Below are 57,671 nucleotides of genomic sequence, written 5' to 3' on the forward strand. Positions count from 1 at the left end.
TACCAGCGCGAAGCCATGAGCCATATATTTTTCAGATCAATCTTCTGATTTTTCATCGCCTTACCCTTCCAAAACTCACTCCCTATGAAAATCACCCTCCTCTTCCCGCTCCTGACCCTGCTCACCGCCGCCGATACGCTACCCCCTCGTGAGGTGAGGTTTACGCGGCATTTTGTGGCGGCGGAAAGCTATGAATCGGTGGGGATTATCGACGTGAATAAAGACGGCAAACCGGATCTGGTGTCGGGTGATTTCTGGTACGAGAACAGCGCTGATCGGACCAACTCATTCCGTCGGCGGAAGCTCATGGGTAATCAGAAACGGTATAATCAGTATTACGACGATTTCTCCACAATCCCGCTGGATGTGGACGGCGATGGCGACCTCGACGTAGTGACGGGGGGCTATTGGGGTGGCACGTTGCGGTGGCTGGAAAACATCGGCGCGGCAGTCAACGAGACCTGGCCGGTGCATGATATCGCGTCGGTGGGCAATACCGAAACTACCCGCGCCTATGACATTGACGGCGACGGCAAGCCAGAAATCGTACCCAACAATCCGGGTAAGCCCCTGATTTACTTCAAATTAGAAAAGTCCAACACCTTCCGGCAGGTGACGGTAGCGCCCACCCAAGGGCATGGCCTCGGCTTCGGCGACGTCAACGGCGACGGGCGGGGCGATTTCGTCATGGCCAAAGGCTGGGTGGAAAACAAAGGCAACGATCCGCAGCGGCGGACCGAATGGGAACTCCACGATGAATTCGACTTCGGCAGTGCCAGCATCCCCATCATCGTCACCGACCTCACCGGCGACAAACTGCCTGACCTGATTGTGGGGAAGGCGCACGGCTATGGGCTGCACTGGTATGAACAAAAGCTGGACAAAGCCACCCAAAAGCGCACCTGGACAAAGCACGTTATCGACGAGAAAAACGCGCAGTACCACACCATGGAATGGGCCGACATTGACGGCGACAAACGCCCAGACCTCATTACCGGCAAACGATTCCGCGCCCACAACGACACCGACCCCGGCAGCTACGACGCAGTGGGGCTGTATTATTTCACCTGGAACGGCCACGAGTTTACCCGCCACACCATTGCCTACGGTCCCCCCGGCGAGGGTAAAGGCACCGGCATCTTTTTCGCCCTCCACGACCTGCGCAACACCGGCCGCCTGGATATCATCGTGGCGGGGAAAGATGGACTGGTCGTGTTTTTTAATGAGGGGTAAAGTAGCTACCTCACCGCCAGTTCAATCGTCACCAAACTCAGCGGCTGTTTGCTGCCGTGTTCCAGCAGGATCTCGTTCCAGCCATCGCGGATGAGCGAAATTGGCAATTGGCAGACGTAGCCGATGTGCTCTTTGGTGAGGTGGGTGAAGGGGCCGCAGGGAAACAGCAACTCGTCCGAGCGGGTGAAGCGCGTTTCGGGCCAGGAGCCGTTGAGCGAGACCGATGCCCCCTCAAAGCGGCTACCCGCTTTCAGCACCAGCTGTACCAGCAGTACCAGTCCCCGGTCGGTGGGTTCGGCGCATAAGGCCGTTCTGAAGGCGTATTGGCCCTTTCGTTCCAGCACCACCGGCAGTTGGGCGGGCACCTCGAACGGGGTAAGCCCCAGCGATGTGCCGTTCATACCAAACGCGTAGTGCTTGGGTTGCCCCCGCAATTGGTCTAGCTGGCCCACCGCACCCAGGGCGGCATAATCGGCCCGCAGGCCGGGCAGGCGGGGTTGGTCGGCCCCGAAAAAGTTGAACCACTCGATGCCCCCGGCCCCCTGCACCAGGCTGCTCACGGCACTGCCCCGCATCAGTTCGCGGCTGGCGGCGGTATCGCGCAGGCCCTTGGTCTGCTTTGCCTTTCTGTCGAACACCGGCAGGGGGTTTGGTGCCCCTTCAATGCACCCATATATAGCTACCCGGTTGCCCAGTTCGCGGCGGAGGGCATCGTGGGGCATGTCCCAACTGGTGCAGAAAAAACCGGTGGGGCAAACCAGGTCGATGATGCCCTCGCGGCAGAGCGTGACCACATCGAGGCCGATTTGTTTGAGCATCGCCAGCCGACCGGGAATGCGCAGACTCAGCGGGTAGGGCCGCCCCGTTTTTTTGGCCTGACGCTCCGTTAGTGCCCGGATCTCCCGAATCCAGTCGGAGATCATCGCGATGGTTTCGGCGGAGGCCCCCGGTTCGCAGCAGAGGGGTTGCCGCCACCAGTCGAGTTCAAGGCCTTCGAAATCATAGTCTTCCACCACCTCCCGAATCTGCTCGAACATCTGCCGACGGACCTCCGGCTTTTCGTAGTTCAGCCCCTGCCGGTAGAGCCAGTTCTGATCGCCGTAGGTGTAGCACTCCAGCCGCATTTCTTTTTGCTTCAGCAGGGGCAGGTTGAAAAAGCTGCCCTCGAAATTGTTGCAGCCGTGCAAATCATTCATCCGGATGCTCACCCACGGCGACACCCCCCGCCGCCGACAGGCTTTGGCGGTCTCGGCCAGCCAGTCAACACCCGCGTCGAGCAGGTCCTGGTAGCGGTTCATAAACGGCACCATGTTGTCCAGGAACTCCTCGACGGCGGCGGGTTTGGTAATGCCCTGACAGATGGCGTGTCCCCGAAAAAAGTCACGGTCGCCCCGTTTATAGCCGTCCAGAATGCTCGGAATCGTTTTGCTGGGGTACCACGCCCGCGAGGCGTTGGCGTTGATGATGAACGTGTCCACGCCACTATCCGCCAGCACGTCGACACAGCGGTGAATGGCTTTGGCTGAAAATGGCCCTCCTTCCAGCGTAGGTTTGGTGTTGAGCTTACCCGTTCGCGGATTCTTTACGATTTTCAGCGTATAATCTTCCGGCTGCCACAGTTCCGGGTTGTAGAAAAAGACCGACGTATCGCCGTTATACAGGTTACGGTGCCGGGCCGAAACGGGGTTCGAAGCCAGGGACAACGGTGGCGCTGGCAACCCAGCAGGCGTCGTCGTTTGGTGTGGCAGTCCAGGTAGCAGCAGGGCACCGGCTACTGAGTTTTTCAAAAAAGTACGTCTACTACTAGGCATGGCGTTACTGGGTATAGAACTAGGTTGAGCCACTGGCAAACTACCAATTTGTCAGCTGGAAACGTATCATCTTCATACCGCATCTTGTTTCAGGGCTATTTTGGTGCGACTTTTGTAGTCCCTCTTCGTAACCCATGACGTCGCCAACGCTTTCTTACCGCTCTTTACTCCTGTTTCTGACGGGGCTGCTGCTGTTTGTCAACGGCGGCGGGGCGTCGGTTTGGCGGTCGAACGTGGCTGTGGCACAGGCGGTTGCGGCCAAAAAAGCAGGCAAATCAGCCGAAAGCAAGTCTGACGTGATTATAAAGGCTGCTTCATTTGAAGCGGTTGTCGCGCCCGGTCATTCATTCGATTTTTCGCACGTAGCCTACTTGCTACCCGCGCCCATCTGGCGCTTTCTACACCTCCACCGGCCCATTCTGCGCCGCCATTTCGAGGTTCCTTATTTCTATTTTTCTTACCTCAGGCATGTCTTCGGGCACTTCATAGCCCCGAATGCACCGTAGAAGGACGTTGGTAACTAGATTTTGGATACTGGACTTGTCGTCAGTGAAGCTGCTTATCTACTAGCGCAGTCGTACGGAGGATAATCCAACAGCCAATATCCAGTATCCATCGTCCTTTTTCTTTTTCCTCCAACTTCCATTTTACATACACCATGCAAAACAGAACCGTAGTTCTGATTTTGACGGGTATTATATCGGTCCTGTGCCTGTATTACCTGTCCTTTACATTCGTTTCGCGCAATATTAAAAAGACAGCCGAGCGCGTGGCTACCGGTGCCGACGGCAAAGTCGACGTGAAGCGCAAGCAGGTTTATCTTGACTCGCTCTGGAAACGGCCCGTTTACCTGGGCAACACCCTCCAGGAAGTGACCGAGCGCGAGCTTGGCCTGGGCCTTGACCTTCAGGGCGGTATGCACGTGGTACTCGAGGTGTCGCCGGCCGCCGTGCTGAAAAGCCTGGCCGGCAACACCCGCGACCCGCAGTTTAACGAAGCCCTGAAGCGCGCTGCCAAAGACCAGCAAACAAGTCAGGCCAGCTTCGTAGACCTGTTTATCAACAACTACAAAGAGCTAGTGCCCGGTGCTAAACTGGCCAGCGTATTCGCCACCAACTCAAACCGGAGCCGGATCAACTACCAGTCGTCGGACACTGAAGTGAAGCGGCTGCTAACCGACGAAGTAGCCGGTGCCATCGACCGGTCATTCCGCGTGATTCAGGCGCGGGTAGATAAATTTGGCGTGACCAACCCCAACGTGCAGCGCCTGCCTGGCACGGGTCGGATTTTGATTGAACTCCCCGGCGTGGATAATCCCGACCGGATTCGTCGCCTGCTTACGGGTGCGGCCAAGCTGGAGTTCTGCGACGTGTACCGCATCAGCGAACTAGCCCCCGCGCTGGAAGGCCTGGGTGCCTATCTGGCCAAGGCCGAAATAGACCGCAAGGCGGCCATGGCCAAAGCCAAACCAACCACCACCATTTCGGGTACGGCCCCGGCGGCGGGCGACCTGGCTTCACAGCTGGGCAAGCAAACGGCCTCTACGGCTACGGCAACGGCTTCAGCCTCAGCGCCTAAAGTAGACTCGGCGCAGGGTACGGCTGCCTTGACCAACCTGTTTATCCCGATCTCGAACTTTGAAATGGCGGTCGATATCAAAGACACCGCCCGCGCCAACGCCATCCTGAACGACCCCGAAGTGCGCGCCCTGTTCCCCAACGACGTGGAGTTCTCCTGGAACCGCAAGTCGCAGGAAATGGCCATGTCGAACAACGCCCCCAAGCGGGAGTTGCTGCCCCTGTATTTCTTGAAGAAGCCCGGCGGCAAAGCGCCTCTGGAAGGCGACGTGATTTCGGATGCCGCCAACGACCTGAGCGAACGCGGTCAGCCAGAAGTAACGATGCGCATGAACGCCGAGGGTGCCAAAAAGTGGCGTGCTCTCACCGCCGCCAATATCAACCGCCCCGTAGCCATTCTGCTCGACGGCCTGGTCTATACCGCGCCCAACGTGCAGTCGGAGATTCCCAACGGTAGCTCAAGCATCACGGGTAACTTTACGACGGACGAGACCAAAGACATGGCTAACGTGCTGAAAGCCGGTAAGTTAGATGCCCCTGCCACCATCGTCGAAGAAAACATTGTGGGGGCTACGCTGGGGTCGCAGGCCATTCAGGCGGGCATTATTTCGTCGCTGGTAGGTTTGCTGATCGTGCTCATTTTCGTGGCCCTCTACTACGGTCGCGCCGGTCTCATTGCCGACGTTACGCTGTTTGTCAACCTGTTCTTCCTGATGGGCGTGATGGCCGCCGTGCCGGGTACGGTGCTCACCATGCCTGGTATTGCCGGTATCGTGCTCACCATCGGTATGTCGGTCGATGCCAACGTACTTATCTACGAACGGATCAAGGAAGAATTGGAACTGGGCAAAACCCTGCGTCTGGCTATTACTGATGGCTTCAAAAATGCGCTCTCGTCCATCATCGACTCGAACGTGACGACCTTCCTGACGGGTATTATCCTGTTTTTGTTCGGTACGGGCCTGATCAAAGGGTTTGCCACCACGCTCATCATTGGTATCGCCACGTCGCTGTTTGCGGCCCTGCTGATCACCCGCCTGATGATTGAATGGTACGCCGCCAAAGGAGGCAACCTCAGCTTCTCGTCGTCGTGGGCCAAGAACCTCTTCAAAGGCTCTGACTTCGACTTCGTGTCGCACCGCCGCACGTACTACATCATCTCGTCGACGATTATTGCGCTGGGTATCATCTCGATCATCTTTAAAGGCTTTGGCCTGGGTGTCGATTTCAAAGGTGGCCGGTCGTACGTAATTAAGTTCGAGAAGTCGATCACCACCGATCAGGTACGGGCTGCGCTGGCACCGTCGCTGGGTGGTAGCGAGCCGGAAGTGAAAACCTACGGTGGCACGGGTATTGGCGCCGACCAGGTGAAAATGACCACGAGCTACGACATCGACAACACCGCCCCCGACGCCGACAAGCAGGTGGAGGCGAAGGTGCTGAGTGGGCTGAGCAAGATCAACGGCAACCGGGCCAGCATCGAAAGCTCGCAGAAAGTAGGACCAACTATTGCCTATGACCTTATCATTTCGGCCTTGTGGTCCATTCTACTGGCTGTGGCCGTGGTATTTGGCTATATCCTGATCCGCTTCAAGCGCCTCGCCTTTGGCTACGGTGCCGTGGTGGCCCTGTTTCACGACGTGCTGATTATCCTGGCTATTTTCTCTATCGGCAACGGACTGCTGCCTTTCTCGCTGGATATCGACCAGGCGTTTGTGGGTGCCCTGCTGACCATCATGGGTTACTCGATGAACGACACCGTGGTAGTATTTGACCGGGTGCGCGAGTACCTCAACGAAAACCGGGGCAAGAGCGAATCCATCCCGACGATCATCAATAACGCCCTCAACAGCACTCTGAGCCGCACAGCCGTAACGGGTTTGTCAACCATGCTGGTGCTGCTGGTGCTGTTTATCTTCGGGGGGGCCACCATCCGGGGCTTCTCGTTTGCCATGCTCATCGGCGTCATCGTGGGTACGTACTCGTCGCTGTTTGTGGCTACGCCTATCGTGGTAGATACCCTCACCCGCGACAAAGTAGATGGTGACTCTGACAAGCCCGGCGGGCTGGTAATGCCAAAGACAGGCTACAGCGCCATCCCCGCCGATTTCACCGACAAGGAGGCCGCTACGCCCGAAGAATTCACGCAGGCTGCCGTTGCTAAAGAGAAGAAGGTAAAAACGCCGATCATCAAGCCATCGCAGAAGTAACAGACGGCTGCTGGTTGTTTGTCTGTTTGTTAGTTCGTCTTTTAAGCCGTACATTATTCGGTTGAAGGCGCGTTCTGGCAAACAGACAAACAGACAAACTAACAAACATCCTTTTCCTGTATGGAGACAGAAACTAAAAACTATTCCGACACTACCTCGGTCTGGCGGCGTAAACCCATGTACCTGTACGAGCAGGACATGAAAAAGAGTGAACTGAAGCGGGTGCTCGGCAAATGGAGTCTCACGGCCATTGGCATTGGGGCCATCATTGGCGGGGGTATTTTTGTGCTGACGGGTACGGCAGCTCACTACCACGCCGGTCCCGCATTGGCGCTTTCGTTCGTAATTGCGGGTATCGGCTGTATTTTCGCAGCCCTTTGCTACGCCGAATTTGCCGCCATGCTGCCCGTTGAAGGTTCAGCCTACGCCTACGCCTATGGTACCATTGGGGAGTTGTTTGCCTGGGCTATTGGCTGGGGCCTCATCCTCGAATACGCCATGGGTGCCATGACAGTGGCCGTGAGCTGGTCGGGGTATTTCAATAAACTCGTGCATTTGTTTGGGTTCGATATTCCGTTCTGGCTCCGAAACGATCCGGTGTCTGCCGCCAAATATGCCGCCGACAATGGCCTGGCTGCCCCCGGATTCTCCATCAACCTGCCTGCCTTTATTATTGTATGGCTCGTAACGTCGGTGTTGGTGCGGGGCATTAAAGAAGCCGCCGGGGCCAACAACGTGATTGTGCTGCTGAAGGTGGCCGCTGTCTTGTTTGTGATCGTGGTGGGGGTGTTTGCCGTAGTGCCTGCCAACTGGCAGCCATTTATTCCCGCTCCTGAAATGATTCAGGGCGAAACGGGTGCGCCGCATTCGGCCTATGGTTGGGGCGGCATTGTGTCGGGGGCATCAGCCATCTTCTTCGCCTACATCGGTTTCGACGCCGTGTCGACGCAGGCTGGCGAGGCCATCAACCCACGTAAGGATATTCCCTTTGCCATTGTCACGTCATTACTGGTTTGTACCGTGCTTTATATTGCCGTATCGCTGGTACTGACGGGCATGATTAACTACAAAGACATCGTGGGCGATGCCCTGAAAGCGCCTGTAGCGGCGGCTTTCGAGAAGGCCGGTAAACCCTGGGCTGTCTTTATTATCACGGCAGCTGCTACGGCGGGCCTCGTCTCGGTGATGCTGGTAATGATGTTGGGGCAAACCCGTATTTTCCTGGGCATGGCAAAAGACGGTTTGTTGCCTAAATTCTTCAGCAACATTCACCCCACACTGAAAACACCCTATAAAAGCACTATACTGGTAGGTCTGGTGGTGTCTATTGTAGCCGCCTTTACGCCCATCAGTATCCTGGGTGATATGACCTCCTTCGGCACCCTGTTTGCTTTTGCCATGGTCTGCCTGGCCGTATTGCTGTTGCGCCGGAGCGACCCAGGTCGGGAACGGCCATTTCGCGCTCCTGCCCTGTTTGTGATTGCACCACTAGGTATTATTATCAACTTCTACCTGATCGTCAATCTAAGCGAAATAGCCCAATTGGCGGCGCTAGGTTGGTTGTTGGTGGGTCTGGTCGTGTATTTTATCTACGGTCGTCGGCACAGCAACCTAAACGATTTATGAGGTAGATAGTGCTGTCAAAAAAAGCCCGGCTGCTCACAGAGTAACCGGGCTTTTTGTTATTCGTAAGTTCGCCCGTTAAAGTATAATCAACAGCGCTATGACCTTCAAAACCACAAACCCCTACACGGGCAAACACCTCGCTGATTACCCAGCCTATACCGATGCTCAGATCGACAATCTGCTGACCAGGGCGGCAGCGCAGTTCGCCGACTGGTCCATGCGGTCATTCACCTACAGGGCCGATTGTTTTCGGAGGTTGGCCGTCGTGTTGCGCCAACGGCACGACGAACTAGCCCTGCTGATGACCCACGAAATGGGCAAGATCCTGGCCGAGTCGCGGGCCGAAATTGAGAAGTGTGCCGCCCAGTGCGACTACTATGCCACCCACGCCGAGGCCATGCTCCACCCCGAAGCTATTGATACGGAGGCGCAACTGAGCGGCATTAGTTATGAACCCATGGGCGTGGTGCTGGCCATTATGCCCTGGAATTTTCCCTTCTGGCAGGTGTTTCGCTATGCCGTACCAGCCCTGATGGCGGGTAACGTGACGCTGCTGAAACCGGCCCCCAATACGCTGGGCTGCGGTTTGGCTATTGAAAATGCCTTCCGCGAAGCCGGATTTCCTGAGGGTGTGTTTGCCTGCCTGCTTGTCGACGTGCCCGCCCTGACTCCCATCATTGCCGACGACCGGATCAACATGATTACCCTCACAGGTAGCGAGCGGGCGGGGGCGTCAGTGGCGGCGCTGGCGGGGGCGAACATCAAAAAATGTGTGCTGGAACTGGGCGGCACCGATCCCCTGCTGGTACTGGCCGATGCCAACCTGGACGCCGCTGCCAAGGCTGCCGTTACCTCGCGCATGAGCAACGCCGGGCAGGTGTGCATTGCCGCCAAACGCTGGCTGGTGGAAGCCGCCGTGGCCGACGAGTTTACCCACCGCGTGGCCGACCTGATCCGCGCTATCCGCCAGGGAAACCCTCTCGACCCGGCCATTCAGATGGGACCCATTGCCCGCCCCGACCTGGCCGATACCCTGCGCCGGCAACTAACCACCGCCCAGGCGCAGGGAGCCCAGTTGCTGGTGAGTGGGTCAGGCGAAGGCACCCTGTTTGCACCCACGCTGCTAGGCAACGTGCGGCCCGATAACATCGCTTTTCGGGAAGAAACCTTTGGCCCCCTGGCCGCCATCACCACCGTACGCGATGCCGAGGAAGCCATTCAGGTTGCCAATAAATCGCGTTATGGCCTGAGCGCCGCCGTCTGGACTACCAACCTGGACCGCGCCGCGCAACTGGCCCGGCAGCTTCAGGTGGGCAGCGTCTTTGTCAATACCGTGGTGCGTTCCGACAGTCGGTTGCCAATTGGCGGGGTGAAAAAATCGGGTTATGGTCGCGAACTGGGGCCAACGGGTATTCGGGAATTCTGTGCCACAAAAACGCTTTTTGTGGCGTAAGTGGGTTAACGCCGTACCTTCGCACTTATGCAACTCTGGAAATTAATGGGCCTCGCAGGCTGTATGCAGGCTATGTCACTGGCCGCTTTGGGTCAGAGCATAGACGCTAACGTTCGGATCGGGCTTGATGCTGTGGCCGGGCTTCAGGTGTCTGACTACGGCCCTGTCAACGAAATACTGGTTCGCAATGGGTACAATGGCGTTCGGAGCAACAGTGCCCGGTTTGGTATTGGGGTGGCGCTTTGCGGTCCGCTGACGGGTAAGCTGCCCGTGCGGCTGGGGTTTCAGGCCATGATGAATACCAACGAAAACCTGTCGGGCAACAGCCGCACGTCGCTAACAGGCCTCAATACGCAGCTCAATCTGGAACTGGACGTGGTTAATAAGGGGGCGTTTATTGCTGGTCCACTCATTGGTATTGGTGTGCTAACCTCGACCATCGAAGCATCGAAAGACAACCAGGTGGGTGGTTTCAATAGCTACGTAGCAGGCAATGCAAAAGGCATCACGCTTCATCACCTTACGTTTCCGCTTAATATGGGCGGGCGGGTGTGGCTACGGATGCGCAACAACGCTGCCCAACAGCTAAAACGACAGGGATTCTTTCTGGCAGGTGGTTATATGCTGGGCCTCGATGGCCAAAACTGGCACTGGGCCAACAACGTCAGCCTGCCCAACGGCCCTAGCCTCAACGCGGGTGGCTGGTACGTTCAACTTGGTTTCGGTGCCCGGTAAACCGAAGTACTATCAACACGGAGCCATGGAGAAGAGCACGGAGAACATGGAGTAATTCTTTCTTCTGTCTGAAAACAATTCGGTGTCCTCCATGTCCTTCTCCGTGTTGACATTATCCCTGCTATGAGCGTACAGGAATTGGTTGGGTACACGTCGGCCATTATGGTTGGGCTGGTGATTGGGCTGGCCGGGGGCGGCGGGTCTATCCTGACGGTGCCCATCTTCGTTTATATGTTTGGTATCCCAACCTTGCTGGCTACCACCTATTCGTTGTTTGTGGTAGGCACAACCTCGCTGGTAGGGTCGGTGAATCATATCCTGAAAAAACGCGTCGACCTGCGCGTAACGGGTGCTTTTGCTGTGCCGTCGTTTGCGTCGGTCTACCTCAGCCGTCGGTACCTGGTGCCCGCCCTGCCCGATCCGTTGTTGCAGTTTGGTACCTTCAGCCTGGCCAAAAGCGACGCCATGCTGCTCTTCTTCGCCTTTGTCATGCTCTTTGCCGCCCGCGCCATGATCCGGGCCAAACGGCCGGAGGTGGGCATGGCCAGTGATGGCCGCGTGCGATTTGGTACGCTGGCGCTGGATGGTCTGGCCGTGGGCCTGCTCACGGGCCTTATTGGTGCTGGCGGCGGGTTTCTGATCGTGCCCATGCTGGTGCTGTTGGCGGGACTACCTATTCACCGGGCCGTGGCCACGTCGGTGGTGATCATTGCCGTTAACTCCTTCGTGGGCTTCCTCGGCGACGTACAGCACGTGCCCATGCGCTGGGGTTTCCTGCTGCCATTTACGGGCCTGTCTATTCTGGGCATCTTCCTGGGCATGTACCTCTCGCGGTTTATTGCTCCCGAAAAACTCCGCAAAGGCTTCGGCTGGTTTGTGTTGCTGGTGGCCATGTACATGATTGCGCGGGAGGTGCTGTAACGGACAAGCAAGAGGTAAGAAGCAAGAGGCAAGATGTTCTTTGAAGACGCTTCTTGCCTCTTGTTTCTCGCCTCTTGCTTCTCCACAAGGACCTAAACCTCCTCCGAAACTGTTTCTGACCTATTACGGAATACGACTGACCTATGATTATTGAGCAACTGTATACGGGCTGTCTGGCGCAGGGGGCCTATTATATTGAAAGCAACGGCGAGGCGGCCATCATTGACCCGCTCCGCGAAACTGCACCCTACGTGCGCAAAGCAGAGAAGGCCGGGGCCAGCATCAAGTATATTTTCGAGACCCACTTCCACGCCGATTTTGTGTCAGGGCATATCGACCTGGCCAAAAAAACGGGGGCTACCATTGTCTACGGAGCCAATGCCAACACAGCTTATGAAGTGCATCATGCCACCGATGGTGAGGTGTTTAGGTTGGGTGAGGTGTTTATTAAAGCCCTGCACACCCCCGGCCACACCCTCGAATCGACGACGTATTTGCTCATGGACGAAACCGGGCGTGAACACGCTATCTTCACCGGCGACACCCTCTTCATCGGCGACGTGGGCCGCCCCGATCTGGCGATTAAAGGCGACCTGACCGAGCGCGACCTGGCGGGAATGCTCTACGACAGTCTGCACACCAAGATCATGCCCCTGCCCGACGACGTGATCGTGTATCCGGCCCACGGCGCGGGGTCGGCCTGTGGGAAAAACATGAGCAAAGAAACCACCGACACGCTGGGTAATCAGAAGTTATTCAACTACGCCCTCCGTGCCCATTCCAAAGACCAGTTTATTGAACAGGTACTTGACGGGCTGAGCAAGGCTCCGGCCTATTTTGCCCAAAACGCCCGGCTGAATAAAGAAGGGTACGAGTCAATTGACCGGGTGATGCAGCGGGGTAGTCAGGCACTGTCGGCAGCGGCATTCGAGGCGGCGGTTAATGAAACCGGTGCGCTCATGCTCGACGTGCGCGAGGCGGCCGATTTTGCCAAGGGCTTCATTCCCAACAGCATTAACATCGGCCTCAACGGGCAGTTTGCGCCCTGGGTAGGTGCGCTCATTCCCGATCTGAAGCAGCCCATTGCGCTCATTACTCCCGTGGGCCTGGAGAAAGAAACCGTGTTGCGGTTGGCCCGCGTGGGCTACGATCAGTGCATCGGCTACCTCGAAGGCGGTTTCGAGGCCTGGCAAGCCACTGGTAATGAGATAGATGCTATTGAGTCAATAACTGCCGACGAGTTCATTCAGCGACTGGCCGCTAACCCTCAGGCTCCCATTCTCGACGTGCGGAAGCCCGCCGAGTTTGACGCAGAGCACCTGACCACTGCCGAAAACAGCCCGCTTGATACCCTCAACGACCATCTCGCCGGCATCAGTCATACCGAGCCGGTGTACGTGCATTGCGCGGGCGGCTACCGCTCTATGGTGGCCAATTCAATCCTGAAAGCCCGTGGTTTCGACAATGTGGTCAACGTGGAAGGTGGCTTGGCTGCTGTTAAAAAAGCTGCTCCGGAATTGTTGCGTGTTAATGAGTCTAACCTGCATTGACGGTCCCTGCTTGGGTGCTTGTAGCAGTAGTAAATACCAATTTTATCCAACACTCATGATCGATTTTCTTAGGCAGCCCTGGCCCTGGTATGTGGCCGGGCCGCTCATTGGCCTTACCGTGCCCACGCTGCTCATGTTGGGCAACCGGGCCTTTGGTATTTCGTCGTCACTACGGCACATCTGCGCGGCCTGTATGCCCGCTAATCTCGATTTTTTCACCTACGACTGGCGCAAAGAAGCCTGGAACCTCTGGTTTGTGGGTGGCATCCTGGTAGGTGGTTTCGTGGGTGGTGTTCTGCTCACCAATCCCCAGGCCATGACCATTGCCCCCGCCACCGTGCAGGCCTTGCAGGCGCTCGGCATCCGCGATTTTGGGTCAGGTTTGCTGCCTACCGACCTGTTTAACTGGAGTAACCTGCTCACGTTCAAAGGCCTGATTTTCTTTGTCTTCGGTGGTTTTCTGGTGGGCTTCGGCACGCGCTGGGCCGGTGGCTGCACGTCGGGCCATGCCATCATGGGTCTGTCGAATTTGCAATGGCCGTCGCTGGTGGCCACGGTCAGTTTCATGGTGGGTGGCTTCGCCATGACGCACCTCGGCCTACCCTGGCTCATGAAACTAGCTGGATTTTGACACAATCAATACAACCTCACGATGAATACTCAAGTCGACGTAATTGAAACGCCTGTTAGCCGCAAACGCCCGGTTGGTAACTGGGTCTATGGCGTGGTGGGCCTGCTGTTAGGTATCGTTTTCGTGAAGGCTGAAATCATCTCTTGGTTTCGCATTCAGGAAATGTTCCGTCTTGACTCGTTCCACATGTACGGCGTCATTGGCTCGGCCGTGCTGACCGGTATGCTGTCTGTACAGCTTATTAAACGATTCAATGTCAAGACGTTAGATGGCAATAGAATTGCCATTGCCCCGAAGAAATTCAAACCCGGACAGATCTACGGCGGGCTGCTGTTTGGTTTTGGCTGGGCCATCACGGGGGCCTGTCCGGGGCCGCTTTTCGCCCAGATAGGCGCGGGCTTCGGCGTCATCTCCGTCACCCTCCTCAGCGCCATCGTCGGCACGTGGGTGTATGGCGCAGTACGTAGTGGTAAGTGATGAGTTTGCTGCCGCCAGCATATTGCTCTGGCGGCAGCAAACTCATCACTTACCACTCATCACTTACCACTATTTTTTCATCTTCCCGGATTTTCATCCATTCCTAGCCTGGGTAGGGGCGGGTTGAGGAGTTTTGGGAGCACTTTTACTCTGAACACGCGGGCACCGCCCACGTCGAAATCGCAGGTGTAGAAGCCGCGTTCTTTCACGCCCCGGTATACAGCGGTGTAGTTTACTTTGGCGGGCCAGCCGTTAAACGCCAGTTCACCCGTGATGGCGTCGACGGCTTTGCGGAGGTTAGAGAAATACACTACGGTAGGCTCGCGGTGACGCAGGCTGTTCAACGAACCGATGGGCGAAACGGTTACTTCATAGATCGTGAGCGATTGACTGCGCATGAATTTTGTGGTTAAAATATGAGGATTTTTAGATAGGCATTTGACAAATTATCAAACTATTTTCCAAATCCACTCAAATTCCAGCTGGCGTAATTTTTGCGGATGCTATCCTTCGGGCAACGGAGCGAAAATAAATTTTGCCACTAAAAAAGCGCCGTCCCACTGGGGGCGGCGCTTCTTGAAAACGAATCATAATCGGCCTGATTAGCGCTTATACATCACCGAATCAACGGCTTCGAGCGTGCGCTTCAGGCTGGGTAAAATGGCCTCAATCAGCGTGGGCGCGTAGGGGAGGGGCAAATCGAGGCTGTTAACCCGAATCACGGGCGCGTCGAGGTAGTCGAACGCGTAGCGCTGAATGTTATACGTCAGTTCCGACGAGATCGCCGCCAGGGGCCAGGCTTCTTCCACGATCACGCAGCGGTTGGTTTTCTTCACCGAATTGAGAATTGTTTCATAGTCGATGGGGCGCACCGTACGCAGGTCGATCACCTCGGCCGAGATATTGTTTTTGGCCAGTTCGTCGGCGGCGGCGAGGGCCACTTTCATGATCTTGCCGAACGAGACAATGGTGACGTCAGTGCCTTCGCGCACCACATGCGCCTGTCCCAGTGGAATAAGGTATTCCTCTTCGGGCACCTCGCCCTTATCTCCGTACATCAACTCCGACTCCATGAAGATCACGGGGTCGTTGTCGCGGATCGAGCTTTTTAGCAGGCCCTTGGCGTCGTAGGGGTTAGAGGGAACGACCACTTTCAGGCCGGGCGTATTGGCAAACCAGTTCTCGAAATTTTGTGAGTGCTGGCTCGAGAGCATACCCGCGTTGCCGGTTGGTCCGCGAAACACGATGGGGCACGAATACTGCCCACCCGACATCGACATGATCTTGGCCGCAGAGTTAATCACCTGATCAATAGCCACTAACGAGAAATTGAACGTCATAAACTCGATTACCGGTCGCAGCCCGTTAATGGCCGACCCCACACCGATACCGGCAAAACCAAGCTCGGCAATGGGCGTGTCGATCACGCGTTCGGCGCCAAACTCGTCGAGCATACCCTGGCTCACTTTGTAGGCACCGTTGTATTCGGCCACTTCTTCGCCCATCAGGTAAACAAGCGGGTCGCGGCGCATTTCTTCCGTCAGGGCCTCGCGCAGGGCTTCGCGGAATTGTATTTCTCTCATGGATCAGTGCGTTGTAAGCTGCTTACGAACCGAACGGACGGGCAGTCCGGCCCGTTCAGAAATTCGCCCAAAATTAGCACAGGAAGCCCAGAGTGGCAATTCAGCTAGGACATAGCCACAACTGATTACCTCTTTCGCTTTGAGCACCATCGCCCTGATGTTGACTTGTATCTGTTGTAGCAGCTACTATTTCTCGACAGCAAAGCAGCGGTGTATGCACGAGTAGTAACGGCGGCATTGTGAAAGCTGTCAGGATTCCATAACCTGAAATGCCACTGGATCTATAACAGGCAGAATTGCTTGTTGCCACTGTGTCCCCAATAATCGTTCAAAAAGGATACCGCGCGTAGTGGACACTGAAATAGAATTGAGCGTTGCTGCCAAACCGGTGGGCAATGTACCCGGTTTGCTTACCAGATCAGGCTGTTGCTGTAACCATAGCTTATAGCCAGCCAGCCTATATTGACAATCAACTGTCAATTCGGCTACTGGTGTTTGCGCACCGCTAACCGCCATGGTAACCTGCACTTCAACGATCCAGTCTTCGGTATCTGCCAATCGTAAATGTTGTAGTTGTATACTGAACTCAACAGCCTCAGGTGAGCCATCAGACTGCTCATTGATGGTAAATGCCTTTACCCGGACAGCCCGGATTTGAAAGCCCATACCGGCAGATTGCTCAGGCATTACTATGTCTTTTCGACGGTTTGCCACAGTAGGTTGTTTTGTTCTTTAATGGGCCTGCGTTTCATGATGTTCCGACGGTTGCACAATGCCTGTCTGAAAACTCTCGTAGTTTATCAAATCAGACTCCTGTCTATAACTTGCTATCGCTATCCGTTCATAACGGGCCACTTGTCTGGCCACTGGTTTGGGCTCCTCTTTAACGCATAGCAGCTTTACTCCCAATACATGGCTTAAGTCACTCAACGTATCGATAGTGAAATTGTGTGTGCCGCTTAGCCATTTGCTGATTTCGGAAGGTTGCTTGTTGAGTTTGATTGCCAGATCTTTCTGCGCCCAACCCTTAGCATCTAAAGCGTCTGCGATACGGGCGGCTAGCATCATGCGGTCATGAATGCGTTGTTCCTGCTGCGGATTGACCGTAGCGAGCAGGTCATTAATGATGTCCATAAGAGGGTATATCAACTAGGAAAAAAAGTGTGATTCAACGGTAATCTTCTGTGTCAAGCGTTAGATTGCCCAGCAATTCCAACCCATCATTTGACCAATAAATGTCAGAGTCCTTTAGTGCTTTGATCATCGTTTTTGACACAAGCTGGAGCAGTTTATTCTCGTATGTCAGTTTAGGATCTTCCTGCCAAGTACGAGTTGTTTTAGGTCCACCACCACCTACAATAACGGCTACACGTCCATTTCGGATACAGTAGAGCCGTAAGTGCTTCCCATCAGCATCGTATAGTGCTTCAATGCCATCGCCAGCCCCAAATCGACCTTCGGCTGGTTTGAAAAATGTTTCTCTGGCACCAGTATGGTGGCCAATTTGCCGAAGCCTTACTAGTAGTTCTTTCACCTCATCAATAAAGTCGGTTCTATTTTCCACCACAAAGCGTTCCAGTAATGTTTCGCTCTGCGCATCTAACCGCACCGAATAAATGCTTGCTTGACCTCCAGACAGATCATCTTGCTTGGTCAGGGTGAATTTCACTTACGAGTAATTTTTAGACAAAAATAAGGCCAGAATGTTTAGAAATTTAATTTAAAACTAAATTAGAGTTTTGATTTATTCAAAGGTAGCTATGCATAATAATGGTCGGCGATCTGGTTTTAACTGGAGCAGTGCCCAAAACTCAAATCTTCCGCGTCGTTACTGGCCCATTCTCTAAATTGAGTACGCCGCGGGGGCAGACGGACGAGCAGATGCCGCAGCCTACGCATGATGAGCGCACGATGTCCTGCCCCTTTTGGGCGTAGGCCCGCACGTCGATGCCCATTTCGCAGTAGGTCGAGCAGTTGCCGCAGGATATGCACTGCCCGCCGTTGGTGGTGATGCGGAAGCGCGATTTAAACCGCTGCACCAGACCCAGATACGCCGCCAGCGGACACCCAAACCGGCACCACACCCGGCTGCCCATGAGCGGATAAAAGCCCGTGCCCACCACCCCCGCAAAGATCGACCCGATCAGAAATCCGTAGGTACTGCGGATGCTGTACGAGTCCAGGAACCCAAACAGCGTTGACTGACCTGACAGATAGCTGTAGAGCACCAGCGCGGTCATGACCACGGCAAACACGAGTACGCTATGCACGATCACCCGCTCGAATTTCCAGGCCTTCACCGTCTTGTTCGACAGGTGCCGGAACGGGTCGCCGAGGGTTTCGGCCAGGCCCCCGCAGCCACACACCCAGGAGCAATACCAGCGCTTGCCCACGAAATAGGTGATGACCGGCACGCCCACCGTTGAGAGCGCCGTGCCCCAGACAAACATGAAAATGCCCAGCGTACCGGCCTTTAGTTTAGCGTTGATCTCATAGTCGAAAAAGAAATCGTAATCCAGTGGCCAGATGCTCTTCAGATCTTGATAGGGCGCGTTGAGCAGGCTCATCAGTTCAGGAATGAGGAATGCAAAAAACAGCTGGAATCCCATCACCGACAGCGTGCGGTACTGCTGGTAGCGACTGTGGCGGTAATTGATTAGCATCCTGACACCCATCACGAGCACAATAAGGGTGTACAGTGCCCCATACAGAAACCATTTGCTGGCCGGTCCACCGTTGAGGGCGCGGCTGAGGGGGTCAATTAGCAGGGTCCAGTTGGTGATGTATTCAGGGTAGAAATAGAGCAGAATATAAAACCCGATCAGAAACGTGCCCAGGATGATGCCGATCCAGCCCACGTGGGTGGCAGGGTGGCGCATGATGCCATCGTTGCGAATGCCTGGTTTGTCGTTGAGGCGGGGCAGCGCAAAAAGAATGCCGCCCAGCGCCGCCAACCCGAAACTAAGCCAGAACAACAGGCCGGCGTTAGCTACGGGGCTGCCCAGGGTGCTGCGCTTGGTGAGGTCGAAGAGGTACTCGTCGTAGATAACGGCTTTCCAGTTTTGTTTGGCTTTTTGCTCGTCGTTGTAGCCGTTGATAGCCCCGCGCAAATCGCTCACAAAGGCAAACTGATTGGTGTATGGCTTGCCGAATAGTGGCCTCAGGCGGGGTTCCAGGGCCGTTTGGTGCTCCGGTTTCAGCGTCTGTTTCACCACCGCAGGGGTCAGTTCAAACTGGCCGAGCGTGAGTACGGCAATGAAAACGGCAAAGCCAAGCAAAAACAGGCCAAGGCCAAGGGGACGCAGGAAAGTGGGCATAACGAAGCGGGGTTTGTCAAATATACGTCCTGTGTAAGACGCTGGTTTGTCTGTTCGTGCGTTTGTCTGTTTGTTTGTGTCAGGTTCAGTTCCACCGAAGCGGCGTGACTGCCAAACAGACAAACACACGAACAGACAAACAGTCCCTCATGACCATCACCTTTATCGGCGCGGGCAACGTGGCCTGGCATTTGGCACCGGCGCTTGAAAATGCGGGACATCATGTGCTGGCCATCTATAGTCGGCAGTTAACCCACGCCCGGCAACTGGCTACGATGCTCTACGACGCCCGGCCCATCTCCGACCTGAACCTGGCCGACAACCCCTCGCAACTGTTTATCCTGGCCGTGCCCGACCATGCGCTCAATGACGTATGCGCCCGGCTGGTGCTGCCCGAAGGGGCCACGCTGGTGCACACGTCGGGAGGCCTGTCGCTTGAAAAGTTACGGCAACTGGTGAGCGTTTATAGCGACGTGCCGGTGAAAACGGGGGTGTTCTACCCGCTACAAACCTTCACGAGAGGTCGCGCCCTGCTCGATTTTGAGCAGATACCGCTGTGCATCGAAGCTGACGACCCCGACACTGAAGCGCAACTGGTGACAATGGGGCAGGAAATCAGCACGATTGTGTACCTCGTTAGCTCAGCCGAACGACGGGCACTGCACGTGGCGGCGGTGCTGGCCTGTAACTTCAGCAACCACTTTATGGCTCTCGCCAAAGACATCACCGACGCCGAAGACCTGGAATTCGATCTGCTGAAGCCCCTCATCCGCGAAACCGTGCGAAAAGCCCTCGACGCCGAACACCCCGCCGACGTACAGACCGGCCCCGCCCGCCGCCACGACGCGCAGGTGATGCAGAACCACTTGAACTACCTGAGCAACAAGCCCATCGTGGCCAGGTTATACGAGGTGGTGAGTGCCAGTATTGGTGAAAGAGCGAAAGCGTGAAAGGTGAAAGAGTGAAGGTTTGCTCTTTACCTTTACGCCCGAATTTTGATTTCTATACTCATTCCATTTTTTCATGAAAATCACCGTTGTAGGAGCCGGGGCCGTGGGAGCCACTTGTGCTGACAATATTATGCGTCGCGAACTGGCCGAAGAAGTCGTTCTGCTCGACATTAAAGAAGGCCTGGCCGAAGGTAAAGCCCTGGATATGTTCCAGACTGCTACCCTTTGCGGGTTCGATACTAAAATCACCGGCTCAACCAGCGACTATTCGAAAACCGCCGGGTCGGGGGTAGTCGTCATCACGTCGGGGATTCCACGGAAGCCGGGCATGACGCGGGAAGAACTGATCGGCACTAACGCCAACATCGTGAAGGGCGTAACGGAGAGCATCCTGCAACACTCGCCCGACGCCATCATCATCATCGTGTCCAATCCCATGGACACGATGACCCAACTCACGCTACAAACGTCGGGTCTGCCCAAAAACCGGATCATCGGCATGGGCGGCATTCTGGATTCGGCGCGTTTCAAAACGTACCTGTCGATGGCGCTGGATTGCCCACCCAACGACATCCACGCCACGGTTATTGGCGGGCATGGCGACACCACCATGATTCCGCTGACTCGCCTGGCCACCCGCAACGGCGTGCCCGTGAGTCAGTTTCTCGACGACGCCACATTGCAAAAAGTAGCCGCCGATACCATGGTGGGCGGCGCTACGCTGACCAAACTCATTGGCACCTCGGCCTGGTATGCCCCCGGCGCGGCGGTAGCTGAGTTGGTAGAGAGCATTGTGCGCGACCAGAAACATATTTTCCCCTGCTGCGTGGCCCTCAACGGCGAATACGGGCAGTCGGATATCTGTTTGGGTGTACCCGTGGTAATTGGCAAGGACGGCTGGGAGGCCATTATCGATTACACACTCACCGACGACGAGCAGGCCAAATTCAACCAGTCGGCCGAGGCCGTGCGGAGTATGAACAGCGTACTATAAGCAGCTTGTAAACACCAACAAAAATCCCCTGACTGGCCAGTCAGGGGATTTTTGTTGGTAGACCAATTAGTAGACGTTATTCGCCGTCAGGCAATGCAGGTCCGGCTGGAGTTGTATGGCTACGGGAACCCTTTTCCGGGTTGTTTACCTTTCTTATACAAATATTGTATCATTAGTTTCTATGAAGCGTATTGCTAACCCACCGTCAACTGCTGGTGAAATAGACCCGCTCAGCCTGCCTCAGCGCCTCATAGACGCGGCAATGACCTTGTTTTTCAGGTACGGCTATAGCCGCGTCGTGGTCGATGACATTGCCCGTGAATTGGCTATCAGCAAAAAAACGATCTATAATCACTTTGGTGGCAAGGCCGATATTCTGATGGCTGGCATTGAGCGGTTTGCAACTCGTTATCTCAGTGGTGCTGAGGCTATCCTGAACGATGTTGACCTCACCTTCCGGCAGAAACTAAACGCCTACCTGCTCCACATTGGCATCAGTTTTAGTAGTATAAATCGCGCCTTTCTTGACGACCTAAAGCGTTCAGAACCAATAGCCTGGCAGCGTATGACCGACTTTCGAAGAGAGGTGCCGCTGAAGAATTTTGCCCAACTGCTCGACGAGGGTGCCCGCGTTGGCTACATCCGCGACGACTCGACCCGGCAGCTGGCAATCCTGGTCTACGTCAGTGCCGTACAAAGCCTGACCGACCCTGATTTTTTGGCTCAGTTTCCCGGCTTTTTGCCCGTTGATATGGCCAACAATCCCCGTGAAACTATAGAGCAGGTGATAAATTTATTGCTACGCGGCATGTTGACCGAGAAGTTTTACCGCGAATAGAGTTAGGTAAGTAACGAACGCTAAGGTAAGCACCGATAGTGGCGCGTCGGTGCTTATTTTTTGTATTGGATGGAAACTATAAAAACTAAAATAGTGTAATTAATGCAACATGAAACGCTCAACAACATTCCTACTTTCGCTGGCCACACTGCTTACGTCGGCAGTTGCTTTTGGTCAATCGACCACGCCTCCTGCTGTGGGTGTGGGGCTTACCCGGGCTGCGCTCATTGAGCAGGCCCTAAGCAGAAGTTATGCCCTGGCTACCAATCAGGCCGAACAAACAAAGGTGAAAATCGAGCAGCAGTCGCTGCGGAATCAGTACCTGCCTGAGGTAACGTTCAACCCCACGTTTACGCACCTCGACCGCGACATTGCCATCACGATTCCGAGGTTGCCCTACCAGCCTTTGCCCAAAGAGATTTACAGCGGCCCCTACGACCTCTCGCAGGTGATTCAGCGGCGCGATATTCTCCGCGCTACGGTGTCGGCCAATGTACTCCTGTTTTCGGGGACGAAAATTCCCACGCTCGGCAAAGCCCTGGTGCTCAAGGGTAAAGCCGTTTCGGCCATGGCCGACAAAGAGCGTATGGCCGTAATCCGCGATGTGGCGCAGGCCTATGATCAGCTGGCGCTGGTGGCCAAATCGGAGACGGTACTGGCCGAAGCCGACACCCGCCTGCTGGCGCAGACAACCTTTATCAATCGGGCCGTAAAAGAGGGGCTGGCTACGCCCTACGACCGCAGCAAGGTAGAACTGGCCGCCCAGGATCTGAAAGCCAAACACGTCGACCTCGATGGTAAACGACAACTGGCCATTGCCCGCCTGACGCAGCTGACGGGCCTCCCCGCCGCCCAACTCGCCGATATCCGCCCAGAACTGACTCCACTTATGGCCGACACCCTCGCCACAGGCGTAGATAACCGACCGGAGATCAAGGCGTTGACGTTCTCGGAACAAGCCGCGAACTACAAACAGAAGGCCACCATTGCGGGCTACCTGCCACAAGCCTACGCCTTTGGTAAAAACGAATTGCGCCGTCAGGACCTGTCGGCCATTGAACCCTACTGGTACGTCGGCGTGGGTATCCGCTGGACGTTGTTCGACAAGATGGCCGCCCGGTCTGAGCGGCGCACTGCCCAGCAGGACGTGCTCATTGCCCAGAACAACCTCAACCAAACCCGCGAACTGCTGACGTTGAATCTGGCAAAATCACGGACCGAGGTGGCCACGGCCAACCAACTGCTGGTGGTGGCTCAGCAGAAAACAACCCTTGCCCGCCGGGCACTCGACATTGCCACCAAGCAATATGAGCAGGGCCTGATTCGGATTACGGAACGGCTTGAGGCCGAAAGCGATTTCCAGAAAGCGGAACTTGACTACCTGCAAGCCATTGTCAATCAGCGTAGTACAGCCATTGCCCAACGTGAAGCCACCGGCGACCTGACCGTAGGCGACGTTCAATAAACCCCGGCGGCTATGTAGCCTCCGACAACTAACCAAGTATATGAAACTCAACGTATTCGTATCAATGGCCATCAGCACGTTGTTGCTGAGCGCCTGCCAAAAAGACAAGCCACTCGCTACCGATGCCATCGAGGGCAAAGTAAAAAAAGAAACCGTGAGCGTGACGGCTAAGGTAACGGGCCGCATTACGAAACTGCTTGTCAGCGAAGGTGACGTGGTGCACAAAGGACAGCCCATTGCCAGCATCGATATTCCCGAAGCCGAAGCCAAACTGTTGCAGGCGCAGGGTGCCTACACGTCGGCTAAGGCGCAATACCAGATGGCCCGCAACGGAGCCACCACCAATGAACGTAGACAGGCCGACGCAGCTGCATCGGCCGCCAACGACCAGTATGCCCTGGCCGAAAAAAGCTTCGCCCGAATTAAAAACATGTACCGCGATTCGCTGATTTCGGCGCAGCAGTACGACGAGATGCTGACCAAATACCAGTCGGCAAAGGCGCAGCGGACAGGTACCCTGGCCAAACGCGATGAGGTAGACGGCAACGTACGCGCCGAACGGGTTCAGATGGCCTACGGCGACATGCTGCGGGCCGAAGGTGCCCTGAAAGAAGTACAGTCGGCGCTGCGCGAAAAGGTGATTGTGGCCGCCCAGGACATGACCATCGAGAGCATCAGCCTGCACGAAGGTGAATTGGCACCGGCGGGCTATGCCGTGGCTACCGGGTATGCTGCTGGCCGGACGTACCTGCGTTTTACGGTGAGTGAGAAAGCCGTAGGCGCGTTTGTGAAAGGCCAGACGTATTCGGTAAAGATGCCCTATAACAACAAAACGATAGAGGCTAAGCTACTAACAATCAAAGAGTTGAATAGCTATGCGTCGCGTACCAGCAGCTACCCCACCTATGAACTCGGCGAAGCGTCTTACGAACTGAAACTGATGCCCGTAAACCCCGCCGATCAGGCTGCTTTGTTGACAAACCAGACGGTCATGCTCACCGCCAACTAACCAGGCTACTCAACCATGAAAACGTTTTTTCAACTTATAGGGCGTGAGTTCCGGCAGTTTAGCCGCAACAGCGTGGCGGTGGCGGTGTTTATTGGCGGGCCGCTTTTTTTCGGGCTGCTGCTGGGCTTCACCTACAACCGCCCCACGGTGACGAACCTGCCCATCGCCGTGCTCGACTTAAACCAGTCGTCGCTCAGCAGTAAAGTAATCGATGCCCTCGACGATAACCCGACGGTGCATATACAGCAGGTATTCAACGATGAGGTATCCGCCCGCAACGCGTTCCAGACCGGGCAGTATGAGGCCATTGTAACCCTGCCCGAACATTTTGAAGGCGACGTACAGCAGCGACGTACTCCCGAGGTAGAGGTAGACCTGAACATGGCCAACATCCTGACGGCCAACTTTGTCTCGCGGGCGGTGCAGACAACCCTCTCGACCATCAACGCCGGGGTTGAGATTGAAGGCCTGATGAAACGGGGCGTACCGGCAGCCGATGCCCGCAGTCAGTTTCAAGCGTTCAGCATCAACAATACACGCTATTTCAACCCGTCGGGCAACTATGGCTACTATATGATGCCGGGGCTAATGGGGGCGGTGCTGCAACAGGTCTTTCTGCTGGCCCTGGCGCTGGCCTTCAGCAAAGAGTTTGACGAACACACGTTTGGGCAGGTGCTGGCCAAAACTCACAAATCGGGCCTGGTGCTGATCACCAAAATTCTGCCTTACTGGATCATGGGCGTAGGGATCTGGGCCTTCGTGCTGGGCATCCTGTTTCCCCTGCTCAAGATTCCGCCCATTGGTGATCTGTCTGCCACGCTGGTGCTCATTGCCGCGTTCACACTGGCTATTACGGGGTTGGGTATTCTGGTTAGTATATTGATTCCGAATCAGTTGCGGGCTACTGAACTGCTGATGGTGCTCGCTACGCCCAGTTTTGTTATCAGCGGTTATACCTGGCCTGCCAGTCAGATGCCGGGCTTTTTGCAGGGCCTGGCGCAGGTGATTCCGCTCACCCATTTTTTAAGCGCTTTCCGAAAAGTATTCTTTTTGAACGCGCCTTTTTCAGCCATTTGGCCAGAGGTACGGCTGCTTACGCTCTACGGGCTAGGTACATTGCTGGTAGCCTGGCTGGCCCTTTGGTTTATTATGCGGAAGCAGTCCCGGGCCACCGTTGCCGTAGTGACCTAGCCCTGAGGCTCCCTAAGGACGTAAACTGATACTATTCAGGCAATTTTAGGCCGCTTACTAACTCTTATGGGGAGCTTTTAATCGTTCTGCGCTTTGCTTTTACAGTGAAACTTGCTTCATCATAGGTTAGTAATCGAGAATTACGTCGGCCCCTGGTCGACGTATTTTTTTTGTAGTAACTCCACGATTATCATTTCTTTCCCTGCTGATTACTCAATTTGACTACCCCCATGCAACAACTCATCTACCCAGCCTTGCTGCTGGGCTTACTTGGCGCGGCTGGTTGCCAATCGTCGACCAAGAAAACAGATGCCAATATGGCCAATACCCCCGCCGCCGACGCGCCCAGTGCCGATTCGGTGGCCAGCGCCACCAACATCGACACCACCGCGCTGACCTACAAGCTCCCTAATCCAGAGGCCTTCGAGACCATCATCGACGGTAAGAAAACGACGTTATACGTGCTGAAGGGGAAAGGCATCGACGTGGCCATCACCAATTACGGTGCCCGTCTGGTGGGACTGATCGTGCCCGACAAAGCCGGCAAGCCCACTGACGTAGTCATGGGCTTTGGTACGATAGAGGCCTACAAAAAAGCTCACGAGGCGTTCTACGGGCCTGTTGTGGGGCGGGTGGGTAACCGCATCGCCAAGGGCACCTTTGTGCTGAACGGCAAAACCTATAAAACCGAACTGAATAACAACGGCAACACCCTCCACGGTGGGCCGAGTGGTTTTCATACCCGCGTCTGGGACGCCAAACAGTTGAACCCCCACACCTTGCAGCTGACCTATGTGGCCAAAGACGGCGAGGGCGGTTTCCCCGGAACGCTTACCGCCACCGTAACCTATTCAATTGATGAATCGGTGGCTGGACAACCCGGCCTGAAGATCGACTACAAAGCCACCACCGACAAGCCAACGCCGGTGAACCCCACCAGCCATGCGTTTTTTAACCTCAACGGCGAAGGCAGCGGCACAGTCAACAACCACATCCTGCGCATCGACGCCGACCGGTATTCGGCGGTTGATAAGGGGTTGATTCCGCAGGGGGAGCCTGTTTCGGTGGCCAATACACCCTTCGATTTTCGGAAGCCTACAGCCATTGGTGCACGTATCGACACCAAAAACGAGCAGTTGACTTTTGGCAAGGGCTATGACCACAACTGGGTACTGAACCACAAAATGGGCACCCTCGGCACCGTGGCCGACGTGGTTGGCGATAAATCGGGCATTAAGATGACGGTGTTGACTACTGAGCCGGGCCTGCAATTCTACGGCGGCAATTTTTTCACGGCCAACGATAGGGGCAAATATGGTAGAGCTGCCAATTTCCGCGAGGGGCTGGCCCTGGAGACGCAACACTACCCCGACTCGCCCAACCACCCCAGCTACCCAACCACCATCCTGAAACCCGGCCAGACCTACACCCAGACTACGGTGTATCGGTTTGGGAAGTAAGGTTTAAACTTTAAACCTTACTTCTGCTTCTTCTCCGCCGAATGGATGTCACGGAAGTGACTCATGATGCGGCTCCAGAAGCGTTTGCCGGGGGCATCTTTTTTGGGTGTCTTTGCCAGGCCGACTTCTGGCGAGGATTTAGCTGGTGTACGAACCTCAGTAGGTTTGGGGCGGGTGGTGGCATGGGTGGCCTCCTGTACTGGCCGGTTTACTGACTGCGACGGTGAAGCCAACGTCGGCAACGTTGACGTGAAGTAAAGGCCGCTTGCCAGGATACAAACAGCCACGTGACCCAATAAAGCGCGTTTCATAGGAAAAGTATTTTTTATGCTGCGGTTAGGCATTTTCTCAGTTACAATCAGCAAGATATATTTAAAAGACGAAATAAATGTATGGACATTGTGTCATTCGTGAAATTTAATGCCAATTTATTCACGACATAAGTCAATACTGTCGGTACATCAAATTGGGCAAAACGGGCCATGCAGGCTGCTACGCCCGAAGTAGTATCTTTGTCGTATTATGTTCGAGAACCTACAGAATAAGCTTGATAAGGCGTTTAAGACCCTGAAAGGGCAGGGGCGCATTACCGAAATTAACGTTGCCGCGACAATCAAAGAGGTGCGCCGCGCCCTTACCGACGCCGACGTAAACTACAAGGTCGCCAAAGACGTGACCGACCGTGTGAAGCAGAAAGCACTCGACCGCAAAGTGCTTATTGCCGTTGAGCCGGGGCAACTGTTTGTCAAGATCGTACAGGAGGAACTGACCGATCTGATGGGCAGCGAGGCCAAACCGATCAACCTCAAAGGCGACCCCGCCATTATCCTCATTGCCGGGTTGCAGGGGTCGGGTAAGACCACGTTTTCGGGTAAGCTGGCCGCCTACATCAAAAAGCAGGGCAAGAACGTACTGCTGGTGGCTGCTGATATTTACCGCCCCGCCGCCATTGACCAACTCAAGGTGTTGGGTGAGCAGGTAGGCGTAGAGGTGTTTGCGGAGCCGGACAACAAGAACGCCGTTTCTATCGTGACCAACGCCCTGGCCCACGCCAAACGCACCAACAAGAAGGTCGTGATCGTGGATACAGCTGGTCGTCTGGCCGTAGATGAGGTGATGATGCAGGAGATCGAGGACGTGAAAAAAGCCCTCAACCCATCGGAAACGCTATTTGTGGTCGATTCCATGACCGGGCAGGACGCCGTAAACACCGCCAAGACCTTTAATGATCGCCTCGACTTCGACGGCGTGGTGCTCACCAAACTCGACGGTGACTCGCGGGGTGGCGCGGCCCTGTCGATCCGGGCGGTGGTGAACAAGCCGATCAAGTTTATGAGCACTGGCGAGAAGATGGATGCCCTCGACATCTTCTATCCCGACCGGATGGCCAGCCGGATTCTGGGCATGGGCGACGTGATCTCGCTGGTGGAGCGGGCGCAGCAGGCCTTTGACGACGACGAAGCTCGCCGTATCAACGCCAAGATGCGGAAGAACCAGTTCGACTTCAACGACTTCCTGAGTCAGTTGCAGCAGATCAAGAAGATGGGCAATATCAAAGACCTGCTCGGCATGATTCCCGGTATGGGCAAGATGGTGAAAGACCTCGACCTCGATAACCAGTCATTTGCCCCCATCGAAGCCATCATCAGCTCGATGACGCCCAAAGAGCGCGAACGCCCCGACATCATTGACACAAGCCGCAAAAAGCGTATTGCCGCTGGTTCAGGCACTGACGTTCAGCAGGTTACAAACCTGTTGAAGCAGTTTGACGAGATGCGGAAGATGATGAAAAAAATGAACAACATGCAGGCATCCGGCAAAATGCCGAAGATGATGCGGTGAAGAGAATGTACAATGAATAATCGGTCCGCCGATGCGGTACAATGAACAATGGCTTCGCGTATTACCCAGAGCCGCACTGGCGGACCGGCGAAGCCATTGTTCATTGTACCGCATCGGCGGACCGATTATTCATTGTACATTCTTTAACTACTCCCACTCACATGAAACTACTTCTCCTTCTATTCCTTTTCCCCGCCGTGGCGTTTGGTCAGGCGTCGGTGGCATATTACCCGTTCAACAACCTGTTTACGGTCAGTACCAACCCGAATAATCCCGTTTGGCTGGATGCCCGGTTGCAGACCAACTCGCTTTTCGATGGGTTGAGCACTACTTTTTGCCCGATGGTCAACGTGAGCCGTACCGAGCAGACTACCTATTACGTAGGTGGGGGAGTCAGGCTCACGGCACTCAATGCGTTGGTGGGCGATAAGGTGCTGGATGGCTATTCGCTGCACGTGGGCGTGCGGGTGGCCCCTGTAATGACCATGCCCAACCTCCGGGTGGCGTTTGAACTGTCGCCCTCCGCCGCTGCCAATTTCAAGTCGGGTGTCTTCTATTCGTACCTGGGCATCGTTTATCAATTCACGAAGCGAGGAAAATAAGTGGTAAGTGCTGGGTGGTAAGTGGTGAGTTTGCTTCCGCCAGAACAGTTACGCTGGCGGAAGCAAACTCACCACTTACCACTTATTTTAATGCAATTTTACCCCGTTTGGCTCCACGTTAAACGGGTTTTTTGCGTTATAGGTATAGTGCTTTAAACAACAAACCTCAATGATCAGAAAACCTATTTTACTTCAGCTTTCATTGCTGCTGGCTCTAGCCGGTTCGGGCCTGCTGACCTCGTGCAAGAAAAATACCGACGTAGTCAATCCAGTTACTACCCCCACTAGTAGTAGCACAACGGCCACCGACAGTTATGTGAATAATTGGATCCTGACCAATATGAAGGATTATTATTATTGGACAGATAAAATTCCGGCGAACCCTGACAAGACTCTGAAACCCGCTGATTTCTTCTATTCGCTGCTTTACGACTACGGTAATACAGCCAATACTCAGCGTGACCGCTTCTCCTGGATTCAGGAAAGTGCAACCGAGTTACAGGCACTATTGAGCGGTGAGTCGAAGACGACGGGCCTTGATTTTACCCTTGTCCGCACCGCCGAAGGGTCAACCGATGTGGTTGGGGTTGTGACGTATGTATTGCCCGGGTCACCAGCCGACAAAGCAGGTATCAAGCGTAATGACATGTTCTTTTCGGTCAATGGTATCACACTGACTACAGATCAGGCTACATTAAATAAAGCTTTTGCTGATGAGTCGGTCACGCAGACGTATGGCTTTGCCAGCGTTCAGAACGGGGCTATAGTAAAGACTGCTGTTACCAAATCGGTAACGCCGGTTGTGTTTCAGGAAGACCCAATTTTTAAAGATTCGGTCTACACCGACGGGTCCCGTAAGATTGCTTACCTGATGTACAATCAGTTTGTTCCCGGCCCTAACGGTTCAGGAACGACAGCCTATGACAACCGTCTCGATGCCATTTTTGGTAAGTTTAAAGCACAGGGAGTCAATGAGTTAATTCTTGATCTACGCTACAACGGTGGGGGAGCCGTGACCTCGGCAACCAAACTGGCAAGCCTGATTGTGAAGGGTGTGAATGGCCAGACTAAAGTGCCATTTGGGCGGTCGGAATACAACAGTCTGCTTACGGCTGCCTATAGGCAACAGTATGGTGATGATGCTTTCTATTACTATTTCGATAACCCAGCGAATAACATCGGCAGTCAACTCTCGCGCGTGTATGTGATGACCACCCGTCGTACGGCATCTGCCAGCGAACTGGTCATAAACGGCTTACGACCCTTCATGACGGTCAATACGATCGGTTCGACATCGTATGGCAAGAACGTAGGTTCGCAGACGATCACCGACAAGAAAAACAAGGATAACAAATGGGGTATGCAGCCTATTGTTCTTAAAATATTCAACAAAAACAATGAGTCTGATTACTCAACCGGTTTTGTTCCAACGGTGGCAGTAAGCGAACCTTACGGAGCGTTAGTGCCCATTGGTGACCTCCGTGACCCCTTCCTGGCAACGGCTATTAATCATATGAAAGGATTAACGGGCGGACGCATTGCGGCTGGGCCTGACTTGACCGTTGGTTCATCAGATGCATTCAGACCGAACGCTAATAACATGTACGTTGAACTGCCTAAGCGCTAGCCTACTGAACTAGTACGCGCCGCGTTAGCCGGACGGTTCCGGTGGTGGCGGTGAGCAAATAAACGCCCGGTGGAAGGCGATGCTGCGGTAGTAGCGTCATCTGTCCGTCGGGCGTTTCGCTTGTCTGGCAGGGGAGATGCTGACCGGTAAGGGTGGCGAGTTGGTAGTCGGCACCGGGTAGCTGCTGGGGTAGGAGCGTGAGACGGTCGCCGGAACTGGGATTGGTCAGGATGGTTAGCCCCGGCAGTTGGTCATCGACAGTTACAGCTACCGGGTGGCTCAGCGTAGAAAGGCCGTCTGCCTGTATGTGCCTGATACGGTAATAACTCTGTCCCGGCAGGGGCTTGGCATCGGTATGGCCGAAGTAGCGCTGGTCTGGGAAAGGCGTCTGGAAGCCAATTTGTGCCCATTCCCGCGCATCTCGACTTCGTTCTACTACAAAACTGCCTTCAGCACCAGATGTAGGCAGTTGCCAACTCAGGTCTACCCGCCCCCCATTGACCACCGCCCGAAAGCTGGTGAGTGTCACGGGTAATTGCCCGCTCACATCCCGAAACCAGAAGTCGTCGAGACGAAAACGCCCAGTACCATTATAATGGAGATACTTAAAGTTTAGTAGCGGTATGGTAGGCGTTAAGGCATCAATTTCATCAAAAACTCGTGTACCGTCTACCCAAACATCCCATTTTCCATTGGCCAATGTCTCTGAAATTGGTCCACTAGGGGGTTTTAAGTAATGTAATGTGCCACCAGCTCGATTTAGAATCCATGTAATATCGTGCTTACCAACATAGTAGGATGAATTTCCTGAACCACTAGCATTAACCCATCGCAGTGCCCATCGCAGTCTGGATACACTCGGTTCGTTTCGTACATTGACATTTAACCGCGCAAAGGTTTGATCATTATCTGGGTCTGATCCATTGCCGGCATATTTAGGTCCTTTACCTACATAAAAGCCAAGTGCACCTTCACTGGTATTAGCTTCTGAAGAGAATGACCCATCTAGCGAGAACTGTATATAAAAACTTTTTGGTTCAGGGCTAAAATCTGCGCTATAGGTAGCATGCATAGTTCCAGGCGCGAAAGTCGCTCCCCCTAGATCGGTTGGTCGAAATGTCTCTAGCGTACCCGTAACGAGAGTTCCGCCACTAGTTATAGAGATAGTACTGACAACCGAAGCAGAAATGCCGGGTGTACTTACACCGATGCTCGTGAACTTGCTATCGCTTGGCGTAGCTGCATCAACATAATCAATAACGTTGCTGCCTGCTGAGAAATCCTGTTTGAAATACGTTGTTGGCTGTGCTTCGGCAACAGACGTAAACATGCTGAGAATGACCAAAAGCGAGACCAATTTCATGTACAAGTATTTATCGGTATAAATACCTGCAAACTATTGTATTTCAGTAACTATACAAAATGGCTAGTAAGTAAAAATACCAAAGTCGCTCTTGATCGTTACCTGCTTACCCTTGTGCGCTTCTACATGGCCAACCACCTGCGCGTCGATCCCAAATGAGCGCGACACATTGATGACGGTTTGGGCGTGGCGGGGGTGCAGGTAGATTTCCATTCGGTGGCCCATGTTGAAGACTTTATACATTTCCTGCCAGGGCGTGTGGCTCTCCTCCTGAATGAGCGCAAACAGGGGCGGCACCGGAAACAGGTTGTCTTTGATGATGTGCAGGTTCTCTACAAAGTGCAGCACCTTGGTCTGCGCCCCACCCGAACAATGCACCATGCCGTAGATGTCGCCGCGCAGTTGATCCAGCAGCGTTTTTATCACCGGGGCATACGTCCGTGTGGGTGAGAGAATGAGCTTGCCAACAGACATTGGACCTTGAACGTTAGACGCTGGATGCTGAACCTCAATGAGTTCGGTCAAGTTTTTACTGCCGCTGTAAATCAGAGATTTGTCAATGGCGGGGTCGAAGCTTTCGGGATATTTGGCGGCGAGGTTGTGGGCCAGTACGTCGTGGCGGGCGGAGGTGAGGCCGTTGCTGCCCATGCCGCCGTTGTACTCGGTTTCGTAGGTGGCCTGCCCAAAAGACGCCAGTCCCACAATGACGTCGCCGGGGCGGATGCCATCGTTGCTGATCACGTCGGCGCGGCGCATCCGGGCAATCACGGTGCTATCCACAATGATGGTGCGGACCAGATCGCCCACGTCGGCGGTTTCGCCACCGGTGCTGTAGATGTCGATGCCGTGGTCGCGGAGCATCTGCAAAACTTCTTCGGTGCCGTTGATGATTTCGGCAACGACCTCGCCGGGGATCAGGTTTTTGTTCCGCCCAATGGTGCTGGAAAGCAGCATGGGGCCGGTGGCACCCACGCAGAGCAGGTCGTCGGTGTTCATGACAACGGCGTCTTGCGCAATGCCCTTCCAGACACTCAGATCGCCGGTTTCGCGCCAGTACAGATACGCCAGCGACGATTTGGTACCGGCCCCGTCGGCGTGCATGATGGTGCAGAAATCGGGGTCAGCGGCCAGAATGTCGGGCACGATTTTGCAAAACGCTTTGGGAAAAAGCCCTTTGTCGAGGCGGGCAATGGCGTTGTGCACGTCTTCTTTGTCAGCAGAAACGCCCCGTTGGGCATAGCGGTCAGTCATGGGGGCAAAGGTAAGAAAGGGAGTGGTGAGTGCTGAGTGGTAAACGATGAGTTTGCTGCCGCAAGCGTAGTACTCTGGCGGAAGCAAACTCATCACTCATCACTCAGCACTCAATACTCTATTCCCGCGGCGCGGCGGACTTCGTCGAGGAGGGTCATCAGGTTGCGGCTGTCGGCGTGGCGCCATAGGGGGCTTTCGGTGAGGCCCTGCTCCAGGCAGTCCATCACGTGCTGCGCTTCGTAGTCGTAGCCGTGGGTGGTGCGGTCGAAGGTGAGGGTGACGGGGTCAGCGTCAGGTTTTTCGAGGGTGACGGCCGTGCTTTCGTGGAAACGGCTGTGGATGCGGATCGTGCCTTCGGTACCATAGATGATGGCCAGGTTTTCGGTGTTGGCCATAAAGGTGCTGTTTAGTATTGCCATCGCTCCATTTTTATAGGTCAGCACCATGCCGCACTGCTCGTCGGCACCGGTAGGCGCGAGCGTGGCCGAGGCCTGCACGGTGGCGGGCATGCCCAGCATCAAATAGCTGATAAACAGGGGGTAAATGCCAATGTCGAGCAGGGAGCCGCCACCCAGCGCTTTGTCGAACAGGCGGGTGTTGGGGTCATACTGCGCTTTGAAACCGAAGTCGGCTTTCACGGTGAGCACCTTGCCAATGGCCCCTTCGTCGAGCCAGGTTTTGGCCTGCTGAATGGTGGGCATGAAGCGGCTCCAGAGGGCTTCCATCAAAAACGTCTGCCGCGCTTCGGCCACGTCGAGCATCTGGTTTACCTCGCCAATGTCCATGCCGAAGGGCTTTTCGCAGAGCACCGACAGTCCGCCGTTGAGGCAAAGCAGGGTGTTGGCGCGGTGGTACACGTGGCGCGTGGCAATGTAGACCACGTCGATTTCGTCGGCCAGAGGCAGCAGGTCTTCATAGCGGGCCAGGGCGCGGGGGTGGGTGCCGTCGGGGCGGGTGTAGTGGGCGGCAAACTCGTCGGCGCGAGCCTGATCGGTAGAAGCCACGGCTACGAGGTCGGCATGAGGCAGGGTCATGAGATCCTGCGCGAATTTATGGGCGATTTTTCCTAGGCCCAGGATGGCCCAGCGGGTTTTAGCAGACATAACAGATTCATTATTTTTAACTGCAAACTACAGCGCTAATGCCGATGTTTGGGCATGAAATTTCTGCTAACCATCGCCTTGCTACTGGTCTTGTTGCCCGCTTTCGCCCAAAATACCGAGCAGCCCGACCCCCTGCGCCCATCTACGCCCGACAGTACCCAGGCCGCTACCGACACTACCGCCACCGCCCTGGGGCAGGACGACGAGAAAGAACTGAACGATGACGACACCACCCAGATCGATTACCGGTTCCGGTTCACCGCCGATGGCACGTTCACAGGCGGCAACGTGAATCGCTCGTTGCTGCAACTCGTGAGCGCCTTCGACGTCGACGTGAGCAAGGTGGTGAAGCTGTCGAGCAACCCATCGTTTGTGTATGGGCGGCAAAATGGGTTGCTCAATGAGCGCGAATATTTTGGCGATGCCCGCGTCACGCTTTTCCACGAAAAGCGGCTGTACTATCTGGCGTTTGGGGCGTTTGAAAAAAGCAATCTTCGGCAAATTCTCAACCGCTACACCGTGGCCGCCGGGCTGGGCTATAAACTGCTGGAACGCAAACGAGCCTACATTTCGCTGACAGACGTGCTACTCCACGAAAACACCGATTTTGCCGTGCTCAACGACATCAACGTCTGGCGCAATTCGGCCCGGCTCTTTGGCGAATACACCTTTGGCAATGACCGATGGACGGTTTCGCACACGACTTTCTACCAACCCGCCCTGAGTCGACAAGGTGATCAGCCGCTCAACGTGCGCTGGAATGGCAGTATCAGTGTGCAATATAAAGTCAACGCCTACCTGAGCTTTCGCACCACGTTTGCCAACTCCTACGAGAGCGTGGTGGTACCGGGCCGCGTGAACGACGACACTCGACTTACGCTGGGATTGACCTATGAGAAGAAGTAGTTGGCAATGGCAGTCCAACCGGTCCGCCGGTGTGGTTTCGGTAGTGGGCAGTATGCTTTACTGTCTATTGCTGACTTTGCCCGGTCAGGCGCAGGATTTTGTCTGGACACCGGGGCTGCAACGCGCCTATGTCGACCTCACCAAAGGCAAGCTGCAACCCGCCCGGCAAGCCCTGGCGGCAGAGCCAAACAAAGCCAACGGCATCTACCTCTACGTAGCCAACTACGTCGACATGCTGGCCCTGCTGGCTTCCGACGATGACCGGCTGCTGGCTCAACTTGCCCCCAACGAATCGACCCGGCTCGATCAACTCGATAACCTCGACGAATCGTCGCCCTACCAGCGGCTGCTACTGGCCGAGGTGCGGCTGCACTGGGCGTTTGTAAAGCTTAAATTCGGGAAAGACCTGGCTGCCAGTTGGGCCGTTATCAAGGCATACAGGCTTCTGGTGGCTAATCAGCAGCGTTTTCCCAACTTTTTGCCCACCTACAAATCGCTGGGGACGTTGCGCATCATGATCGGTTCGGTGCCCGACTCATACGCCTGGGTGGCGCGGCTGCTGGGCCTGCGGGGTAATGTGCAACAGGGCCTGGCCGACCTGCAACGCGCCCAACAAGACACCCTCTTCAGGACCGAAGCCCGCCTGGCCGACCTGCTGATCCGGGCCTACGTGCTGCGCTTTTCTGATGCCAACGAAGGGGTACTCCGGCAGTTTGTGGATGAAGCGCCAGACAATTTGCTGGTGCGTTTTTTTGCCGCCACCACCGAAATGAAAAACGCCCGCTCGGAGCAGGCGCTGGCGTGGCTTAGTACCCGCCCCTCCGGCCCGGCCTACGTGAGCCTGCCCATTATTGATAACCTCCTGGGCGACATCTTTCTGCAAAAAGGGCAGTATACCGTCGCGCTGGGTCATTACGGGCAATTTCTAGCCAGCTACCGGGGGCAGAACTTTGTGAAAGACACCCATTACAAGCGCTTCTTATGCTACTGGCTAAGTGGCGATGTGGCCCGTGCCCGTCCCGAAATTTCGCTTGTGCTGGCGCAGGGTCGCACTACTGTAGAGGCCGACAAAGCCGCTCAGAAAGCAGCAGAAACCTACCGCAAAGTCTTCCCCGGCGCGGGGCAGCGGGTGCTCATGCAGGCACGGATGGCCTCAGACGGTGGGTACCTGGAGCAGGCGGTCACCGGGCTGAAACCCTATACCGAAACCGCCTTTGCCACCACGCCCGAACGGGCCGAATACCAGTACCGATTGGGGCGTATCTATCAGAAAATGAACAATTTATCTGTCGCCGTTACGGCATTCGAAAGGGCGGTGTTCCTGAGCGAAGCTGACCAACTGTCGTTTGGGGCGCTCGCCTCTTTGCAACTCGGCTACCTATATCAACAACTTCGCCAACCTACCAAAGCCCGACAAGCTTTTGAGAAAGCCCTCAGCTACAAACACCACGAATACAAAAACAGCATAGATAACAAAGCCCGGGCAGGGCTTGGCAGTATGTAGTTGCCAAGAAGACAACCTGCTACTGTCCCTATTACTTTAAGCACAACGTGGCGGCTAGAAATCCAGTCGCCACGTTGTGCTCTTTATTACGTTAACTGTTTATTTTTCCAGCTTCATCACCGTTACGCCCAGCGGGGGGATGGTCAGGCTTATTGACTGTTCCTTGCCGTGCAGGGGTGTATCTTCGGTAGTTAGCGGTTCGCCGTTGAGCACGCCACTGCCGTAGAACTCGGTGGCGTCTGAGTTGAAGATCTCGTGGTACGTACCGGCTGCTGGCACGCCGATGCGGTAGTTGGGGCGCGGCACGGGCGTCATGTTCAGCACCACCACTACCGTTTCTTCGGGCGTGTCGCCGCGGCGGGCGTAGGTGAGTACGCTGTTTTCGCGGTCGGTGGTGTCGATCCATTCAAAGCCGCTCGCCTCAAAGTTGCGCTGGTACAGGGCCGGTTCGGTGCGATAGAGGTTGTTAAGGGCTTTCACGCAGGCCGCCATGCCCTTGTGCGGGGCGTGGTCGAGCAGGTGCCAGTCCAGGCTTTGGTCGAAATTCCATTCTGACGTCTGGCCAAATTCACCGCCCATAAACAGCAGTTTCGTGCCGAAGTGGGTAAACATGTACCCAAACAACAGCCGCAGGTTGGCAAACCGCTGCCATTCGTCACCTGGCATTTTGCTCACCAGCGAATGTTTGCCATACACCACCTCATCGTGCGAGAGGGGCAGGCAGAAGTTCTCCGAGAAACCATATACCGTGCTAAATGTCAGCTCGTCCTGGTGGTATTTGCGGTTGATGGGTTCGCGCTCGAAATAGCGGAGCGTGTCGTTCATCCAGCCCATCATCCACTTCTGGCCAAAGCCTAAGCCACCCGTAAATACCGGACGTGACACACCCGGAAACGCCGTTGATTCTTCGGCGATGGTTTGCGCATCGGGGAAGTCGCGGTAGACGGCTTCGTTGATTTCTTTGAAAAGCGAAATGGCGTCCAAATTTTCGCGACCGCCAAACATATTCGGCTCCCACTCGCCCGCGTTCCGCGAATAGTCGAGGTAGAGCATCGAGGCCACGGCATCTACACGCAGGCCGTCGGCATGGCACCGGTCAAGCCAGAACAGGGCGTTGCTGAGCAAAAACGAGCGCACTTCGGGCCTCCCGTAGTTGAAAATATACGATTTCCAGTCGGGGTGGTAGCCTTTGCGCGGGTCAGGGTGTTCGTAGAGGTGCGAACCGTCGAACTCATAGAGGCCGTTAGCGTCGCCGGGGAAGTGGGCGGGCACCCAGTCGAGAATGACGCCCACGCCTGCCTGGTGCAGTCGTTCTACCAGCTTCATGAAATCCTGCGGGGCACCAAACCGGCTGCTGGGGGCGTAATAGCCCGTAACCTGGTAGCCCCACGAAGGCGGGTAGGGGTAATGCATGACGGGCATAAACTCCACATGGGTGAAGCCCATCTCCTGCACATACGGCACGAGTGCGTCGGCAATTTCGCCGTAGGTCAACTCACGTGTGGGGTCCGACGGGTCGCGTTTCCACGACGACATATGCACCTCATAGATGGACTGGGGAGCATTCAGGGCGTTTTTCGGTCCCCGGTTGGCCATCCATTCCCCATCATTCCATTCGTAGTAGGTGTCCCAGACTTTGGTGGCGGTTTGGGGCGGCACTTCCCAAAAATGGGCGTAGGGATCGCCTTTTTCCATTTCGCGGCCATCTTCGTGCACTATGAAATATTTGTAGGTCTGCCCGTTGCCGATGGCCGGAATAAATGTTTCCCAAATGCCCGACGAGTCCCAGCGGACGTTCATGGGCGCACTGCCCCGGTCCCAGCCGTTGAAGTCGCCAATGACGGCCACGTAGCGGGCCGAGGGTGCCCACACAGCGAAATAGGTGCCCTGTACGCCATTGTGCGTAACCACGTGCGAACCAAACTTGTCGTAAAGTTTACCGTGCTTCCCCTCGCGGAACAAATGGATATCGAGGTCGGAGAAGCGCGAATAGGCACCGCCAAATTCGGTGCCGGGGGTAGATTCATATGCCGTTTCGGGGGCGGCAGTGGGTGTAGATTCGGTACTGGGGGTGGTGGCATCTGCCACGTTCGTTGTCTTACGCTTGGCCATACAGTAGTAAATACGTCTCGTAAACGAAACCGCGAAGTGGCCGGAAAGTTAGCAAAATAAAAAGCCCCGTTGTGGCGGGGCTTTTTAGAGGTAGTCGTTACACCTGTGCTCGCTTGGCGCAGCAGCCAGTGCCGCCGCTGCCTTTTTCGCACTGCTTTTCGCAGTTTTCGGTCTTGGCTTTCACCTTCACTTTCTTGCTCTTCCTGGTGTCACCTGCCTGTGCGGCAGTGGCTAATGTGGCAAGTAGGGCCAAGCCCAGTAGGGTTTGTTTCATAATAGCGGTCGGTTTGGTTCAGCCAGTAAGCTACAAAAGTTAGGCCAATATCTCCAACTCCCACGTAATCTCGGCGGTGGGGCGGAGTTGGGCGGTGGCTGAGCAGTATTTGTTCATCGAGAGGTCGATGGCGCGGCGCACTTTGGCTTCGTTGAGGTCGCCGGTGAGTTGAAACGTGAGGTGGATGGTCTTGAACGGAGCCGGGTTGGCCCCGTGTTCGCGCTGACCGTCTACTTTCATCTTAAAGTCCTGGATGACCTGCTTTTGCTTGTTCAGGATCACGATCACGTCGATGGCGCTGCAACTGGCCAGACCCATCAGCAGCATTTCCATGGGCCGTGCGCCCGCGTTATGGCCACCAATAGCCACCGACCCGTCGATGTCGAGTGTAACGCCTGCCACGCCGGTGGCGGCAAAGTGAAACGCCTCATCGACCCGGTGCAGGTCAACGGTCATGGTGTCGTAGGTGGGGGTTACCGGGGCGGTTGTCATGGCAATTTGGGCGAAAATGTGTATCTTCACTACTCGATAACTAGACAATAGCCATGTCTGAAAAAGTTTCCGGCGATTTATTCGACCTTAAAAACGATCCCCGGCTGAGCATGTACCTCTATCGGGCGGGCTTTGGCTGCTGGCTACTATATATTGTGGCGGGTGCCCCGTTTATGGCGGCATTGCGCTTCTACCGCACAGACTTGGGTATTCTGTGCTTTTTTATGATGGTGGCGGGGCTGTCGGCCTCGATGGTCTACGACTATTACCACAATGCTTCGCTTTACGAGCAAAAGAAAAAGTGGCTCGCCATTGGTTATGCTGTGCTGGCTGCACTCATCTATTTCGTGGTGCTCGACCACGCCCCTGCCGAGGTACTACGCTGGCTGGCCCACTAGGCCGGTAGATCACTGACATACAAATTTAAGACGTTCGCATACGAACCAGTTCGGTTGGCCGATAAAGCGATTGGGGTGTCTATCTTAAGTTGACATATCCGCATAGCTTTGGTCCATCTACTGAACGAACCTCTTTAAACTGTAAACCTCAATGTCTACTGCCACTAATGCTTCATCCGCCCGTGTCAATGCCGAAGAATTACAGAACCTGCGCCTCTACCAGCGCGAAGTAGGCCAACAGACTTTTCCGGTAGCGAATCTGGTTTTTCTACAATCAGAAACCAACTACACCTGGCTCTACTGGCAAGATGGAAAGCGTATGCTGATGCCACGTACCCTGAAATTTTACGAACCTAAACTACCCAAGCAACACTTTTTCCGTCTTCATCGCAACTGCGTGGTTAACGCCCATTATGTGGTAGCCGTTGAGCGCGAACATGGCGGCATCTTCGTGCTGCTTACTACCGGCGAACGCCTCGCCATCTCGCGCCGTCGCTGGACTGCCGTCAAGCAGTTCATCCACCAGTATAAGCAGACGCGGGTGAACTAGAGAGCTAATAAGAGAGAGTCAAGAAGTGAGAGGCAAGATTGCTGACCGGTCCGCCGGTGCGGCATAGGTACGCTTGCCGCACCGGCGGACCGGTCAGCAATCTTGCCTCTCACTTCTTGACTCTACCTCTTCAGTACGCTCGTGATCTCATTTAGCCGGTCCATTTTGGCCTGGAAATCGCCGGTGAGTTGTTGGCGGATGGTGGTGAGGTTATCCAGTGTTTCCTGTAGAGTGTCAGGCAGCATGGCTTCGAGCACTTCGCGGAAGCGCTTAGCGAAGGTGGGCGACTTACCGTTGGTTGAAATGGCGATCTTGAGGTCGCCTTTTTTTACGACCGAACTAAGGTAAAAATCGCAGAGGGCGGGGGTGTCTGCCACGTTGACCAGGATCTTGCGGGCTTTGCAATCGGCCTGAATTTGCCGGTTCACAGCTTTATCGTTCGTTCCTACGATAACGAGGTCGTTGCCCGCCAGTAAAGCCGGATCATACACCGCCTGCACTAGTTTGACGGTGGGATGCTCGGCTGCCAGCGCGTGAATCTCGGCCCGAATCTCAGGGGCCACCAGTGTGACGGGGGCCGCAGGCGCATTGGCCAACACCGCCGTGAGCTTCTCCAGACCCACATAGCCTCCACCCACAATGAGCAGTTGAAGCTGCTCCAGTTTAACGAAAATCGGGAAGAGTGTATTCATGCAAAACGGGTGGTTAATCTGGCCTGTCTGCCAGATTAACCACCCGTTTCAGTTTTCAGTTTATTGTTTTCAGTCTTCTGTTGGCCACGCGCTCCAGGCCCCTCGACTGCGCTCGGGGTGACAGGCTACTAGAGTCATCTCAACGAGTTGATTCAAGTTTGTTGTCACCCCGAGCGCAGTCGAGGGGCACGATACGCGAATCTACTCCGGCGAAGCCAACTCAAAACTAGAACTTCACCCCCACGTTCACACCCAGCACCCGGCGTTGGGTATTGGCCTGGGTGTCTTTCAAGGCGTTCTGGAAACCGTAGTGATATACGAAGTCGATAAAGATCGGGCCGGCGTCGAAGCCGATGTTGGCGAGACCGTTTAGCGTGGCATTGCTGAAGCCACTGTCTGTGATGCCTTTGATGGTGGTATTAGGACCAACGGGCAACGACAATTCAGCACCCACCTGGAAACGAACCGCCGACACGCCCCGCTCCGACTGTGCTACCTTTACGCCCAAATAAGCCGGTATGTGAACGTACTGCTGATCTACGTTGCTGATCACATCTTTTACCCCGTTTACCTTTCCGTCGCCGGGGCGGTAGAATTGCGAGCTTGAGGTGAGGTATTCAGCCCCAATCTGCCCGTATAGGCGACCGCCGCCACGGATGAAAAAGCCCAGTTGGTAGCCCAGCCGACCCGAAACGTTGGCGGTGTCGATAGTTTCGCCCTGGAAACGGGTTGAGTTGCCACCGGCGTAGATGCCAAACGTGAAGTTTTTATAGTTACTGCTGTGTTCTTGGCGTTGCTGCTTTTGCAACGACTTCAGGCCGTCGTCGAAACCTTCGTCATAGGCTTTGCTCAGGTCCTGATTGTCATACCGGCGCGATGCGTTGCGGTCGTTATAATTGTTGTCGTAACGGGGCAGCTGATCTTCCCGCCGACGATCATCGCGACGCATGTCAATACGCTGATCAACATCATCGTTCCGGCGCATGGGCCGGTCGTCGCGGCGGTCAGATTGGTCGCTGTTACGTCGGTCATCGTACCGGCTGTTGTCGTACCGGTTGTCGTTAGTACGGTCCTGGGCTACCACCGTAGTTGCCACCATCAGCGGCAAGGTCATTGCCGAAAGAATCTGGAGTGAAGTTTTCATGTGTCGTTGAGATAAAGCCTTGCTATACAGCACAATTCCCGTGGTAGTGCCGGGTATATGGGCAACACCACGGGAACCGTACCTAATGTACCTGTGCGTTTATGCAATCGTTAAAACTTGAAGCCTACGCTGGCGCTGAGGATGCGGCGCTTCGAACCGGCAAAACCGGTGTTTTGCTGAATAGCATCTGAGAAACCATAGTGGTAAGTCAGGTCAAGAAAGACCGGACCCGCGTCGAAGCCAAGTTGGCCTAATCCGTTAAACGTGCCGTTTTTGAGCTGGAAGTTATTGAGATTACCAAACTGGTTGGCCGTTGAGCCAATCTGGTTAGCGTACTCCACACCCACTTGTACCCGTACCGCCGAAAGACCCCGGTCTGACTGCGTCAGCTTGTAACCAATGTAAACGGGAACCTGAATATATTTAATGTCGATCCGATCCCTGATGCTGGTAGCAGTTGTGGTACCCGAACCAGGAGCGGTCGTAAAGTAGTTAGAGCTTGACGCAAAATATTCAGCGCCAATTTGTCCGTATAGACGGCCACCACCCCTCACAAAGAAACCAAGCTGGTAACCCAACCGACCCGTCAGGCCCGAAGCTGCTCCGTTGGCATCGAACGATTCACCCTGGAACTTGGTGGTGTTCAAACCCGCATAGATGGCGTAGCTGAAGTTTTTGTAGTCCTTCTTCTCGCTGGGATACGCCGTGCTGGTCGTCGTGGCCGTTGAGTAGGTCGAACCTGCGCTGTTGTAGTTACCACTGGTAGACGGCGTAGTCGTAGTGGCACCGTTGGTATCGGTCGTGGTATTGTAGTTGCTGGTGCCCGATGGCGTTACCGACGTCGAATTATTGTAAGTGCCGTTGGTGGTGTTGCCAGTCGTACCGCTGCTGTTCATGTCGCCGGTTGTTGAACCTGTAGTGCCCATGCTGGCGGTGGTGCTGCCCATGTTGGTATCATACGTACCCGTCGATGAACCGGTGGTACCCATGCTGCTCATGCTGCCGGTGCTACCTGCGCTGGTGCCTGTGCCATTCGTGTTGCTCGAACCAGTAGTACCATTCATGCTGCCCGACGTACTCGTGCCGTTGGTGCTTGAGTTAGTGCCCGACGTAGCGTTCTGGCTGTTGTAATTGTTCGTGTTCGAGTTGTTGTAGCTCGACGTGCTGGTCGTTGTCGACGACATCTTGGTCGTCTTTGCTTTGGTCTGGCCCATGGCCACGCCAGCCGACAGGAGGCCGACGAGTAAAAATAACTTGTTCATGTTCATAACGTTTGATTGTTGGACAATAAAAAAGGCGTGACCGAAATCACACCCCTTTAACCTATAGAATTATTAGAATGTTTTAGTTTTTTCGCCAGGCCTTGTAGGCGTTGATGAGTCCGTTTGTCGAACTATCGTGGCTATCGACGGGTGTATCTGCCTCAAGCTCAGGCAGAATTTTATTGGCCAGCTGTTTGCCCAATTCCACGCCCCACTGGTCGAAACTAAAAATATTCCAAATTACGCCCTGCGTAAAAATCTTATGTTCATACAGAGCAATGAGACTGCCGAGGGCGCGTGGCGTAATGGTTTTCAGCAAGATCGAGTTGGTGGGTCGATTGCCCGAAAAGGCTTTAAACGGCGCAATTTGAGCTATTTCTGCTTCCGACTTGCCCACTTTCCGTAGCTCGTCGGCGGCTTCCTGTTCAGTTTTGCCGTTCATGAGTGCTTCGGTCTGGGCAAAGAAATTCGAGAGCAGCATCTGATGATGGTCGCCCAGGGGCCGGTGGCTGATGGCGGGGGCAATGAAGTCGCAGGGGATAAGCTTGGTGCCCTGGTGAATGAGTTGGTAGAAGGCGTGTTGGCCGTTGGTACCCGGCTCACCCCAGATGATCGGCCCGGTCTGGTAATTTACTGGGTGGCCATCGCGGTCCACCGATTTGCCGTTGCTTTCCATGTCGCCCTGCTGAAAATAAGCCGCAAACCGGTGCATATACTGGTCGTAGGGCAGGATAGCTTCCGACTGCGCCCCGTAGAAATTGTTGTACCAGATACCCAGCAAGGCCAGCGTAGCCGGGACGTTTTGGTCCAGTGGTGCCGTGCGGAAGTGATTGTCCATGGCGTGGCCCCCGGCCAGCAGTTCCTCGAAGTTGTCGAAGCCAATATATAAGGCTATAGACAGGCCAATGGCGCTCCAGAGCGAATACCGACCACCCACCCAGTCCCAGAAGCCGAACATATTGGCCGGGTCTATACCGAAGGCTTCAACAGCTTTTTGGTTAGTACTGAGGGCTGCAAAGTGTTTGGCGATATCGACTTCGGTGGGAGTAGCCGCCGCAAACCAGTCCTCAACAGCATTAGCAGTATCGGTTAGCACACCTACCGGGGCAGCCAACTGTCCCCCAGCCAGAAACCAGTCGCGGGCCGAGGTAGCGTTGGTCATGGTTTCCTGCGTGGTGAACGTCTTGGAGGCTACCAGAAACAGCGTTGTTTCTGGATTTAGGCGTTGCAGCGTTTCGTAGATATGCACTCCGTCGACGTTGGAGACGAAATGCACCTTCAGCTTGTCAGAAGCATAGAATTTCAGGGCTTCCGTAACCATCACGGGGCCAAGGTCAGACCCGCCAATGCCGATGTTGACCACGTCGGTAATGGCCTTGCCGCTGAAGCCTTTCCACTCGCCCGACCGTACGCGTTCAGTAAACGACTTCATGCGGTCCAGCACGGCGTTTATTTCCGGCATCACGTCGGCCCCATCCACCACCACGGGGGTGTTGGCCCGATTGCGCAGGGTGGTGTGCAACACGGCGCGGCCTTCGGTACCGTTGATTTTGTCGCCGGAAAACAGCTTCCCGATAGCCTCCTGTAATCCGGCCTGTTCGGCCAGCTGCCGCAACAGGGTCATGGTTTCGGTGGTGACGCGGTTCTTGGAGAAATCGACCAGCATATCCTCAAACTGAAGCGAAAACTGGGCAAAGCGGTCGGGATTCTGGGCAAACAAGTCGCGCATGTGCATCGACTCGGTAGCGTCGAAATGCGCCTTCAGTTGCGTATAGGCCGGTAATTGCAAAAAAGCGTGGTTCGTCAGCATGGGTGTATTCGTGTTCAGACGGGGTTGAAAAGCGGGGCGAATATCGGCAAAGCCTGGTAATTAAATGAGCAGTGAGCAGTGCCGAAACGTCGGACCGCTACTCCCACTGCCTACTGCTACTACCTAATGCCAGCAACCCAACCCCTACGGGCAGCAGAATGTTGACGAGCCAGAGTGTGAGGGTGGCAGCGAGCAGGAGGGGGGCGGGCAGGGCAGACGGGGCAAACACCCAAAGCGCGGCAGCCTCACGAACGCCCAGGTCGCTGAGCCAGTTAACGGCAGGCGTGATGGTCTTTACCAGAAACACTACGCCCACCCCCGCCGCCAGTTCCAGCGACGGCAGCCCGATGCCATAAAGCCGAAATGCCGCGTAAAGCTGGGCTGAAAACGTAAGGTTACGCAGCAGCGCCAGCCCGAACGTGGCGGCCATGTCGGTATGGGTGTACTGGCCAATAATAGCCCAGTAGGCGTTGTATTGGCCTATTTTGGGCCACCGAACTGACCAGACCACGAAATGGTTTCGGTAGAAATTGAGCGCCACGCCCGCCGCGCTGAGCGTGACCAGCAGCCCCAGCAGTACCTGACCGCCGGGGGTATTACGGGCCGGAACCTGCGTCAGATGCACCGCCCAGGCCACCGCCCCCACCACTACGGCCACGTAGAACTGCATGCCGCCAGACACCAGTGCCGCGCCTACTGCCCCAGCCCGGTTTGGGGTTGCCGCGCTACCTGCGCCCGCGCTGGTACCCCTGATAGACAGCACCCGCCCGGCGGTGTCGCCCAGGCCGGGCAGGGCCATACCCAACGACAGACCCGCCAGCACCCCGCTCAGCGCCTCGCGGAAAGACAGCGGAGTCACGTGCCGGGTCAGCCATTGCCATTTCAGCGCCTCCAGCGACCAGTTCAGGGGAACCAGCAGCACCAACAACAGGGCGTAGGGCGAGGTCCAGTTGGTGTGGCGCAGTTGCCTGCCGAGGGCTGCCCAATCGGTCTGCTGGTGATAAAGTGTGTAGCCGATGAAGCCGAGAAGTAGGCAAAAGATGCCTGTTTTGGCCCAGAAAGTGGTTTTTTTGGCTAGTCCGGGCATCGAAAGCGTTTGGATAACGTTACCTTGCGTACATGGCCCCGCAAAAAAACCTCCTCAAATCTGAAGTCCCTGAGAAAATCATCCTTGGCGTTGACCCCGGCACCCGGATCGCCGGGTATGGGGTGATCTCGATTCGGGCGGGGGTGATGCGGATGATGCAGTATGGGGTCATTAACCTCATCAAATATACCACCCACCAGCAGAAGCTACAGAAGCTGCACGAAACGATGGTGCGCCTCATCGAAGAGCACAAGCCCGACGAGATGGCCATTGAAGACCCGTTTTTTGGCAAAAACGTGCAGGTGATGCTTAAGTTGGGTCGGGCGCAGGGGGTGGTCATGGCCGCTGCCCTTTCGCGGGGTATTCCCATCGTGGAATATGCCCCCCGCCGCGTGAAGCAGTCTGTAACGGGCAACGGCAACGCCGCCAAAGAGCAGGTCTCGCACATGGTGGCGCACCTGCTTCAGGTAGACCTCAACCCCGAATTTTTCGACGCCACCGACGCCCTCGCCATTGCCGTCTGCCACCATTTCCACGAAAACGCCCTGCCCGTTCGTTCCACCAAAACGACCAAGAAAGGTGCCTGGGGGGCTTTTGCCAGCGAGAATGCGGATAGAATAATGTGATTTACGATGTACGACTTACGATTTACGATTTTTGCTGACGCAAGAGTACGTTTGCTCTAGCCCATTGGCGTCAGCAAAAATCGTAAATCGTAAGTCGCACATCGTAAATCACAATGCCTCTTCTCCTCACCAAACTCATCCTCATGCCGCTGGTGATGGCGTTGGTGACGTTGGCGGGGCGGCGGTGGGGTAACAAGGTGGGTGGCGTCATTGCCAGCATGCCCTGGATTGCGGGACCAATTCTCTTATTTTTTATTCTGGAACAGGGTAAGGACTTCGGCATCCGGGCGGTGCCGGGTATCCTGACGGGTGTGCTGTCGCTGGTTGGGTTTTGCCTGAGCTATGCATGGCTGTCGCGCCGGTTTCGCTGGTGGCTGACCCTGCCAATCGCCTATGTCGTTTACGTGTTGGTGGCGCAGGTGTTTACCCACATTCACCTAAATCTGCTCGTGGTCTATGGCCTGATTCTGGTCTGCGTGGCCCTCGCCCTGTGGGGTTTTCCGGTCCCAACCAACCAGTCGGTGCCGCCGCGCCAATTACCTTATGATCTGATTATCAGGATGGTAGTGGCCACGCTGTTTATGCTGACCATTACCGCCCTGGCCAGTTTGCTGGGGCCAACCTGGAGCGGTATTCTCACGCCGTTTCCCATTATCACATCTATTCTGGCGGTGTTCTCGCACGTTGGACAGAGCAGCAACGGGGCCATTGTGAGCCTACGGGGCATCGTTACGGGCCTGTTTGGGTTCACCACGTTCCTGTTCCTGCAAGCCTTTTTCCTCCGCGAATTTTCCGTCGCCCTGTCGTTCGGGTTGGCCCTGTGCATCAATGCCGTGATCAATCTGGTAGCGGTGCGGGTATGGTAAAAGGAAGGTTAATGTACATTGTTCATTAACCTTCCTCCTTCACTGCCACCGCCTCTTTTGGCCAGATACGGCGGGCTTCGGTGGCGGTGTACTGGGCGGGTATGGTGAAGGGCGTGGCGGGGGATGTCACCTTGCCATTCTGGAAGTCGGTGCGCTTGGCTTTGTAGTCGTTCCAGTCGAAGGTGCGCAGGAATTGGGCGGCGGTTTCGGCTCCTTTGCGGAAGAGCTTGAGCTTCTCGTCGTTGCTGAGGTTGAAGTTCAGCCAGTCGAATTCCCGCACGTCGATCACGCCGATGCAGTTGGCATACTGCGGGTGCTTAATCAGAAAATCCTTGTCGTAATAATACCGGGTGGTATTGAACATGCTCATTACCAGGCTCCCCAGCGAATCGAAGGATGATTTGGTGGTAGCGGCCCGGTCGTCGAGGCGCACGCCGAAGGTGGGCAGGCGAGCCGTTTTCATGTCGGGGCGGTAGAAGAGATTGATCGGGAAGTTCGAGAGAATGCCCCCGTCCATAAATACGGCATCGTCGGGCAGGCCCCGGTCATAGCCCAGCAGGTTGCGCCAGAGGTCCTGCCGTTTAGGAATGTTTTTCACCCGAAATGCTTCAAAAAATACTGGTATCGACATCGACGCCCGCACAAAGTCGGCGGGGCAGACACTGTTTTCCGACGCCCAGAACAACGGCCACATGCGGGGGAGTTCTATCTTGTTTTCGGTGGCAATTTCGGCGGTGATAAACGTCACGGGTGGGTTGGCGGGGTCATACTGCATCAGATCGTCGATGGTGACGGTGGGGTCACTACCCCGGTATACCAGTTGGGGACGCTTACTCATCACACGCTCAAAATCGCGCATGGTTTCCACCTCGTTGGCGTTGTTTGCGATCACCACCGTCGCACCCGTGTTGGCCTTGACTTCGCTGCGTTCAACGGCTCCGTCGCGCAGCAGGTCGGTGATCCAGTCGCGGAAGTTTTCGCCGGGGTTGATGCCAAACTGACTTCCGTTGAACCGGGCCAGCAAAAACAGGAGTACGCTGCCGATGAAGAGGATGAAAAACAGGCAGAGCGACACCCCAGCGATAGACAAAAAGGCGTAGGGCGTGAGGCTGCCGGGATCGAGACCCACCGTGCCGAGGGCACTGTAGACACCCTCGAGTGGCTGATGCGACCGGTTTAACGCCCAGAGAATGAACACCGTAGCCAGCACCCCCGCCACGGCCCGCTGAATAAACGGCAGGTAGCTGGCACTGAACGACCGCTGCACGGCCAGGGCCAGCACGATAAACAGAATCACCCCTTCCAGCGCAATCTGGTAGGGCCTTGCCCACGGTAGCTGAAGCGCCCAGCAGGCAAGGATGAGCAACAGCGTTTTGGCCAATAGCTGCACAAAATCGTTGCTTTGCAGAAACTGTTTAAGGATGCCGTCGCTGATGCGGTTTTTACCATAAATGAGCATACCGGCCCCCACAGCCAGCCCCACCCAGATCGACAAGGCGAGTACACTGCTTGGGCTTTGCCAGAGCAAGATACTCCCCACCAGCAGCAGCGACAGGCCCGCTACGAGGCTGAAAATGATGGAATTGATGGTCTTGGCGGCGTAATCTTTGTAGCCCACAATATTGCGAATCAGCCAGCGCGTGATGGGGTGGCCATCCACAAAATCGAACAGTTTTTTGCTGCTCAGGTAATGCAGCACCACCGGCGATTTGATGTCGGCCACCGACGCTGACTGGATGGCCGAGAGCATCATGGTGTTGATAGCCCCGGCACTGGTGCCGGCCAGGTGCAAAAACCGGATGCCCATGCGTTCCAGCACGTAAGTGTAACCCAGTAGGGCAATGCCCAGTACCCCGCCGCCTTCCTGGACCAGGTCAACGTACTGGTATTTTCCGGTGGGGTCGGTCACGTCTGAGACGTAGAATGCGGTCTGGTTCTTCTTGCGGAGATCTTCCTGCAAATCGGCGACGACCTCCTCGCCGACGTTAATCAACCGGGGTAACACGGCTGCTGATGCCATAATATATAGGTGTTTAGGAGGCTGATTACCAGCGCTAATGTTACCTATTTGGCTAACATAAGCCTTGTTACTTTACTAAACGGCGAGCCAACAACGTAAGTGGAGGAGGGGGGCAGCCATTTGCGTCAGCAACCACAAACCATTACCACCCCAATGTAGGGTAGTTCTGTGCAAACTTGTCTGTAAATTGTACTACGCTCGAAAGTCTACGTTATGCCACATCCGCTACCCGACCGACCTGCTGTCGGATCTATAGCTCTTGACGCACTGCCTCCTATTATGCTCGACGATGAGGTATTGGCTCGCCAACTGTTTCAAACCGACCCGTCGGCAGGCTGTGCGTGGTTGTTCCGGCGCTATTATGGCCTGCTTTGCAACCACGCCCTGCGGTTTGTCTATTCGCGTGAAGTAGCCGAAGACATTGTGGGCGAGGTATTTTGTGCATTCTGGACCGACAAGGGCTACGAGAAAATAACGACATCCTACCGCGCCTACCTGTTCGTGGCCGTGCGCAACCGGTGCTACAACTACCTACGCTGGGAACTGAGCCGCAAAAACGATTCCGACGAGGCCATGCTCGACTCAGTAACGACCGCCTTTTCGAGCGCAACCCAGACCCCCGCCGACATGGTGCAGTTCGACGAATTGTACCAGAAAATAAACGAGACCATCGCCGACCTGCCGCCGCAGTGCCGCCGCACGTTTCTGATGTCGCGCTTCGAACAGAAACCCTACCGCGAGATCGCCACCGAAATGGGTATTTCGGTAAAAGCCGTAGAGGCCAACATCAGCCGCGCCCTCAACACCCTCCGCCAGATGCTCCGCAACGAATTTGTGATTGCACTAATAGGGCAGTTTTCAATTTACGGTCTTCTGTTGCTTCGCATGTTGGCGTAGCCCGGACCGCCCCCTTCAGGGCGGTCCGGGCTACGCCAACATGCGAAGCATACTGCATACTGTAGAACTGCATACTGAATATAGGGTCTTCCCGCCCAGCCTTGTCTTCTAATTAGCTTCCCGACTTTTCCACTGCTACTACTCAATTGTTTGTTTATGAACGGACCCTCTATCGAACGTACACTCTATGACCTGTTTGCGGGTCGGGCTACGCCGCTCCAGAAAAAGGCGGTAGAAGACTGGCTTCGCACCGACGGCAACATGGAAGTGTACTACCAGTTGCTGGCCCGCTTTGAAGCCGATCATAGTCACTATGAGCCTAATACCCAGGTGGCAACGGCCCTGTATGAGCAGTTTATGCAGGGGGCTCCTTACCCGCGTCATCGCCCGGCGCCGGTGTTTACGGTGAGTCAAAACCCCGCCTGGCTGCCGCCGCGTTGGCTGCTGAGCATGGCGGCCTCGTTGCTGCTGGTGCTTGGCTTGGGCTACCTCACGCGGGGCCGCTGGGCCTATGACCGCTACGAAACGCCCTACGGCCAAACCAAAACCCTGCAACTGGCCGACGGCTCAGACGTGACGCTCAACGCCCACTCTAGCCTGCGCGTGCCCCGCTTTGGCTTCGGCAACGGCGACCGCGAGGTGTGGCTCAATGGCGAAGGCTATTTCAGCGTACGCCACACCACCGGCGACCATAAGTTTATTGTCCACACCACCGACCTCGACGTGCGGGTGCTGGGCACCAGGTTTAACGTGAGCACCCGCAGCCGCCGTACCGAAGTGGTGCTTAGCGAAGGGTCGGTGCAGTTGGTTCGTCCCCGGCAGCCTGCCAATCCGCTCCTGATGAAACCCGGCGAACAGGCTACCCTGGCCGAAGGCGACACCTCCATTCGGCGCAAGCTGGTGGCCCTGCCCGAAGAAGCCGGAGCCTACCGCCAAAGCCGCCTCGTTTTTGCCGATACGCCGCTGAGTCAGGTGGCCGAACGGATTCAGGATTTCTACGGCGTACGGGTGCTGGTACCCAACCGCGACCTGGCCCGGCGCGAACTGACCGGCACTCTGCCCAACAACGATCTCAACGTAGTACTCCGTACCCTTTCTTTATCCTACAACCTGGCCGTAGAACGACAACCCGGCCGGGTGATTTTGAAACCACAATAGAAACAGTTTACTGTTTGCTGTTTGGAGTCTTCTGTATCAAATAGACTGTCACCCTGAGCCTGTCGGGGACCGCACCGGCGGACCGGCCTAGTCGAAGGGTCATGCGTCAGCAACCTAGAGCGCGTCAGCCAACAGAAAACAGTAAACTGGAAACTCCCTTCCCAAAAAGCGTATGAAAACAAATATCCATCGACGACTGAGCTGTGGCTTATTTAGCCTGGTACTATTTGGGCAAACAACTGGGTTTTGCCAGGAAACAGCCTCCACCCGGCATCGGCTCGAACGGCCCAGTGCTGGACGGCAACGGCCGCTGAGCGATGCATTGGCCGATTTAGAGCGTAAACACAAGGTTTTCTTTACCTACGAAAGCCGCCTCGTACGTAACAAGCTGGTCAGCGCCGACCTGCCCCAAACCAGCAACCTCGACGAGACCCTTCGCCGGTTGCTACAGCCCGTAAGTCTACGGTCGGAGCGGGTGTCTGACAAGTATTACTCCATCCTGCCCGACCATACCCGTCCCACCACCGAATTGCCTCAGCGGCTGACCGACGGGGGCGTGTCGTCGTTGCGCACCACGGGCACCTTTGGTTTTGCCGAACGCGACGTTGCCGCGATGGCCGTGGCGGCCGACCGGCTGGTGCAGACTGTGACGGGCAGCGTAATTGACGAAAACGGCGGGCCGCTGGTGGGGGTGAGCGTGATTGAGCGCGGCACGAGCAACGGCACTACCACCAACGATCAGGGCCGGTTTTCGCTCAGCGTGGCCGGGCCGCAGTCGGTGCTGGTGTTTAGCTTCATCGGCTACGTGAGGCAGGAACTGGAAGTAGGCAGCCGCACCACGTTCGACCTGAAACTGGCCCCCGACACCAAAGCCCTGAGCGAAGTAGTGGTGGTGGGCTACGGCACCCAACGCCGGGCTTCGGTTACGGGTGCAGTGGATCAGGTAGGGCAGCAGGCCATCGAAGGCAGGCCCGTGACGAACATGTCGCAGGCGTTGCAGGGAGTGTCGCCCAACCTGATCGTGCAGCAGGGGTCGGGTGAGCCGGGAGCACCGCTTAACATCAACATTCGGGGTATCAGCACCTTGGGTAATAATAGCCCGCTGGTGATCGTGGACGGCATTCCGGGGTCTCTCGACGTGCTGAACCCCTCAGATATCGAGACGATTTCGGTGCTGAAAGATGCCGGTTCGGCGGCGATTTACGGGTCGCGGTCGGCCAACGGGGTCATTCTCATTACGACCAAAAAAGGCTCGAAAACGGGCCGTACCACCGTTACTTACAACGGGACATACGGTGCCCAGACCCCCACGCTACTCCGCAAGCCGGTGGAGGCTTGGGAATATGCGATGCTGAAAAATGAAGCGCTGGTTAATTCGGGCCTGCCCCCGCAGTTTGCGCCCGACCAGATCGCCGCCTTCCAGCAGCGGGGTTCCTACCCGTGGTTTTTGACCGAAATCCTGAAAGATCAAGCCCCGCAGCAAAACCACAACCTGAGCGTGTCGGGCGGGAATGCGCAGACGACTTACCATGTGTCGGCGGGGTTTCTGAACCAGAACAGCCTGTTTAAAGGGCCTGACTACGGCCTGAAGCGCTATAACTATCGCATGAACCTGACGCATCAGATCGACAAGGTGAAGTTTACGGGCATTTTGTCCTATGCCCGCAACGAGATCAAGGAACACGCGTTCAACACCGACGTGCTCGTTGTGGATGCCGCCCGGATGCCGCGCACTTACCCCATCACCGATTCGCTGGGCCGCTACGTACTCTCGCCGATTTTGTCGGAAAGTAACCCGCTGGGGCGGCTGGAGCAGGGTGGCTACCGGAAGTATGACAATGACAACGTCTACGGCAACGTATCGGCGGAATGGGAGGTGGTGAAAGGCTTCCGGCTGCGGGGTATTTTCGGCGGTGAGCTGAACAGCAACCACCAGTACGAGTTCCGGCGGGCGGTGAATTACCTGCCCTACGTGGGGGGCACCGACAACACCGCCACGGTGAAAGATCAGAATTCTAAGTCGCTCTTCACCAACTTACAGCTCATTGCTAACTACGATGCCTCATTTGGCAAAAGCAATGTCTCAGCACTGATTGGGTATTCAAACGAAGGCTATTCGATAGACGTGAATGGCATCTTCAAGAAGGATGTTGATAATGACCTCGGCACTGATATTTCGAGAACTATCATTCAGCCTATCTCCTATAATACCAACCAGCCCGTATCATTCGACGGGAACATCAAAACGAGTACAAACGCCCTTTCCAGCGTATTTGGGCGGCTTAATTATAGTTTTGCCGACAAGTACATTGCCGAAGTGAACTTCCGCTACGACGGTTCGTCGCGCTTTGCCAAGGCCAACCGCTGGGGCTTTTTCCCCTCGGCAGCCCTGGCCTGGCGCATCACCGAAGAGGACTTTGCCCGTGGCTTCCGCGATCAGTTCGGCGACTGGAAACTGCGGACGTCCTATGGGGTGCTGGGCAACCAGAACGTGGGTGATTTTCAGTACCAGAGTACCTACTTCAACTACGCCAACGCTTATGCCTTCAACAACGCAGGCGTGGCCGGTACGGGCATAACACTAGCCAATTCGAACATCACCTGGGAACGGGCACAGACCTTTAACCTCGGCCTCGACGCGTCGGTTTGGCGCAACCGGGTCACGTTCTCGCTCGATTATTTCAACAAGCTGACCAAAGACATCCTCATTACGCCGTCGGTGCCGGGGCTGTATGGCGGGTCGGTGCCCAACTACAACGCGGCGCAGGTACGCAACGAAGGCTGGGAGGTGGCCGCCACACTACGCCAAACCACCGGGCAGGTGCGCCACACGCTGACGCTGAACCTGGCCGACAGCAAAAACAAGGTGGTGTCGGTGGATGGGAAAACCAATATCAACTACATCGGCGAACTGGCCGTGATCCTGCGCGAAGGGTTGCCGGTGCGGTCGTACTACGGCTACCAGAGCAACGGTTACCTCCAGAATCTGGAGCAGATTCAGACCGAGCCGCGGCACTCGTTTGTGTCACAGAGTGACCTGCGCCCCGGCGACGTGCGCTACAAAGACCAAAACGGCGACGGCGTTATTGACGAAGCCGACCGCGTGGTGCTGGGCAACCCGTTTCCGCGTTACACCTACGGCATCACCTACAACGTGGGCTGGAAAGGGTTCGACGTCAACGTGTTTGTGCAGGGCGTGGGGCAGCGGTCGTTGTTTTTGCGGGGCGAGGCTGTCGAGGCGTTTCACGGACCGTATCAGGATGCCATTTTCAAGCACCAAACCGACTACTGGACGCCCACCAACCCCAACGCTACTTATCCGCGCCTCACGCTGGGTGGGGCGTCGCGCAATAACTGGGGTGTGGGGTCAGACCGGTTTTTGCAGGATGCCGCCTACGCCCGTCTGAAGAACCTGCAAATAGGCTACACCCTACCCGGTCGTTTGACCAGCAAGCTGGGCGTGAGCCGGTTCCGTATCTACTACACGGGTCAGAACCTGATCACGCTGACCAGAATGCAGGTGGGCATCGACCCCGAAGCCACCGAATTCGACAACAGTTTAAACAGCACTAGAGGCAACGTCAACTCCGGCCGGGTATACCCCAACCCGAAGTTCAACGGCCTGGGCGTGGATATATCTTTCTAATGTAGAGGCTGGATGTTAGACGTTGGACACTGGATTATCAGTTATTGTCCAGCATCTGACGTCCAACATCCAGCTACCAATTTTATGAAACCAACCTACATAACACTACTGGCAGCGGCGCTGTGGCTGGGGGGGTGCAAAGACCTCGATCTGGCACCCACCGACCGCTTTACCGAAGCCACCTACTGGACCAACGCCGACCGGGCGCTGACGGTGCTGAACACAGCCTATTCGGGCATGTTCACGGCCGATCTGTTTTTTGCCAACGACGCCCTCTCCGACAACGCCTACAACCAACTGGGCGATTTCCAGGGAGCCAACTCCATTGCGCGCGGCAGTTACGATGCAGCCCTGGGACGTATCCGCGACGAATGGAATTTTCACTACGGCGGCATCAAAACCACCCACATCCTACTGGCCAATATTGACCGGGTTCCGAACATCGACGCGGCGCTGAAAGCACGGATTATTGCCGAAACGCGGTTTATTCGGGCGTTTCACTACTTCCAGCTCATGACCTGGTATGGCGACGTGCCGCTGTTTACCAAAGACATCAGCATTGAGGAATCGCGCACGGTGGCCCGCACGCCCCGCGCCGATGTGCTGGCGTTTGTGCTGGCCGAACTGGATGCTGCCGCGGCGGCCCTGCCTACCAACGTGCAGTATGCCGCCGCCGACAAAGGACGTATTACCAAGGGAGCAGCCATTGCCCTGAAGGCGCGGGCGCTGCTCTACGAAAGTCGCTGGGCCGAGGTGGCTACGGCCTGTGAGCAACTGATCGACAACAGTGCCAACGGTACCTATGGCCTGTTTCCGAGTTATGAAGGGCTGTTTTTGCCGCAAAATGAAAACAGTCAGGAGAGTATCCTGAGCCTGGGTTTTGCGCCGGAGGTGCGCACCCACGGCAACTTCCGCGACTTTGTGCCCATCAGCATCGGCGACCGGGTAAACAACATTGCTCCCACGCAGGAACTGGTGGATAGCTACCTGACCACCAACGGTAAAGCCATCACGGAAGCCGGTTCGGGTTTCGACGAAAAAACGCCCTACGCCAAACGTGATCCCCGCCTTGCGGCCACGATTGTGTATGACGGCTACCAGTGGAAAAAGGCCGATGGCACCACCACCACGATCTACATCAAGCCCGGCTCAAGCCCGGCCAATACCGATGCACGGAATGAATTTGGCAAACAAAACGCTTCAACCACAGGCTATTACGTCCGCAAATACTACGACCCCACGGCCAACGCTTCGTTCCAGTCGGGGCTGGATCTGATGCTGATTCGCTATGCCGACGTGCTGTTGATGTATGCCGAAGCCAAGAACGAGCAGGGCCAACTGACCGCCGCCATCTGGGACAAAACAATTGGCGCGCTACGTCGGCGGGCGGGCTTCACGGATGCCGCTG

General features: G+C 55.6%; 50 protein-coding genes (1 of these 50 running past the window's edge). 30 read left to right on the forward strand and 20 right to left on the reverse strand.

Annotation, left to right across the window (positions count from 1 at the left end):
• Positions 1–84 precede the first annotated feature (84 nt).
• Positions 85–1,233, forward strand: coding sequence for an FG-GAP repeat domain-containing protein (locus J2I48_RS04230; protein WP_207334158.1), 1,149 nt, complete (start codon positions 85–87; stop codon positions 1,231–1,233).
• Between the two features lie 5 nt (positions 1,234–1,238).
• Here J2I48_RS04230 and J2I48_RS04235 read toward each other — a convergent pair whose 3' ends face one another.
• Positions 1,239–3,020 carry an alpha-amylase family protein gene (locus J2I48_RS04235; RefSeq protein WP_207334159.1) on the reverse strand — a complete coding sequence of 594 codons (1,782 nt, stop codon included), beginning with the start codon at positions 3,018–3,020 and terminating at the stop codon, positions 1,239–1,241.
• Between the two features lie 158 nt (positions 3,021–3,178).
• Here J2I48_RS04235 and J2I48_RS04240 point away from each other — a divergent pair, with 158 nt between their 5' ends.
• The 9 genes from J2I48_RS04240 (at position 3,179) to J2I48_RS04280 (ending at position 14,224) form a co-directional block, all read left to right on the forward strand.
• Positions 3,179–3,550 (forward strand): hypothetical protein, encoded by a 372-nt coding sequence (locus tag J2I48_RS04240; protein ID WP_229375801.1) that lies wholly within the window; start codon positions 3,179–3,181, stop codon positions 3,548–3,550.
• 152 nt (positions 3,551–3,702) lie between these two features.
• Positions 3,703–6,831 (forward strand): protein translocase subunit SecDF, encoded by a 3,129-nt coding sequence (gene secDF / locus J2I48_RS04245; protein WP_207334160.1) that lies wholly within the window; start codon positions 3,703–3,705, stop codon positions 6,829–6,831.
• 120 nt (positions 6,832–6,951) lie between these two features.
• A complete protein-coding gene (locus J2I48_RS04250) occupies positions 6,952–8,457 on the forward strand; it encodes an APC family permease (protein ID WP_207334161.1) in 1,506 nt (501 codons plus the stop codon).
• 97 nt (positions 8,458–8,554) lie between these two features.
• Positions 8,555–9,910, forward strand: a complete 1,356-nt coding sequence (locus J2I48_RS04255; protein WP_207334162.1) for an NAD-dependent succinate-semialdehyde dehydrogenase — start codon at positions 8,555–8,557, stop codon at positions 9,908–9,910.
• A 27-nt stretch (positions 9,911–9,937) separates the two neighbouring features.
• The gene (locus J2I48_RS04260; protein WP_207334163.1) at positions 9,938–10,645 is read left to right on the forward strand and encodes a hypothetical protein; all 708 of its coding nucleotides are present in this window, start codon (positions 9,938–9,940) and stop codon (positions 10,643–10,645) included.
• 123 nt (positions 10,646–10,768) lie between these two features.
• Entirely contained in the window at positions 10,769–11,566 is a 798-nt protein-coding gene (locus J2I48_RS04265) for a sulfite exporter TauE/SafE family protein (RefSeq protein WP_207334164.1), read from the forward strand.
• A 143-nt stretch (positions 11,567–11,709) separates the two neighbouring features.
• Positions 11,710–13,116, forward strand: a complete 1,407-nt coding sequence (locus J2I48_RS04270) for an MBL fold metallo-hydrolase (RefSeq protein ID WP_207334165.1) — start codon at positions 11,710–11,712, stop codon at positions 13,114–13,116.
• A gap of 55 nt (positions 13,117–13,171) precedes the next feature.
• Complete coding sequence (locus J2I48_RS04275) at positions 13,172–13,747, forward strand: YeeE/YedE family protein (RefSeq protein ID WP_207334166.1); 576 nt, start codon at positions 13,172–13,174, stop codon at positions 13,745–13,747.
• Positions 13,748–13,768: 21 nt separating this feature from the next.
• A complete protein-coding gene (locus J2I48_RS04280; RefSeq protein ID WP_207334167.1) occupies positions 13,769–14,224 on the forward strand; it encodes a YeeE/YedE thiosulfate transporter family protein in 456 nt (151 codons plus the stop codon).
• Between the two features lie 77 nt (positions 14,225–14,301).
• Here J2I48_RS04280 and J2I48_RS04285 read toward each other — a convergent pair whose 3' ends face one another.
• The 6 genes from J2I48_RS04285 to J2I48_RS04310 form a co-directional block, all read right to left on the reverse strand.
• Entirely contained in the window at positions 14,302–14,622 is a 321-nt protein-coding gene (locus tag J2I48_RS04285) for a hypothetical protein (protein WP_207334168.1), read from the reverse strand.
• A gap of 204 nt (positions 14,623–14,826) precedes the next feature.
• Entirely contained in the window at positions 14,827–15,807 is a 981-nt protein-coding gene (locus tag J2I48_RS04290) for a pyruvate dehydrogenase complex E1 component subunit beta (protein WP_207334169.1), read from the reverse strand.
• A gap of 249 nt (positions 15,808–16,056) precedes the next feature.
• A complete protein-coding gene (locus J2I48_RS04295; protein WP_207334170.1) occupies positions 16,057–16,521 on the reverse strand; it encodes a hypothetical protein in 465 nt (154 codons plus the stop codon).
• Positions 16,522–16,539: 18 nt separating this feature from the next.
• On the reverse strand, positions 16,540–16,941 hold the full coding sequence (locus tag J2I48_RS04300) for a helix-turn-helix domain-containing protein (RefSeq protein WP_207334171.1): 402 nt from the start codon (positions 16,939–16,941) through the stop codon (positions 16,540–16,542).
• Between the two features lie 34 nt (positions 16,942–16,975).
• Positions 16,976–17,476: a hypothetical protein gene (locus J2I48_RS04305; RefSeq protein ID WP_207334172.1), complete on the reverse strand. Its 501-nt coding sequence runs from the start codon at positions 17,474–17,476 to the stop codon at positions 16,976–16,978.
• Positions 17,477–17,618: 142 nt separating this feature from the next.
• Positions 17,619–19,124, reverse strand: a complete 1,506-nt coding sequence (locus tag J2I48_RS04310) for a 4Fe-4S binding protein (protein ID WP_207334173.1) — start codon at positions 19,122–19,124, stop codon at positions 17,619–17,621.
• A 149-nt stretch (positions 19,125–19,273) separates the two neighbouring features.
• Between J2I48_RS04310 and J2I48_RS04315 the strand changes: the two genes are divergently transcribed.
• From J2I48_RS04315 to J2I48_RS04345, 7 genes are all read left to right on the forward strand, one after another.
• Positions 19,274–20,074, forward strand: a complete 801-nt coding sequence (locus J2I48_RS04315; protein ID WP_207334174.1) for a Rossmann-like and DUF2520 domain-containing protein — start codon at positions 19,274–19,276, stop codon at positions 20,072–20,074.
• Between the two features lie 73 nt (positions 20,075–20,147).
• Positions 20,148–21,068 (forward strand): malate dehydrogenase, encoded by a 921-nt coding sequence (gene mdh / locus J2I48_RS04320; RefSeq protein ID WP_207334175.1) that lies wholly within the window; start codon positions 20,148–20,150, stop codon positions 21,066–21,068.
• 181 nt (positions 21,069–21,249) lie between these two features.
• The gene (locus tag J2I48_RS04325; RefSeq protein ID WP_207334176.1) at positions 21,250–21,906 is read left to right on the forward strand and encodes a TetR/AcrR family transcriptional regulator; all 657 of its coding nucleotides are present in this window, start codon (positions 21,250–21,252) and stop codon (positions 21,904–21,906) included.
• Positions 21,907–22,015: 109 nt separating this feature from the next.
• Complete coding sequence (locus tag J2I48_RS04330) at positions 22,016–23,371, forward strand: TolC family protein (RefSeq protein ID WP_207334177.1); 1,356 nt, start codon at positions 22,016–22,018, stop codon at positions 23,369–23,371.
• Between the two features lie 40 nt (positions 23,372–23,411).
• Positions 23,412–24,380, forward strand: a complete 969-nt coding sequence (locus J2I48_RS04335; protein WP_207334178.1) for an HlyD family secretion protein — start codon at positions 23,412–23,414, stop codon at positions 24,378–24,380.
• A gap of 15 nt (positions 24,381–24,395) precedes the next feature.
• Positions 24,396–25,571 carry an ABC transporter permease gene (locus J2I48_RS04340; RefSeq protein ID WP_207334179.1) on the forward strand — a complete coding sequence of 392 codons (1,176 nt, stop codon included), beginning with the start codon at positions 24,396–24,398 and terminating at the stop codon, positions 25,569–25,571.
• Between the two features lie 230 nt (positions 25,572–25,801).
• A complete protein-coding gene (locus J2I48_RS04345; protein ID WP_207334180.1) occupies positions 25,802–27,031 on the forward strand; it encodes an aldose epimerase family protein in 1,230 nt (409 codons plus the stop codon).
• A 17-nt stretch (positions 27,032–27,048) separates the two neighbouring features.
• Here the strand turns inward: J2I48_RS04345 and J2I48_RS04350 are convergent, their stop codons facing one another.
• Positions 27,049–27,342, reverse strand: coding sequence for a hypothetical protein (locus J2I48_RS04350; RefSeq protein WP_207334181.1), 294 nt, complete (start codon positions 27,340–27,342; stop codon positions 27,049–27,051).
• A gap of 211 nt (positions 27,343–27,553) precedes the next feature.
• Here J2I48_RS04350 and ffh point away from each other — a divergent pair, with 211 nt between their 5' ends.
• The 3 genes from ffh (at position 27,554) to J2I48_RS04365 (ending at position 31,102) form a co-directional block, all read left to right on the forward strand.
• Positions 27,554–28,873: a signal recognition particle protein gene (gene ffh / locus J2I48_RS04355; protein ID WP_207334182.1), complete on the forward strand. Its 1,320-nt coding sequence runs from the start codon at positions 27,554–27,556 to the stop codon at positions 28,871–28,873.
• 161 nt (positions 28,874–29,034) lie between these two features.
• A complete protein-coding gene (locus tag J2I48_RS04360) occupies positions 29,035–29,475 on the forward strand; it encodes a hypothetical protein (protein ID WP_207334183.1) in 441 nt (146 codons plus the stop codon).
• A 169-nt stretch (positions 29,476–29,644) separates the two neighbouring features.
• On the forward strand, positions 29,645–31,102 hold the full coding sequence (locus J2I48_RS04365) for a S41 family peptidase (protein ID WP_207334184.1): 1,458 nt from the start codon (positions 29,645–29,647) through the stop codon (positions 31,100–31,102).
• Between the two features lies 1 nt (position 31,103).
• Here J2I48_RS04365 and J2I48_RS04370 read toward each other — a convergent pair whose 3' ends face one another.
• The 3 genes from J2I48_RS04370 to J2I48_RS04380 all read right to left on the reverse strand — a co-directional run bounded on the left by J2I48_RS04370 (position 31,104) and on the right by J2I48_RS04380 (position 34,819).
• Positions 31,104–31,631, reverse strand: coding sequence for a T9SS type A sorting domain-containing protein (locus J2I48_RS04370; RefSeq protein ID WP_207334185.1), 528 nt, complete (start codon positions 31,629–31,631; stop codon positions 31,104–31,106).
• Positions 31,632–32,528: 897 nt separating this feature from the next.
• Positions 32,529–33,716, reverse strand: a complete 1,188-nt coding sequence (locus tag J2I48_RS04375) for an AIR synthase related protein (RefSeq protein WP_207334186.1) — start codon at positions 33,714–33,716, stop codon at positions 32,529–32,531.
• A 110-nt stretch (positions 33,717–33,826) separates the two neighbouring features.
• Complete coding sequence (locus tag J2I48_RS04380) at positions 33,827–34,819, reverse strand: Gfo/Idh/MocA family protein (protein ID WP_207334187.1); 993 nt, start codon at positions 34,817–34,819, stop codon at positions 33,827–33,829.
• Between the two features lie 54 nt (positions 34,820–34,873).
• Here J2I48_RS04380 and J2I48_RS04385 point away from each other — a divergent pair, with 54 nt between their 5' ends.
• Complete coding sequence (locus J2I48_RS04385) at positions 34,874–35,725, forward strand: DUF481 domain-containing protein (RefSeq protein ID WP_207334188.1); 852 nt, start codon at positions 34,874–34,876, stop codon at positions 35,723–35,725.
• Positions 35,712–37,229 carry a tetratricopeptide repeat protein gene (locus J2I48_RS04390; RefSeq protein WP_229375803.1) on the forward strand — a complete coding sequence of 506 codons (1,518 nt, stop codon included), beginning with the start codon at positions 35,712–35,714 and terminating at the stop codon, positions 37,227–37,229. Before J2I48_RS04385 ends, J2I48_RS04390 begins: the two co-directional genes overlap by 14 nt.
• A 99-nt stretch (positions 37,230–37,328) precedes the next feature.
• Here J2I48_RS04390 and glgB read toward each other — a convergent pair whose 3' ends face one another.
• The 3 genes from glgB to J2I48_RS04405 form a co-directional block, all read right to left on the reverse strand.
• Positions 37,329–39,341, reverse strand: coding sequence for a 1,4-alpha-glucan branching protein GlgB (gene glgB, locus J2I48_RS04395; RefSeq protein ID WP_207334189.1), 2,013 nt, complete (start codon positions 39,339–39,341; stop codon positions 37,329–37,331).
• A 97-nt stretch (positions 39,342–39,438) separates the two neighbouring features.
• Positions 39,439–39,615, reverse strand: a complete 177-nt coding sequence (locus J2I48_RS04400) for a hypothetical protein (RefSeq protein ID WP_207334190.1) — start codon at positions 39,613–39,615, stop codon at positions 39,439–39,441.
• Between the two features lie 39 nt (positions 39,616–39,654).
• A complete protein-coding gene (locus tag J2I48_RS04405; protein ID WP_229375806.1) occupies positions 39,655–40,107 on the reverse strand; it encodes an OsmC family protein in 453 nt (150 codons plus the stop codon).
• A 53-nt stretch (positions 40,108–40,160) separates the two neighbouring features.
• Here J2I48_RS04405 and J2I48_RS04410 point away from each other — a divergent pair, with 53 nt between their 5' ends.
• On the forward strand, positions 40,161–40,505 hold the full coding sequence (locus J2I48_RS04410) for a hypothetical protein (RefSeq protein ID WP_207334191.1): 345 nt from the start codon (positions 40,161–40,163) through the stop codon (positions 40,503–40,505).
• Positions 40,506–40,656: 151 nt separating this feature from the next.
• Entirely contained in the window at positions 40,657–41,055 is a 399-nt protein-coding gene (locus tag J2I48_RS04415; RefSeq protein ID WP_207334192.1) for a LytR/AlgR family response regulator transcription factor, read from the forward strand.
• 122 nt (positions 41,056–41,177) lie between these two features.
• On the opposite strand, the gene J2I48_RS04420 is transcribed toward J2I48_RS04415, so the two are convergent.
• The 5 genes from J2I48_RS04420 to J2I48_RS04440 all read right to left on the reverse strand — a co-directional run bounded on the left by J2I48_RS04420 (position 41,178) and on the right by J2I48_RS04440 (position 47,050).
• The gene (locus J2I48_RS04420) at positions 41,178–41,747 is read right to left on the reverse strand and encodes a precorrin-2 dehydrogenase/sirohydrochlorin ferrochelatase family protein (RefSeq protein ID WP_207334193.1); all 570 of its coding nucleotides are present in this window, start codon (positions 41,745–41,747) and stop codon (positions 41,178–41,180) included.
• A gap of 226 nt (positions 41,748–41,973) precedes the next feature.
• Entirely contained in the window at positions 41,974–42,891 is a 918-nt protein-coding gene (locus J2I48_RS04425) for a hypothetical protein (RefSeq protein ID WP_207334194.1), read from the reverse strand.
• A gap of 110 nt (positions 42,892–43,001) precedes the next feature.
• Entirely contained in the window at positions 43,002–44,153 is a 1,152-nt protein-coding gene (locus J2I48_RS04430; RefSeq protein ID WP_229375808.1) for a PorT family protein, read from the reverse strand.
• An 82-nt stretch (positions 44,154–44,235) separates the two neighbouring features.
• Positions 44,236–45,963, reverse strand: coding sequence for a glucose-6-phosphate isomerase (gene pgi, locus J2I48_RS04435; protein WP_207334196.1), 1,728 nt, complete (start codon positions 45,961–45,963; stop codon positions 44,236–44,238).
• Between the two features lie 97 nt (positions 45,964–46,060).
• Positions 46,061–47,050 carry a lysylphosphatidylglycerol synthase domain-containing protein gene (locus J2I48_RS04440; RefSeq protein WP_207334197.1) on the reverse strand — a complete coding sequence of 330 codons (990 nt, stop codon included), beginning with the start codon at positions 47,048–47,050 and terminating at the stop codon, positions 46,061–46,063.
• Positions 47,051–47,082: 32 nt separating this feature from the next.
• Between J2I48_RS04440 and ruvC the strand changes: the two genes are divergently transcribed.
• Entirely contained in the window at positions 47,083–47,676 is a 594-nt protein-coding gene (ruvC, locus tag J2I48_RS04445; RefSeq protein ID WP_207334198.1) for a crossover junction endodeoxyribonuclease RuvC, read from the forward strand.
• 113 nt (positions 47,677–47,789) lie between these two features.
• The gene (locus J2I48_RS04450; protein WP_207334199.1) at positions 47,790–48,542 is read left to right on the forward strand and encodes a hypothetical protein; all 753 of its coding nucleotides are present in this window, start codon (positions 47,790–47,792) and stop codon (positions 48,540–48,542) included.
• Positions 48,543–48,567: 25 nt separating this feature from the next.
• On the opposite strand, the gene J2I48_RS04455 is transcribed toward J2I48_RS04450, so the two are convergent.
• Positions 48,568–50,562: a patatin-like phospholipase family protein gene (locus J2I48_RS04455; protein ID WP_207334200.1), complete on the reverse strand. Its 1,995-nt coding sequence runs from the start codon at positions 50,560–50,562 to the stop codon at positions 48,568–48,570.
• Between the two features lie 213 nt (positions 50,563–50,775).
• On the opposite strand from J2I48_RS04455, the gene J2I48_RS04460 reads away from it, so the two are divergent.
• From J2I48_RS04460 to J2I48_RS04475, 4 genes are all read left to right on the forward strand, one after another.
• Entirely contained in the window at positions 50,776–51,459 is a 684-nt protein-coding gene (locus J2I48_RS04460) for an RNA polymerase sigma-70 factor (protein WP_229375810.1), read from the forward strand.
• 156 nt (positions 51,460–51,615) lie between these two features.
• Complete coding sequence (locus tag J2I48_RS04465) at positions 51,616–52,617, forward strand: FecR family protein (protein ID WP_207334201.1); 1,002 nt, start codon at positions 51,616–51,618, stop codon at positions 52,615–52,617.
• A gap of 172 nt (positions 52,618–52,789) precedes the next feature.
• Positions 52,790–56,263, forward strand: coding sequence for a SusC/RagA family TonB-linked outer membrane protein (locus J2I48_RS04470; RefSeq protein WP_207334202.1), 3,474 nt, complete (start codon positions 52,790–52,792; stop codon positions 56,261–56,263).
• Between the two features lie 84 nt (positions 56,264–56,347).
• Positions 56,348–57,671 carry the 5' portion of a RagB/SusD family nutrient uptake outer membrane protein gene (locus J2I48_RS04475; protein WP_207334203.1) on the forward strand. 296 nt of this gene lie beyond the right edge of the window, so the window shows 1,324 of its 1,620 coding nt (coding positions 1–1,324); it begins with the start codon at positions 56,348–56,350; its stop codon lies beyond the right edge, outside the window.

The sequence above is a fragment of the Fibrella aquatilis genome (genome assembly GCF_017353255.1).
GTDB classification, from domain to species: domain Bacteria; phylum Bacteroidota; class Bacteroidia; order Cytophagales; family Spirosomataceae; genus Fibrella; species Fibrella aquatilis.

Excerpts from the sequence above, each read along its gene's own strand:
- J2I48_RS04285 (WP_207334168.1), bottom strand. The coding sequence starts at position 14,622 with ATGCGCAGTCAATCGCTCACGATCTATGAAGTAACCGTTTCGCCCATC.
- glgB (WP_207334189.1), bottom strand. The coding sequence starts at position 39,341 with ATGGCCAAGCGTAAGACAACGAACGTGGCAGATGCCACCACCCCCAGT.
- J2I48_RS04290 (WP_207334169.1), bottom strand. The coding sequence starts at position 15,807 with ATGAGAGAAATACAATTCCGCGAAGCCCTGCGCGAGGCCCTGACGGAA.
- J2I48_RS04325 (WP_207334176.1), top strand. The coding sequence starts at position 21,250 with ATGAAGCGTATTGCTAACCCACCGTCAACTGCTGGTGAAATAGACCCG.
- ruvC (WP_207334198.1), top strand. The coding sequence starts at position 47,083 with ATGGCCCCGCAAAAAAACCTCCTCAAATCTGAAGTCCCTGAGAAAATC.
- J2I48_RS04300 (WP_207334171.1), bottom strand. The coding sequence starts at position 16,941 with ATGGACATCATTAATGACCTGCTCGCTACGGTCAATCCGCAGCAGGAA.
- J2I48_RS04265 (WP_207334164.1), top strand. The coding sequence starts at position 10,769 with ATGAGCGTACAGGAATTGGTTGGGTACACGTCGGCCATTATGGTTGGG.
- J2I48_RS04455 (WP_207334200.1), bottom strand. The coding sequence starts at position 50,562 with ATGGCATCAGCAGCCGTGTTACCCCGGTTGATTAACGTCGGCGAGGAG.
- J2I48_RS04230 (WP_207334158.1), top strand. The coding sequence starts at position 85 with ATGAAAATCACCCTCCTCTTCCCGCTCCTGACCCTGCTCACCGCCGCC.
- J2I48_RS04420 (WP_207334193.1), bottom strand. The coding sequence starts at position 41,747 with ATGAATACACTCTTCCCGATTTTCGTTAAACTGGAGCAGCTTCAACTG.
- J2I48_RS04260 (WP_207334163.1), top strand. The coding sequence starts at position 9,938 with ATGCAACTCTGGAAATTAATGGGCCTCGCAGGCTGTATGCAGGCTATG.
- J2I48_RS04400 (WP_207334190.1), bottom strand. The coding sequence starts at position 39,615 with ATGAAACAAACCCTACTGGGCTTGGCCCTACTTGCCACATTAGCCACT.
- J2I48_RS04315 (WP_207334174.1), top strand. The coding sequence starts at position 19,274 with ATGACCATCACCTTTATCGGCGCGGGCAACGTGGCCTGGCATTTGGCA.
- J2I48_RS04255 (WP_207334162.1), top strand. The coding sequence starts at position 8,555 with ATGACCTTCAAAACCACAAACCCCTACACGGGCAAACACCTCGCTGAT.
- J2I48_RS04350 (WP_207334181.1), bottom strand. The coding sequence starts at position 27,342 with ATGAAACGCGCTTTATTGGGTCACGTGGCTGTTTGTATCCTGGCAAGC.
- J2I48_RS04270 (WP_207334165.1), top strand. The coding sequence starts at position 11,710 with ATGATTATTGAGCAACTGTATACGGGCTGTCTGGCGCAGGGGGCCTAT.
- J2I48_RS04390 (WP_229375803.1), top strand. The coding sequence starts at position 35,712 with ATGAGAAGAAGTAGTTGGCAATGGCAGTCCAACCGGTCCGCCGGTGTG.
- J2I48_RS04405 (WP_229375806.1), bottom strand. The coding sequence starts at position 40,107 with ATGACAACCGCCCCGGTAACCCCCACCTACGACACCATGACCGTTGAC.
- J2I48_RS04470 (WP_207334202.1), top strand. The coding sequence starts at position 52,790 with ATGAAAACAAATATCCATCGACGACTGAGCTGTGGCTTATTTAGCCTG.
- J2I48_RS04280 (WP_207334167.1), top strand. The coding sequence starts at position 13,769 with ATGAATACTCAAGTCGACGTAATTGAAACGCCTGTTAGCCGCAAACGC.
- secDF (WP_207334160.1), top strand. The coding sequence starts at position 3,703 with ATGCAAAACAGAACCGTAGTTCTGATTTTGACGGGTATTATATCGGTC.
- pgi (WP_207334196.1), bottom strand. The coding sequence starts at position 45,963 with ATGCTGACGAACCACGCTTTTTTGCAATTACCGGCCTATACGCAACTG.
- J2I48_RS04440 (WP_207334197.1), bottom strand. The coding sequence starts at position 47,050 with ATGCCCGGACTAGCCAAAAAAACCACTTTCTGGGCCAAAACAGGCATC.
- J2I48_RS04415 (WP_207334192.1), top strand. The coding sequence starts at position 40,657 with ATGTCTACTGCCACTAATGCTTCATCCGCCCGTGTCAATGCCGAAGAA.
- J2I48_RS04340 (WP_207334179.1), top strand. The coding sequence starts at position 24,396 with ATGAAAACGTTTTTTCAACTTATAGGGCGTGAGTTCCGGCAGTTTAGC.
- ffh (WP_207334182.1), top strand. The coding sequence starts at position 27,554 with ATGTTCGAGAACCTACAGAATAAGCTTGATAAGGCGTTTAAGACCCTG.
- J2I48_RS04275 (WP_207334166.1), top strand. The coding sequence starts at position 13,172 with ATGATCGATTTTCTTAGGCAGCCCTGGCCCTGGTATGTGGCCGGGCCG.
- J2I48_RS04425 (WP_207334194.1), bottom strand. The coding sequence starts at position 42,891 with ATGAAAACTTCACTCCAGATTCTTTCGGCAATGACCTTGCCGCTGATG.
- J2I48_RS04345 (WP_207334180.1), top strand. The coding sequence starts at position 25,802 with ATGCAACAACTCATCTACCCAGCCTTGCTGCTGGGCTTACTTGGCGCG.
- J2I48_RS04430 (WP_229375808.1), bottom strand. The coding sequence starts at position 44,153 with ATGAACAAGTTATTTTTACTCGTCGGCCTCCTGTCGGCTGGCGTGGCC.
- J2I48_RS04365 (WP_207334184.1), top strand. The coding sequence starts at position 29,645 with ATGATCAGAAAACCTATTTTACTTCAGCTTTCATTGCTGCTGGCTCTA.
- J2I48_RS04375 (WP_207334186.1), bottom strand. The coding sequence starts at position 33,716 with ATGACTGACCGCTATGCCCAACGGGGCGTTTCTGCTGACAAAGAAGAC.
- J2I48_RS04250 (WP_207334161.1), top strand. The coding sequence starts at position 6,952 with ATGGAGACAGAAACTAAAAACTATTCCGACACTACCTCGGTCTGGCGG.
- J2I48_RS04330 (WP_207334177.1), top strand. The coding sequence starts at position 22,016 with ATGAAACGCTCAACAACATTCCTACTTTCGCTGGCCACACTGCTTACG.
- J2I48_RS04460 (WP_229375810.1), top strand. The coding sequence starts at position 50,776 with ATGCCACATCCGCTACCCGACCGACCTGCTGTCGGATCTATAGCTCTT.
- J2I48_RS04410 (WP_207334191.1), top strand. The coding sequence starts at position 40,161 with ATGTCTGAAAAAGTTTCCGGCGATTTATTCGACCTTAAAAACGATCCC.
- J2I48_RS04380 (WP_207334187.1), bottom strand. The coding sequence starts at position 34,819 with ATGTCTGCTAAAACCCGCTGGGCCATCCTGGGCCTAGGAAAAATCGCC.
- J2I48_RS04310 (WP_207334173.1), bottom strand. The coding sequence starts at position 19,124 with ATGCCCACTTTCCTGCGTCCCCTTGGCCTTGGCCTGTTTTTGCTTGGC.
- J2I48_RS04335 (WP_207334178.1), top strand. The coding sequence starts at position 23,412 with ATGAAACTCAACGTATTCGTATCAATGGCCATCAGCACGTTGTTGCTG.
- J2I48_RS04360 (WP_207334183.1), top strand. The coding sequence starts at position 29,035 with ATGAAACTACTTCTCCTTCTATTCCTTTTCCCCGCCGTGGCGTTTGGT.
- J2I48_RS04240 (WP_229375801.1), top strand. The coding sequence starts at position 3,179 with ATGACGTCGCCAACGCTTTCTTACCGCTCTTTACTCCTGTTTCTGACG.
- J2I48_RS04450 (WP_207334199.1), top strand. The coding sequence starts at position 47,790 with ATGCCTCTTCTCCTCACCAAACTCATCCTCATGCCGCTGGTGATGGCG.
- J2I48_RS04465 (WP_207334201.1), top strand. The coding sequence starts at position 51,616 with ATGAACGGACCCTCTATCGAACGTACACTCTATGACCTGTTTGCGGGT.
- J2I48_RS04385 (WP_207334188.1), top strand. The coding sequence starts at position 34,874 with ATGAAATTTCTGCTAACCATCGCCTTGCTACTGGTCTTGTTGCCCGCT.
- mdh (WP_207334175.1), top strand. The coding sequence starts at position 20,148 with ATGAAAATCACCGTTGTAGGAGCCGGGGCCGTGGGAGCCACTTGTGCT.